The 41,693-nt window shown below is 67.1% G+C and carries 35 protein-coding genes and 1 pseudogene; 20 read left to right on the forward strand and 16 right to left on the reverse strand.

From position 1 onward, the window contains the following. Window positions 1–76: 76 nt before the first annotated feature. The gene (locus tag ABZ004_RS01835) at window positions 77–451 is read right to left on the reverse strand and encodes a DUF952 domain-containing protein (RefSeq protein WP_355677860.1); all 375 of its coding nucleotides are present in this window, start codon (window positions 449–451) and stop codon (window positions 77–79) included. 326 nt (window positions 452–777) lie between these two features. Between ABZ004_RS01835 and ABZ004_RS01840 the strand changes: the two genes are divergently transcribed. The 6 genes from ABZ004_RS01840 to ABZ004_RS01865 all read left to right on the forward strand — a co-directional run bounded on the left by ABZ004_RS01840 (window position 778) and on the right by ABZ004_RS01865 (window position 10,396). Then, entirely contained in the window at window positions 778–3,633 is a 2,856-nt protein-coding gene (locus tag ABZ004_RS01840; RefSeq protein WP_355677861.1) for a hypothetical protein, read from the forward strand. Window positions 3,634–3,645: 12 nt separating this feature from the next. Further along, window positions 3,646–6,468 (forward strand): carbohydrate-binding protein, encoded by a 2,823-nt coding sequence (locus ABZ004_RS01845; protein ID WP_355677862.1) that lies wholly within the window; start codon window positions 3,646–3,648, stop codon window positions 6,466–6,468. Window positions 6,469–6,480: 12 nt separating this feature from the next. Then, window positions 6,481–7,620 (forward strand): ThuA domain-containing protein, encoded by a 1,140-nt coding sequence (locus ABZ004_RS01850; RefSeq protein ID WP_355677863.1) that lies wholly within the window; start codon window positions 6,481–6,483, stop codon window positions 7,618–7,620. Window positions 7,621–7,688: 68 nt separating this feature from the next. Continuing rightward, entirely contained in the window at window positions 7,689–9,164 is a 1,476-nt protein-coding gene (locus tag ABZ004_RS01855; protein WP_355677864.1) for a peptidase S10, read from the forward strand. Further along, the gene (locus tag ABZ004_RS01860; protein ID WP_355677865.1) at window positions 9,161–9,931 is read left to right on the forward strand and encodes a nucleotidyltransferase domain-containing protein; all 771 of its coding nucleotides are present in this window, start codon (window positions 9,161–9,163) and stop codon (window positions 9,929–9,931) included. The genes ABZ004_RS01855 and ABZ004_RS01860 overlap by 4 nt, the downstream gene beginning before the upstream one ends. After that, complete coding sequence (locus ABZ004_RS01865) at window positions 9,932–10,396, forward strand: GNAT family N-acetyltransferase (RefSeq protein ID WP_355677866.1); 465 nt, start codon at window positions 9,932–9,934, stop codon at window positions 10,394–10,396. Here ABZ004_RS01865 and ABZ004_RS01870 read toward each other — a convergent pair. Both ABZ004_RS01870 and map read right to left on the reverse strand, forming a co-directional pair. Further along, window positions 10,366–10,770 carry a GNAT family N-acetyltransferase gene (locus ABZ004_RS01870; protein ID WP_355677867.1) on the reverse strand — a complete coding sequence of 135 codons (405 nt, stop codon included), beginning with the start codon at window positions 10,768–10,770 and terminating at the stop codon, window positions 10,366–10,368. The two genes, ABZ004_RS01865 and ABZ004_RS01870, sit on opposite strands and share 31 nt — an antisense overlap. Beyond that, window positions 10,767–11,615 carry a type I methionyl aminopeptidase gene (gene map / locus ABZ004_RS01875; protein ID WP_355677868.1) on the reverse strand — a complete coding sequence of 283 codons (849 nt, stop codon included), beginning with the start codon at window positions 11,613–11,615 and terminating at the stop codon, window positions 10,767–10,769. Before map ends, ABZ004_RS01870 begins: the two co-directional genes overlap by 4 nt. Window positions 11,616–11,669: 54 nt before the next feature. Here map and ABZ004_RS01880 point away from each other — a divergent pair, with 54 nt between their 5' ends. After that, window positions 11,670–11,858 (forward strand): hypothetical protein, encoded by a 189-nt coding sequence (locus ABZ004_RS01880; RefSeq protein WP_355677869.1) that lies wholly within the window; start codon window positions 11,670–11,672, stop codon window positions 11,856–11,858. Window positions 11,859–11,925: 67 nt separating this feature from the next. Here ABZ004_RS01880 and ABZ004_RS01885 read toward each other — a convergent pair whose 3' ends face one another. Next, window positions 11,926–12,534, reverse strand: a complete 609-nt coding sequence (locus tag ABZ004_RS01885; RefSeq protein ID WP_355677870.1) for a histone H1-like repetitive region-containing protein — start codon at window positions 12,532–12,534, stop codon at window positions 11,926–11,928. A gap of 315 nt (window positions 12,535–12,849) precedes the next feature. Here ABZ004_RS01885 and ABZ004_RS01890 point away from each other — a divergent pair, with 315 nt between their 5' ends. Next, on the forward strand, window positions 12,850–13,587 hold the full coding sequence (locus tag ABZ004_RS01890) for a helical backbone metal receptor (RefSeq protein WP_355677871.1): 738 nt from the start codon (window positions 12,850–12,852) through the stop codon (window positions 13,585–13,587). A gap of 86 nt (window positions 13,588–13,673) precedes the next feature. Then, the gene (locus ABZ004_RS01895; RefSeq protein ID WP_355677922.1) at window positions 13,674–13,850 is read left to right on the forward strand and encodes a hypothetical protein; all 177 of its coding nucleotides are present in this window, start codon (window positions 13,674–13,676) and stop codon (window positions 13,848–13,850) included. A gap of 26 nt (window positions 13,851–13,876) precedes the next feature. Here the strand turns inward: ABZ004_RS01895 and ABZ004_RS01900 are convergent, their stop codons facing one another. Next, the gene (locus ABZ004_RS01900) at window positions 13,877–14,374 is read right to left on the reverse strand and encodes an NUDIX domain-containing protein (RefSeq protein WP_355677872.1); all 498 of its coding nucleotides are present in this window, start codon (window positions 14,372–14,374) and stop codon (window positions 13,877–13,879) included. Window positions 14,375–14,461: 87 nt separating this feature from the next. Between ABZ004_RS01900 and ABZ004_RS01905 the strand changes: the two genes are divergently transcribed. Then, window positions 14,462–15,364: an aldo/keto reductase gene (locus ABZ004_RS01905; RefSeq protein ID WP_355677873.1), complete on the forward strand. Its 903-nt coding sequence runs from the start codon at window positions 14,462–14,464 to the stop codon at window positions 15,362–15,364. 20 nt (window positions 15,365–15,384) lie between these two features. On the opposite strand, the gene panB is transcribed toward ABZ004_RS01905, so the two are convergent. Both panB and ABZ004_RS01915 read right to left on the reverse strand, forming a co-directional pair. Beyond that, window positions 15,385–17,445 carry a 3-methyl-2-oxobutanoate hydroxymethyltransferase gene (gene panB / locus ABZ004_RS01910; RefSeq protein ID WP_355677874.1) on the reverse strand — a complete coding sequence of 687 codons (2,061 nt, stop codon included), beginning with the start codon at window positions 17,443–17,445 and terminating at the stop codon, window positions 15,385–15,387. Window positions 17,446–17,633: 188 nt separating this feature from the next. Continuing rightward, on the reverse strand, window positions 17,634–19,406 hold the full coding sequence (locus tag ABZ004_RS01915; RefSeq protein ID WP_355677875.1) for an NAD+ synthase: 1,773 nt from the start codon (window positions 19,404–19,406) through the stop codon (window positions 17,634–17,636). Window positions 19,407–19,571: 165 nt separating this feature from the next. On the opposite strand from ABZ004_RS01915, the gene ABZ004_RS01920 reads away from it, so the two are divergent. After that, complete coding sequence (locus tag ABZ004_RS01920; RefSeq protein ID WP_355677876.1) at window positions 19,572–20,951, forward strand: ferredoxin reductase family protein; 1,380 nt, start codon at window positions 19,572–19,574, stop codon at window positions 20,949–20,951. A gap of 175 nt (window positions 20,952–21,126) precedes the next feature. Beyond that, complete coding sequence (locus ABZ004_RS01925; RefSeq protein WP_355677877.1) at window positions 21,127–22,119, forward strand: ABC transporter permease; 993 nt, start codon at window positions 21,127–21,129, stop codon at window positions 22,117–22,119. On the opposite strand, the gene ABZ004_RS01930 is transcribed toward ABZ004_RS01925, so the two are convergent. Continuing rightward, the gene (locus ABZ004_RS01930) at window positions 22,116–22,739 is read right to left on the reverse strand and encodes a GNAT family N-acetyltransferase (protein ID WP_355677921.1); all 624 of its coding nucleotides are present in this window, start codon (window positions 22,737–22,739) and stop codon (window positions 22,116–22,118) included. The two genes, ABZ004_RS01925 and ABZ004_RS01930, sit on opposite strands and share 4 nt — an antisense overlap. A gap of 2,036 nt (window positions 22,740–24,775) precedes the next feature. On the opposite strand from ABZ004_RS01930, the gene ABZ004_RS01935 reads away from it, so the two are divergent. The 3 genes from ABZ004_RS01935 to ABZ004_RS01945 are packed head-to-tail and all read left to right on the forward strand — an operon-like array spanning window position 24,776 to window position 27,317. Beyond that, window positions 24,776–25,858, forward strand: coding sequence for a DUF418 domain-containing protein (locus tag ABZ004_RS01935; RefSeq protein ID WP_355677878.1), 1,083 nt, complete (start codon window positions 24,776–24,778; stop codon window positions 25,856–25,858). 50 nt (window positions 25,859–25,908) lie between these two features. Continuing rightward, entirely contained in the window at window positions 25,909–26,382 is a 474-nt protein-coding gene (locus ABZ004_RS01940; RefSeq protein ID WP_355677879.1) for a hypothetical protein, read from the forward strand. After that, a complete protein-coding gene (locus tag ABZ004_RS01945) occupies window positions 26,379–27,317 on the forward strand; it encodes an HTTM domain-containing protein (protein ID WP_355677880.1) in 939 nt (312 codons plus the stop codon). The genes ABZ004_RS01940 and ABZ004_RS01945 overlap by 4 nt, the downstream gene beginning before the upstream one ends. Here the strand turns inward: ABZ004_RS01945 and ABZ004_RS01950 are convergent. Both ABZ004_RS01950 and ABZ004_RS01955 read right to left on the reverse strand, forming a co-directional pair. After that, a complete protein-coding gene (locus tag ABZ004_RS01950) occupies window positions 27,243–27,647 on the reverse strand; it encodes a hypothetical protein (RefSeq protein WP_355677881.1) in 405 nt (134 codons plus the stop codon). The genes ABZ004_RS01945 and ABZ004_RS01950 overlap by 75 nt on opposite strands. A 113-nt stretch (window positions 27,648–27,760) precedes the next feature. Next, window positions 27,761–28,153, reverse strand: a complete 393-nt coding sequence (locus ABZ004_RS01955) for a DUF393 domain-containing protein (protein ID WP_355677882.1) — start codon at window positions 28,151–28,153, stop codon at window positions 27,761–27,763. Window positions 28,154–28,284: 131 nt separating this feature from the next. Here ABZ004_RS01955 and glnA point away from each other — a divergent pair, with 131 nt between their 5' ends. Next, the gene (gene glnA, locus ABZ004_RS01960; protein ID WP_355677883.1) at window positions 28,285–29,625 is read left to right on the forward strand and encodes a type I glutamate--ammonia ligase; all 1,341 of its coding nucleotides are present in this window, start codon (window positions 28,285–28,287) and stop codon (window positions 29,623–29,625) included. 168 nt (window positions 29,626–29,793) lie between these two features. Continuing rightward, on the forward strand, window positions 29,794–30,741 hold the full coding sequence (locus ABZ004_RS01965) for a cyclase family protein (protein ID WP_355677884.1): 948 nt from the start codon (window positions 29,794–29,796) through the stop codon (window positions 30,739–30,741). Window positions 30,742–30,904: 163 nt separating this feature from the next. Here the strand turns inward: ABZ004_RS01965 and ABZ004_RS01970 are convergent, their stop codons facing one another. Next, window positions 30,905–31,306 carry a hypothetical protein gene (locus tag ABZ004_RS01970; RefSeq protein ID WP_355677885.1) on the reverse strand — a complete coding sequence of 134 codons (402 nt, stop codon included), beginning with the start codon at window positions 31,304–31,306 and terminating at the stop codon, window positions 30,905–30,907. 418 nt (window positions 31,307–31,724) lie between these two features. On the opposite strand from ABZ004_RS01970, the gene ABZ004_RS01975 reads away from it, so the two are divergent. The 3 genes from ABZ004_RS01975 to trmB all read left to right on the forward strand — a co-directional run bounded on the left by ABZ004_RS01975 (window position 31,725) and on the right by trmB (window position 36,001). Then, entirely contained in the window at window positions 31,725–32,078 is a 354-nt protein-coding gene (locus ABZ004_RS01975; RefSeq protein WP_355677886.1) for a transcriptional regulator, read from the forward strand. Window positions 32,079–32,088: 10 nt separating this feature from the next. Continuing rightward, entirely contained in the window at window positions 32,089–35,073 is a 2,985-nt protein-coding gene (locus ABZ004_RS01980; RefSeq protein WP_355677887.1) for a bifunctional [glutamine synthetase] adenylyltransferase/[glutamine synthetase]-adenylyl-L-tyrosine phosphorylase, read from the forward strand. Window positions 35,074–35,305: 232 nt separating this feature from the next. Beyond that, the gene (gene trmB / locus ABZ004_RS01985; protein WP_355677888.1) at window positions 35,306–36,001 is read left to right on the forward strand and encodes a tRNA (guanosine(46)-N7)-methyltransferase TrmB; all 696 of its coding nucleotides are present in this window, start codon (window positions 35,306–35,308) and stop codon (window positions 35,999–36,001) included. A 12-nt stretch (window positions 36,002–36,013) separates the two neighbouring features. On the opposite strand, the gene ABZ004_RS01990 is transcribed toward trmB, so the two are convergent. The 5 genes and pseudogenes from ABZ004_RS01990 to ABZ004_RS02010 form a co-directional block, all read right to left on the reverse strand. Continuing rightward, window positions 36,014–38,644, reverse strand: a complete 2,631-nt coding sequence (locus ABZ004_RS01990) for a family 78 glycoside hydrolase catalytic domain (RefSeq protein ID WP_355677889.1) — start codon at window positions 38,642–38,644, stop codon at window positions 36,014–36,016. 93 nt (window positions 38,645–38,737) lie between these two features. After that, window positions 38,738–39,475: an SDR family NAD(P)-dependent oxidoreductase gene (locus ABZ004_RS01995; protein ID WP_355677890.1), complete on the reverse strand. Its 738-nt coding sequence runs from the start codon at window positions 39,473–39,475 to the stop codon at window positions 38,738–38,740. Then, on the reverse strand, window positions 39,472–40,686 hold the full coding sequence (locus tag ABZ004_RS02000) for a cyclopropane-fatty-acyl-phospholipid synthase family protein (RefSeq protein ID WP_355677891.1): 1,215 nt from the start codon (window positions 40,684–40,686) through the stop codon (window positions 39,472–39,474). Before ABZ004_RS02000 ends, ABZ004_RS01995 begins: the two co-directional genes overlap by 4 nt. After that, window positions 40,686–41,411, reverse strand: a complete 726-nt coding sequence (locus tag ABZ004_RS02005; RefSeq protein WP_355677892.1) for a DUF1365 domain-containing protein — start codon at window positions 41,409–41,411, stop codon at window positions 40,686–40,688. The genes ABZ004_RS02000 and ABZ004_RS02005 overlap by 1 nt, the downstream gene beginning before the upstream one ends. Beyond that, window positions 41,408–41,693 (reverse strand): annotated as a pseudogene (locus tag ABZ004_RS02010) (amine oxidase); the annotation flags it as partial. The pseudogene ABZ004_RS02010 and the gene ABZ004_RS02005, both read right to left, overlap by 4 nt.

A 41,693-nucleotide genomic window follows, 5' to 3' on the forward strand; every position in this document is an offset into this window, starting at 1 on the left:
AAGCCCTCACCGGCGCTGCTGATGCCACGCGATCCGCTGGTAGGCAGGTGCTGAGCCTGGTGCTCGTGGCAGGGTGCTATTCCGCGGTCGCGACGCTGGCCGCGACTTCCGGCCAACGGCCGTCCTCGCCGCGCTCGTAGACGCGCACGTCCACGACGGCGTCGAGGTTCAGCGGACCATACAGATGCGGGAACGAGATCCCCACGGCATCAAGGTCCTCGTCGCACAACGCGGAGACCAACAACTCGACATCAATCACCAGCAACCGCAGCGACCCGCTGACGTCGCCATAAAACGAGTTGGCGACCATCGCCACCTGCTCGGCATAGGAGCAGTGAATAAACGCAGCCCCGTCATCAAGCGACTGCCCCCGAGTCGACCACCGATAGCTACCTGCGGCCTTGGCGGCTTCCCACTGATCCGCAAACGCGATGTGAAAGATCGTCGGCATGCGCAGAAGATTATCGGCGTCGCCCGCCAACTGTGTGCAGCGGCGCGAGATGCGCAAAATCTCTACGTCACGACCGCAAGAATTTGGCGAAGAGTTGGGATGGTTGCTCAATGAAGTCTTGACGCGACGCTTCGGGGCGGGAAAGATCCGATGTCTACCTGTGGTCCTCTCCGCCCCCAGGCCATGGGTCCGCCCTAGCGTTCAGGTGAGATCCGATGCACACCCTCCTGCGCTCGCCCCTGCCCAAAATCAGATCCCACGGCAGGTCCAGCCCCCGGCCCAGAACCCGCCCAAGAGCTCTGCCCAGAATCGCCCTCAGTCTCGCGGTGCTGGCGACCGCCATCGCCATGGCCGACCCGCCCGCCACCGCGAGCCCACTCGCCGCCTCCACCACCTCCGCCGCCTCGACCACCGCTCCCTCCTCGAGCACCGCCGCCTCCGCCACCGCGGCGGGGCCGGCGGCGATTGCTGCGGCGGGGACCACCGCTTGGCAGAACGGCGCCTTCGTCGTCGATACTCCGAATCTCGTTCGTCGGGCGGATGTGGTTCTTCAGCGGGCGAATGCGGCGCCTGGTGAGTCGCTTCCGTTGGGGAATGGTGCGCTCGGCGCGGCTGTTTGGGCCGCCGGCGGGTTCACCGCTCAGCTCAATCGCACCGACACCTTCCCCGACCGGAAGTCCCTCGGCCAGCTGGTGATCCCGGGGCTGGCCCGGCTCACGTCCGCGGCTGACTTCAGCGGCACGCTCGACCTGTACGACGGGATGCTCCGGCAATCCGGTGGCGGTATGACGTTGACCGCCTTCGTCCGGGCCGACACCCAGCAACTCGTCGTCGACGTCACCGGCGCCGACCCGAACAGCAGCCAGACCGCCCAGGTGAAACTCTGGTCCGGCCGTTCGCCCCAAGCCAGGGCATCCGGCGCGGTTGCCGCGCTCGCCGAGACCTGGGTCGACAACAACGGCGCCGGTGCGTCGGGCAGGACCTTCGGCTCGCTTGCCGGCCTCACCGCCGGCGGTCGCAATGTCGTCGCGTCGACCCCGAACAACCTCACCGGCCAGGTCACCTTGCAGCCGAACACCGATGGTTCGTTCCGGATCGTCGTCGCCGCCCCGACCTGGGCAGGTGGTGACTCCATCGCCACAACCAACAACGTGCTGAACGGCGCAGCGACCCGCCCACAGAACGAAGTACGGGATGCGCATTTGCAGTGGTGGCACAACTACTGGGCCTCCGCGGGACTGATCAAGCTCAGCTCGGCCGACGGGACTGGTGACTACGTCGAGAACCTGCGCACCATCTTCCTGTACGCGAGTGCCGCCCAGAGCCGCGGCGTACTGCCCGGATCCCAAGCAGGTGTCGCCGACCTATTCACGTTCTCCCAGGACAAGCGGGACTGGTACCCATCCGGCTACTGGTTCTGGAACCTGCGAATGCAAGTCGCAGCCAACCTGTCAGCAGGCCTGCCAAGTCTCAATGATCCGATGTTCCGCCTCTATCAGGACAACATCGACGCGATCGCGTCCTGGACCTCCGCGCACATGCCAGGCCGCCAAGGTCTGTGCGTTCCGGAGACGATGAGGTTCAACGGCAACGGGACCTACAACGGCGGCACCGGCAACTCTTCCTGCGACCAGGCCAGCTCGCCGAGCTACAACGCGCTCACCGTGACGACGGGTGCCGAGATCGGGCTCTGGGTCTGGGAGCACTACCGGATGACCGACGACCAGGCGTTCCTGACGGCGCACTACTCGCTGATCAAGGGTGCCGCGCAGTTCCTGCTGTCGCACGCGACCACCGGCGCGGACGGCAAGCTGCACACCCAGTCGAACGCCCACGAGACCCAGTGGAACGTCACCGACCCGACGACCGACATCGCCGCGATGCAGGCGTTCTTCCCGGTGGCGGTCAAGGCGGCGCAGAACCAGGGCGACACCGCGCTGGTCAGCCAACTCAACGCGGCGATCCCGAAGCTCCAAACCCTGCCGCGCACCGACACCGCGACCCAGACGCAGCTGCTCACACCGGCGAACGATGCCAACGGCAACACGATGATCGGTCTCTCCACCCAGCCGACCGCCGAGCGGCACAACGGTGAGAACATCGGCCTGGAAGCCGTCTGGCCGTACAACCTGATCGGCGACAACTCCGCGCTGACGGCGCTCGGTCGGCGTACCTACACCTCGCGGAGTTACATCAACAACGCCGACTGGACCTACGACCCGCTGCAGGCGGCCAGGCTGGGCCTCGGTTCTGAAGTCAAGACCACCCTTCTCAACGCCATCCGGCAGTACCAGGTCTACCCCTCCGGCATGGCGAGCTTCACGGCGCAGCAAGCCTCCGAGCCTTACATCGAGCAGCTCGGCGTTCTGGCGGCAACCGTTCCCGAAGCGCTCGCCCAGGACTACGACGGTCTCCTGAGAATCGCGCCGGCATGGCCTTCGGACTGGACCGGCGAGGGCACCGTTGCCATCGGCCACAAGTCCAAGGTGCACGTCCAGATCACCGCCGGTACGCCGACCACGGTGGCCATCACCTCCGGCGCCAACCAGCAACTCGCCGTCCGAAGCCCGTGGCCAGGCCAGAGCGTGACCGTGCTCGACGGGCAGACCCGGGCGACGGTCGTGGCACCGCAGGTCAACGCGACCTTCACGATCCCGGCCCAGGCCGGCCGGTCCTACCTGGTGGAGAAGACCGGCTCGGCCGTACAACCCTTCCAGGCCTTGTCCGGTACGCCGGCAACGACCGCGAAGCGCTACGACAAGGCAACCATCGGCCTGCCCAAAGCAACCGGGACAGGAACCGTCAGTCTCAAAGCGCATGCCAACGGCAAGTACGTCACCGCGGTCACCGGTACGCCGTTGATCGCCGACGCCACCTCGATCGGTACGGCGCAACAGTTCGAGATGGCCGACCTCGGTGGCGGCAACGTGTCGCTGCGGGCCAAGTCCAACAACCTCCTCGTCGCGGCCGACAACGCCGGCGCGGCACCACTGCTGGCCAAGAACACCGCGGTGGGTTCGTGGGAGACCTTCCAGCTGATCCGCAACGGTGACGGCTCGGTCAGCTTCCGGGCCCAGGTCAACAACCAGCTCGTCTGTGCGGAGAACGCCGGCGCGGCTGCCCTGATCGCCAATCGAACGGCGATCGGTCCCTGGGAATCATTCGACCTGATCAACAACTGAAGGAGTCACGCCATGACCACCAGGAAACGTGTACGGCGGATCTCCTTGCTGATCACCGCCGTCCTGACCGCTGCGCTGGGTCTCAGCGCACCGGCAGCCCAAGCAGGTTCCACCATCCCACCCGGCGACTACCAGCAGGTCTCATTGGCCAGCGGAAGCAACGAGCTCGGCGAAGCGATGTCCCTCGCCGTCCTCCCGAACCGCTCGGTCGTGCACACCGCGCGCGACGGTTCGGTCCGGATCACCGACGCGGCCGGTACGACGACGCTCGCGGGGAAGCTCAACGTCTACACGCACGACGAGGAAGGACTCCAAGGCGTCGCGGTCGACCCGAACTTCGCCACGAACCGCTTCATCTACCTGTACTTCTCACCCCGACTGAGTACGCCGGACGGCGACGCACCGACCGACGGGACCCAGGCCGACTGGGACGCCTGGAAGGGTGAACTCCACCTCTCCCGATTCATCCTCAAGACCGACAACACGCTCGACCTCGCCAGCGAGAAGATCGTGCTCCGGGTAGCGAACGACCGCGGCCAGTGCTGCCACGTCGGCGGCGATCTCGACTTCGATGCCGCGGGCAACCTCTATCTGACCACCGGCGACGACAGCAACCCGTTCCAGTCGGACAGCTTCACCCCGATCGACGAGCGGACCAGCCGCAACCCGCAGTTCGACGCGCAACGCACCGCAGGCAACACGAACGACCTCCGCGGCAAGCTGCTCCGGATCCATCCGCAACCGGACGGCACCTACACGATCCCGTCCGGCAATTTGTTCGCACCCGGAACCGCGAAGACCCGGCCGGAGATCTACGCGATGGGATTCCGCAACCCGTTCCGGATGAGCGTCGACAAGGCGACCGGCATCGTCTATCTCGGCGACTACGGCCCGGACTCCGGCGTCACCGATCCGAACCGTGGCCCGAACGGCCAGGTCGAGTTCGACCGGGTCACCGCACCGGGCAACTACGGCTGGCCGTACTGCACCGGCACGAACACCAGCACCGAGACCTACAACGACTTCCAGTTCCCGAGCGGACCGTCGGGAGCCAAGTTCAACTGCGCGGGCGGCGTCACCAACAACTCGTTCCGCAATACGGGCCTGCAGCAACTAGCACCCGCGCAACCTTCCTGGATCCGGTACGGCGGGGACGCCGGTACTCCGCCTGAGTTCGGCAATGGCGGCTCCGAGTCGCCGATGGGCGGGCCGGTTTACCGGTACGACGCCAACAACCCTTCAACGGTGAAGTTCCCCGCTTCGCTGAACGGTCGCTTCTTCGCCGGGGAGTACGGCCGCAAGTGGATCAAGGCGATCGAGGTGACCGGCTCCGGCGGAGTCGGCGATATCGGCGCGTTCCCGTGGACCGGCACGCAGGTGATGGACATGGCGTTCGGCCCGGACGGTGCGCTCTACGTGCTCGACTACGGCACCGGCTCGAACAACCAGGCGCTGTGGCGGATCGAGTACGTCGGTTCGCAGAACCGCAACCCTATCGCCAAGGCAAGTGGTAATCCGACGTCGGGCGGCCGGCCGCTCACCGTCGCGTTCTCGTCCGCGGGGAGCTCCGATCCCGAAGGCGGCGCGCTGACCTATCGCTGGACCTTCGGTGACGGCGGAACGTCGACGCAGGCCAACCCGACGTACACCTACAACACTGCAGGCAACTACACGGCGACCCTGACGGTGACCGACCCGACCGGGCTGACCGGATCGGCGAACGTCCAGATCAGCGTGGGCAACACAGCACCGGCGGTGAATCTGCAATCGCCGGCCGACGGTCAGCTGTTCTCCTTCGGCGACACGGTTCCGTTCCAGGTGACCGTGACCGATCCCGAGGACGGCACGATCGACTGCTCGCGGGTGAAGGTCACGTATCTGCTCGGGCACGACGACCATCAGCACCAGATCACCTCGAAGACCGGGTGCAGCGGCTCCATCGCCGTACCGGTGGATGGTGAGCATGACCCGTCGGCCAACGTGTTCGGCGTCTTCGACGCGGAGTACACGGACAACGGCGGGCTCACCTCGCACAGCATTCACAAGCTGCAGCCGCGGCATCGCCAGGCCGAGCACTTCGCGGCGCAGTCGGGCGTCCAGCTCGCCGATCACGCGACGGCGGAGGGCGGCAAGACGGTCGGGTTCGTCGACAACGGCGACTGGATCTCCTTGCAGCCGTACGCACTCGGCAACGCGACGTCCTTCACCGGCCGGGTCTCATCGGCCGGACCGGGCGGGACGATCGAAGTACGGGCCGGCTCGCCGACCGGTGCGCTGATGGCGACCGTGAACGTCGCGCCGACCGGTAGCTGGGACACCTTCACCAACGTCTCGGCGAACCTCGCCAACAAGCCGGCCGGTACGACGAACCTGGTGCTCGTGTTCAAGGGGGCCACCGGCAACGGGAACCTCTTCGATCTCGACGCGTTCACCTTCGCAACGTCCGGATCGACCGGGACAACCACTGAGGGCGAGGCGTTCACTTCGCAATCCGGCGTACAGGCTGCTGCTCATGCCGGGGCGAGTGGTGGGCAGACGCTCGGCTACATCGAGAACGGTGATTGGGCCGGGTACTCCGGGGTCAGTACCGCCGGGATGCACGGGTTCAGCGCTCGGATCTCGTCTGCCGGATCGGGCGGCACGCTCAGCGTGCGCGCGGGGTCGGCGACCGGGACCGTGCTCGGGTCGGTCGCCGTACCGGTGACGGGTGGCTGGGAGACGTTCCAGACGGTCTCCACCAGCTTGAACGCGTCGGCCAGTGGGCCGTTGTTCCTGACCTTCACCGGTGGCGCCGGAAACCTTTTCGACGTCGACACCTTCACCGTCACTCCCTGAGGAGGACAGACCATGACCACTCTCACTCGTCGTGAATCGCTGATCGCCGGTGGACTGCTGGCAGTTGGCGCAATGGTTGGCTGGAAACCTGTTTCGGCTGCTGCTGCCGCGCCTTACCAGGTGCTGGTGTTCAGCAAGACGGCCGGTTTCCGGCACGACTCGATTCCGGCCGGGATCCAGGCGATCCGGGATCTCGGGACCGCGAATGGCTTCACTGTGACCGCTAGTGAGGACAGCAATGTGTTCACTGGGTCGCAACTGGCGGCGTTCAAGGCGGTTGTGTTCCTGAGTACGACCGGGGACATTCTCAATGACACACAGCAGGCTGCTTTCGAGGCGTACATCAACGGGGGAGGCGGGTATGTCGGCGTGCACGCTGCCGCCGATACGGAGTACGGATGGCCGTACTACGGGCAGTTGGTCGGCGCGTGGTTCAACAGTCACCCGGCGATCCAGCAGGTGACGGCCCGAGTCGAGGACCACAACCATCCGTCGACTGCACATCTCGGGGCGACATGGGTGCGCACGGACGAGTTGTACAACTACTCGACCAACCCGCGGCCGAACGTGCACGTGCTGATCAACCTGGACGAGTCGACCTACACCGGCGGCAACATGGGTGATCACCCGATCGCCTGGTACCACGCGCAGGGCTCCGGGCGCTCGTTCTACACCGGGTTCGGGCACACCATCGAGTCGTACTCCGATGCGGCGTTCCGGAAGCACCTGCTGGGCGGCATCCAGTACGCCGCAGGGGTCGGCTCGGCGCCACCGGTCACCCAGATCGAGGGCGAGGCGTTCACTTCGCAGTCCGGCGTACAAGTTGCCGGGCACAACGGAGCGAGTGGTGGTGCGACGCTCGGCTACATCGACAACGGCGACTGGGCCGGCTACTCGCAGGTGAGTACGGCCGGCAAGACCACCTTCACCGCCCGCATCTCGTCAGCCGGCGCCGGCGGCACCATCCGGATCCGCTCAGGCTCTGCCACCGGCCCGATCCTCGGTTCGGTCGCAGTACCGGTCACGGGCGGCTGGGAAACCTTCCAAACCGTCTCCACCACCCTCACGGGGTCGGGCAGCGGAGCCCTCTTCCTCACCTTCAGTGGCGGATCGGGTTCGCTGTTCGACGTCGACACTTTCTCGCTGAGTTAGTCCGGGTGCGCTCGTCACCTGTGCATAACTCAGGTGACGAGCGCGCGTCCGCTGATAGGTTTTCGGGTATGGCGAGTGGTGAGCAGGGTGCGGAGGAGAAGTCGCCGGCGAAGGTTGTGCCGGTGGACGATCTCAGGACGACGCGGCATGCGTTGACCGTGGGTGGGGAGACGCTGCGGTATACAGCGACCACCGGCCGGGTCGTGCTGCGGCAGGAGGTGCTGACCGAGGGGAAGTTCGACGGGCATCTGCCGAAGGCCGAGGTGTTCCTGACGGCGTACACGCTGGATGACGCGGAGGCTTCGCAGCGGCCGGTGACGTTCGCGTTCAACGGTGGGCCGGGGTCTTCGAGTATTTGGCTGCATCTGGGGTTGCTGGGGCCGCGGCGGGTGGTTTCGGGGGACGTCGGGGAGTTGGCGCCGCCGCCGTACGGGCTGGTCGACAACGAAGAGACGTTGCTGCGGCACAGCGATCTGGTGTTCATCGACCCGGTGTCGACCGGGTACTCGCGCGCGGCCGAGGGGGAGAAGCCGGGGGACTACCACGGGTTCACCCGCGACCTGGAGTCCGTCGGCGAGGTGATCCGGCTGTGGACGTCACGGAACGGGCGCTGGATGTCACCGAAGTTCCTGGCCGGCGAGTCCTACGGTACGACGCGCGCCGCCGGGCTGGCCGCGCATCTGCAGGACCGGTACGGGATGTACCTGAACGGCGTCATCCTGATCTCCGCGGTGCTGGAGTTCGGGACCCTCGACTTCACACCGGGGAACGACCTGCCGTTCACGCTCTTCCTGCCGTCGTACGCCGCGGCCGCGCACTACCACGGGCTGATCCCGGACCGGGAGCTGCCGGAAGTGCTCGCCGACGCCGAGCGGTTCGCGGCCGGGCGGTATCCGAATGCGCTTGCCCAGGGCAACCGTGTGCCGGCCGACTATCGCGCTGAGGTGGTCACCCGGCTGGCGGGGTTGACCGGGCTCTCGGAGGACTACATCGATCGGGTGAACCTGCGGATCGAGCACACGCGGTTCTTCGCCGAGCTGCTGCGGTCGCGGCGACAGGTGGTCGGGCGGCTGGACAGCCGGTTCACCGGGTGGGAGGTGGACTACGCGCTGGACGTCTCCACCGACGACCCGTCGATGCGGGCGATCATGGGGCCGTACACGGCGGCGTTGAACCACTACGTGCGGGTGGAACTCGAGTACGAGAACGACCTGCCGTACGAGATCATCAGCAACGAGGCGTCCCGGGACTGGTCGTTCAAGGAGTTCGAGAACAACCACGTCACGGTCGCCGACAAGCTGGCCGAGGCGATGCGGGCGAACCCGTATCTGAAGGTGCACATCGCCTCCGGGCACTACGACTGCGCAACCCCGTACTTCGCCACCGAGCACACCGTCGCCCGCCTACAGATCCCGGCCGAACTCCACGACAACATCGAATTTCGGTACTACCCGGCCGGCCACATGATGTACGTCAACGAGGAATCCCGCCTCCGCCAGTCGGAGGATCTCGCCACCTTCGTCCGAGCAGCCTCCAACCGATGATCGTGCCCGGCGACGTCGAGTCGACGACCAAGCAGTACCTGGAACTCATCGACAAGGCGTTGCCCGGGCAGGTGGTGGGTCTCTATCTGACCGGCTCGATCCCGCTCGGTGACTACCGGCCGGGGCGAAGCGACATCGACGGTGTGGTGGTGCTTGCCGAGCCGCCGAAGGACTTCGAAGCGGTGCGTGAAGTGCACGCTCAACTGGCGGAGAAGCTGGCCTTCGACGTGACCTATCTGACGGCAGCCGAGTTGGCGTCGCCACCATCTTCGGACAAGCCAGTGGGCTACTCGCAGGACGGCGTGTTCCGGGTCGCGCCGAGCGGTGGGCCGGTGAGTCCGGTGCTGTGGTCGGAGATGGCTCGCCAGTCGCTGGCTGTTCGTAGTACGCGGGGCTTGGTTGTGTATGACGACCACGAGGCGCTGGTCGAGTTCACTCGGGGCAACCTCGAGTCGTACTGGGCCGGGCTGTTCGATCAGCTGGAGGCAGCCATGGAGGCAAGGCCGGACGACCAGGAGGCGCCGGAGTGGGTGCTGCCGTGGGTGATGCTCGGCGTACCGCGGCTGCACGCTTTGCTTGCTACCGGCAACATCGTGTCGAAGACGGCGGCCGGTGAGCACGCGCTGACCGTTTTCCCTGAGTGGTCCAACCTGATCACCCGCAGCCTGGAACACCGGGCCGGTAAGCCCATCACTTTCACCAATGCTGACGTCAAGGCTGCTGTCCCTTACGGCCGCAAGGTGATCACGGAAAGCCTGGCTCTCTGAATGCTTCTGATTCGCCATCCTTCGCCGCTGAAGATCAGCCCAGCCCCCGCCGGCGTCGTACTCCGCCAGCCTTCTGTTGCGGACACCGTCGAGCTGGGTCGGCTGTACTACGAGTCGTATCCACCGGGAGTCGCCTGCGATAGCGAGGTTGCGGCGATCGAAGACATCCGGGTGACCTTTGAAGGCGAATACGGGCCGCTCTCGCTTACCAAGAGCTTCCTTGCTGTGGCCGGTCAGTCCCTCTTCGGCGCCGTGCTCGTGGTAGACCGCGCGCCCTGGCCCAACACCCCCGACTGCCCGTTCATCATCGAGCTCTTCACCGCTCCCGCCGTACGCCGCCAAGGACTGGCGAAGACCTTGCTGTCCACGTGTCTGCAACATCCAACAGACTTCGCCTTGCAGGTCGCGCCCGACAACACTCCCGCAGTCGAACTCTACGAGTCGCTGTCTTTCCAGCCGGGGTAGATGCGGAAGCCGGAGAAGGTGTGGTGGGGGAGGGAGGCGTAGAAGTTCTGAGCGGTGTCGGTGACCAGGTCGATGCGTTGAGCGCCGGTCAGGGGCATCGCGTATTCGAGGAGACCACGGGCGATGCCCTTGCGGCGGTGGGTGGCGCTGACGGCCAGTTCTGCGAGGTAGGCCTGGATGTGGCCGTCGCTCATCAGGTACGCGAAGGCGATGACCTCGCCGTCGTCGCCGAGGGCAACTACTGACGTGACACCGGGAGCAGTCAGTACGGCGTGCGCTCGCTCGTGGTCGGCGGGGAAGCTCGGCCAGCCTTCGGCTTCGCAGAGCGCCACGATGCCGAGCAGGTGCGCGCGCTCGTACCGGGCGAACGTCACGGCAGGGTGAGGACTTCGGCGCCGGTGTCGGTGACGACCAGCGTGTGCTCGAACTGCGCGGTCCGGGACTTGTCCTTGGTGGTCGCGGTCCAGCCGTCGTCCCACAGGTCGTAGTCGTAGCTGCCCAGGGTCAGCATCGGCTCGATCGTGAACGTCATCCCCGGCTCCATCACGTCGTCGAACCGCTCGTCGTCGTAGTGCGGGATGATCAACCCGGAGTGGAACGAGGTCGCGATGCCGTGCCCGGTGAAGTCGCGGACCACGCCGTACCCGAAGCGCTTCGCGTACGACTCGATCACGCGGCCGATGATGCTCACCTGGCGACCGGGCCGGACCGCCTTGATGCCCCGGTTCAGCGCTTCCTGGGTGCGTTCGACCAGCAGCCGGCTCTCCTCGTCGACGTCGCCGACCAGGAACGTCGCGTTGGTGTCACCGTGGACGCCGTCCAGGAACGCGGTGATGTCGACGTTGACGATGTCGCCGTCCTCGAGCGGGCGGTCGTCCGGGATGCCGTGGCAGATGACCTCGTTCACCGAGGTGCACAACGACTTCGGGTAGTTGCGGTAGCCGAGCGTCGACGGATACGCACCGCGCTCGACCAGATACTCGTGGCCGATCGCGTCGAGTTCGTCGGTGCTGACTCCGGGCTTCGCGGCGGCACCGACCGCCTGCAACGCCTGCGCGGCGAGTTTGCTCGCGACGCGCATCTTCTCGATCAGCTCCGGCGACGTCACGTACGAACCTTCGTACGGCGTGGGCGCGGGCTTGTCGACGTACTCGGGCCGGGGAATGGAAGCGGGTACCGGACGGCGAGGCGAGATGATGCCAGGAGTGAGAAGCGACATGGTGAGATCATTCTAGAGAGTTGCGGCAAAGCGAGCGGGAGGTGGTCATCCGTTATGTCCGACGATCACAGCAACGAGTGGTACTACAACGTCGACACCGGCAAGGTGGAGCCTTACGAGGGCGCCAAGGCGTCGAAACGACTCGGTCCTTATTCGTCGCCGGAAGAGGCGGCGCGGGCGCTCGAGATCGCCCAGGAACGCAACGAGGCCTGGGACAACGACCCGAAGTGGAACGACGACTGAACGACCGATGATGTCGTTGCATGACTGAGGGGCGCCACCGAGCCGGTGGCGCCCCTCAGATCTATGGTCAGGCCTTCTTCGCGGCTGCCTTGCGAGCAGGAGCCTTACGGGCCGTCGTCGCGCGCTTGGCGACGGTCTTGCGGGCCGGCGCCTTCTTCGCGGCCACCCGGCGAGCGGGTGCCTTCTTCGCAGCGGTCTTCGTGGCCGGCGCCTTCTTCGCGGCGACCTTGCGGGCCGGTGCCTTCTTCGCGGCGACCTTCTTGGCCGGTGCCTTCTTCGCGACGGTCTTCTTCGCGGGCGCCTTCTTGGCCACGGTCTTCTTGGCGACGGTCTTCTTCGCGGTCACCTTCTTCGCGGGTGCCTTCTTCGCGACCGTCTTCTTCGCCGTCACCTTCTTGGCCGGCGCCTTTTTCGCGACGGTCTTCTTGGCGACGGTCTTCTTCGCCGGCGCCTTCTTGGCCACGGTCTTCTTGGCCGTCACCTTCTTCGCGGCGACCTTCTTGGCCGGTGCCTTCTTCGCCGCCGTCACCTTCTTCGCCGTTGTCGTCTTCTTCGCTGCGGTGACCTTGCGTGCGGTGGTCGTCTTCGCGGCGCTGGTCTTCCGGGCGACGGTCTTCTTGGCGGGAGAAGCCTTTTTGGCTGTCGCCTTCCCTGCGGCTGCCTTCTTGGCTGGCACTTCTGCCTCCTTGGTGCGCTGAGGAAAACCACGGTGGATTCCTCGTCGTCATGATGATGACAACACTTGGTGGCTACGTAAAGCACCTGAAACGCATGCACGTTAAGAGGTCCCGATGGGCAATCCGGGCGAAATGAGTAAAAATCCTTGTGCAGAAGGGTTTTCACTGATGGTCGAGCATGCCGGATGCCGGGAAAGATTTGTTGGCGACACGCGCGTAAAGTTGCCGTCGACGGTGCGAATCGGTGCACTTCGTGTGCATGTTGTCCTCGGCAACGTCCGTCGTACGAGCACCTGAAGGGAGCAACGCAGCGCATGCAGGACGACGTCGGAAGTGTGATCGCGATGCCTTCGGAAGTGCGTCGTGTGGTGAGCATCGTGCCGTCGTTGACGGAAGCGATCGCAGCGACGCGACGCGAGTTGCTGGTCGGTGCGACGGACTGGTGCACGCATCCGGAAGACCTCGACGTGACGCGTGTCCGCGGTACGAAGAACCCCGATGTCGCACTCATTCGCGAGCTCGCACCGGACGTCGTGATCGCGAATGCCGAAGAGAATCGGGCGGCCGATCTCGACGCATTGCGTGCGGCCGGAATCGCGGTCTGGGTGACCGCACCGGCCACGCTCGACGAATCACTGGGATCACTGCGCCGCATGTTGTCGGCAATCACCGGTGAGGTCCCGCAATGGCTCGACGACGCACACGCGATCTGGAGTACGCCGTACGCCGGTCCGCGGCGGCGCGCGATCGTTCCGATCTGGCGGCGACCGTGGATGGCATTGGGTCGGGACACGTTTGCGGGCGATGTACTGGCGCGCCTCGGCATCGACAACGTGCTCGCGGAATCACCGGAGCGCTATCCGAAGTTCGATCCCGCGCGACTGCCGGAGTACGACGTGGTCGTTTTGCCGGACGAACCCTATGCGTTCTCGGTGAATGACGGATCGGAGGCGTTTACCCGGCCGGCGAAATGCGTTTCAGGCCGGCACCTGACCTGGTACGGCCCATCCCTGGTCGAGGCGCGGGCCGTGCTGACCGAACAGCTCGGCTGACGCTGACCGAACAGGGTCAGTGATCTGCGCCACGAAGACTGCGCTGTCAGGTAGACGGTTAGGTATGCCTCACCTACACTCGCCAGGTGCCGTCCATGACCGCGAAGAAGAAGTGCTGCAAGGACAAGCCGAGGTGCAAGAAGTGCCCGGTCGTCCTCAAGCGGCTGGCTGATGCCGGCTGCGCCGAGCGGCTGGACCGCGTCCACTACAAGGTGGACAAGAAGGTCCCGAAGAAGGTCCTGAAAGAAGCCCGCGCCCGCTGAGCCCAGTCGCCTGAGCTTGGGGCGGGCTAGCTCGCTTTCCGCAGTTCGATTGCGCTGACGGCTTGGCGGAGTAGTTCGGGGATGGTGATGTGCGCCGCCTGGCCGGTCGCCTCCAAGTCGTCGGGGTGCCACCAGCCGTGGTCGCTGATCGTCTCCAGTTCGAGCTCCTCCTGGTTGGCGAAGCTCACCTCGACGCTTTCCACACCGACCGCGAAGAAGGTCTGGTGCTGGATGATCGGGCAGCCGCCCCACTCGTACTCGATCGTGTTCGTCGCGACCGGCTCACCCAGCGATTCGGCCGGCACCAGCAACGCGACCTCTTCGCGCAGTTCGCGGCTGGCGGCCTGCGCGGCCGTCTCACCGGCTTCGACACCGCCGCCGATCGTGAACCAGTACGGCCTGGCCGGAATCAGCGGGTCCCACCCGTGCAGCAGTAAGACCTTGCCGTCCGGGCGGACGGGAAGGACTCGGGCCGTCGTACGCCGGACGACGGTGCCGGGCGGAGGCAGGCGGGAATCGGTCACACTTCAAAACGGTAGGCGACGCGAGCCCCGCACCGAGCCGCCGTACGGCGCGTCTCGCCAGTTGGAGTCCGATGAGACGATCGACGTATGACTGCACGGATCGGCCTGGGACTGGCCGCGCTCGGACGACCCGGCTACATCAATCTCGGCCACGACCAGGATCTGCCGCAGGGGCGTGAGGTCGAGGACCTTCGCCGGCGGACGCACGAGTTGCTCGAGCAGGCCTGGCAGGCGGGTGTGCGGTACTTCGACGCAGCGCGTTCCTACGGCCTTGCCGAAGAGTTCCTGGGAGAGTGGCTGACTCCTGAGCGCCGCAGTCAGCTGACCATCGGATCGAAGTGGGGCTACACGTACGTCGCCGGCTGGCGCGATGATGCGACGACGCACGAGGTGAAGGATCACTCGGTGCAGACCTTCGAGCGCCAATGGCCGGAGACTCTCCAGGCTTTGGGTGGACGGCCCGACTTCTACCTGGTGCACAGCCTCACGTCGGACAGCCCTGCGTTGACGGATACGAAGCTGCTCGACCGACTCTGTGAGCTCGCGGCGGACGGCGTACGGGTTGGTCTCTCGACGAGCGGCCCGCACCAAGCAGCGACGTTGCGCGAAGCACTGAAGCTCGACGGACCGTTCTCGGCCGTTCAGTCGACTTGGAATGTTCTCGAGCCGTCAGTCGGTCCGGCGCTTGCCGAAGCTCATGAAGCCGGCTGGTTCGTCGTCGTCAAGGAAGCCGTCGCCAATGGCCGCCTGACTTCCAAGGCCGACGAGACGCCCTTCAACACCTTCGCCGCCAAGCACGGCGTCGCTCCCGACTCGCTCGCCATCAGCGCAGCGCTCGCCCAGCCTTGGGCCGATGTCGTCCTCAGCGGCGCCACCACGGCCGAGCAACTGGAAAGCAACCTCAGCAAAGCGAGCGCTGGCCCATTGACCGAGTTCGCACAAGCACCCTCGGAGTATTGGTCAGAGCGGTCGGCTCTTCCCTGGATTTAGAATCCGCTCTTTCTTTGGGGCTAGAACGTGTGGTCGTCGGTTGGGAAGGCGCCGTTGGCTACTTCGGCGGCGTAGGTGGTGGCGGCTGTAGTGAGGATCCCGCGGAGGTCGGCGTACTGCTTGACGAAACGCGGCATCGGGCCGGAGCGTAGGCCGGCCATGTCCTGCCAGACGAGCACCTGTGCGTCGGTGTCGCGGCCGGCGCCGATGCCGATCGTAGGGATCGATATCCGCTTGGTGATCTCCGCGGCGACGTCACCGGGAACCATCTCCAGTACGACGGAGAAGGCGCCCGCCTCGGCAAGCGCGACCGCGTCGTCGATCAGCCCGGCCGCTTGGTCGCCACGTCCCTGGACGCGGTAGCCGCCGATGCTGTGCTCGCTCTGCGGGGTGAAGCCGATGTGGGCCATCACCGGGATACCGGCCTGCGTCAGCTTCTCCACGGCCGGTACGACGGTGCGCCCGCCTTCGAGCTTCACCGCGTGCACCCCTGCCTCCTTCATGAAGCGGACAGCGGTGTGGAATGCCTGCTCGGGTGAGGCCTGGTAGGAACCGAACGGAAGGTCGGCCACCACCAACGCGCGCTGCACGGCATTGGCGACCGCACGTGCCAGCGGGATCAACTCGTCGACGGTGACGCGCAGCGTGGTGTCGTAGCCGTAGACGTTGTTCGCGGCGGAGTCGCCGACCAGCAGCACCGGGATGCCGGACTCGTCGAAGATCTCTGCGGTGTACTGGTCGTATGCCGTGAGCATGGCCCACTTCTCGCCACGGTTCTTCATGTCCCGCAGGTGGTGGATCCGGTAGCGGCGAGGACGGTTGCCCGGCTCGCTGGGCGTGCTCGGTGCGGAGGACGACGTCGTAGTACCGGCTGATTCGCCTGGTGCTGTGCTTGCTGTCGGCTGTGCGCGGCGCGCGCCTCGGTGTGAGGCGACGGGCTCGGCCTGGACCTGGCTCGGTGCGTCCTGCTGCACGTCGGCGCGACGTCGTGCACCGACCGGGCGGCTACCGCCCTGCTGCCCTTGGGCTTGCGCTGCGGGGGCGGCCGAGGTCGACGTCGACTGGCTTGGCTGGACGGGCGCCGCGGTGCGCGTCGAGGGGGAAGCCGCCGAGCTGATCGGCGAGTTGTTCTCGTACTCCGCCGACGGGTCGGACGGATAGCCGTTGGAGGCGTTCGGCGTCTGGCCGGTGCTCGGTGCCTGTCCACTCCAACCGGTCGGCGAGCTCGCTGCGGCCGTCGGTGCACTTGGAGGCCGATTCGCTGGCGGAGCGGGCGGGTTCTGTGTGAGGCCGTTGGACGGCGCACTGAGCTGCGGCTGCGCAGGGGGAGTGATCTGCGGGGGCGTCGGTGCGGGGGAGTGGGGCTGGTTCCAGCCGTTGCTGCTCGGGTTGTGCCCGTTGCTCGACTGCGATGACTGCGATGACTGCGGTGGTTGCGGCGGCCTGGGCGCGGAGTTGCCGGGGGCGCTGTGACCGTTGGAGCTGGGCGGCCTCTGCGCTGACGGTGCTGCGGGCTGCGGCGGGTGACCGCTCGTCCCGTTGCGGCTCGGCGCGAACGGGTTCTGCCCGGGCGGGGCGGACGGCGGTGCCTGCGGAGGCGTGGTCGGCTGCTGCTGTTGCGGCCGGAAGGACGTGGGTTCCTGGTACGGCGTACGCGGGGCGAACGGCGATTCGTCGTACCGGTCGGAACTCGGCTCGCTGCGGTAGGAGTCGCCGTACGAGCCGGACTCCTGGTGCTGCTGTTCGCCGTACTGCTGTTGCGCCGGGCCCTGGTAGCCGCGGTCGGGCGCGGCCGGCGGGGGACCGGGCAGGAAGGGCGGCTTCGGCACGTACGGTTGCTGCGGCACCGGGCCGCGCTCGTACGACCGGGGTGCGTTCGGCAGCGACGGTGCGGGGTCGAGCCCGTCCAGTGCGGTCGAACGATCGCGCCAGCCCTCGCCGGATCGTTCCGGCTCGGTGTAGCCGTACTCCGAGCGGTGCTGCTCCTCGGTTGTCCGGTTCTTCGGTCCGGTCCCGTACGGCGCCGGCAGCTCGTCGTCGGCGTCGCCGTTGGTACCGGCCGACATGAAGTTGTCAACCATGGGCTCATCGTCCCACCGTTGCGGTCCGTGAGCGCCACCGGGTGACGGATCCCTCACGTCCGGACCGGGGTCGTCGGCAGCGTCCTCGGGCAGGCTGAAACTGCCCGTCCGCGGGAACGAGTCGTCGGGGTAGGGGCGGTTACGCCACGATCCACTCAGCTCTCCGTCGCCTTCCTGTCTCTGCCTGCTCAGTCCTCGGCGGCTTTCCTGGCGTCTTCACGCCAGGCGTTGGTGATCGGCAGCCGCCGGTCCCGCCCGAACGCCTTGTGGGTGATCTTCGGACCCGGAGGATACTGCCGTCGCTTGTACTCCGCTTTGTCGACCAGTTGGATCACCCTACTGACTACTTCCGGATCGAACCCGGAAGCGACCAGCTCGGCGCTGCCGCGATCCTGCTCGACGTAGTCGTCGAGGATGTCGTCCAGCAGGTCGTACGGCGGCAGCGAGTCGGTGTCGACCTGGCCCGGCCGGAGCTCGGCCGAGGGCGGTTTCGCGATCGAGTTCTCCGGGATCGGCGGCTGCTTGCCGCGCTCCTTGGCGTCGGCGTTGCGCCACTTCGCGAGCCGCCAGACCACCGTCTTCGGCACGTCCTTCAGTGGCGCGTAGCCGCCGACCGCGTCGCCGTAGATGGTGGAGTAGCCGACCGAGAGCTCCGATTTGTTGCCGCAGGCAAGTACTAGGTGACCGTCGGCGTTCGAGAGTCCCATCCAGATGACGGCCCGGACCCGGGCCTGCAGGTTCTCCTCGGCGAGGCCCGTCAGCCCGAGGGTCTCCAGGAACGGCTGCACCATCGGCTGGATCGGTACGACGCGGTAGTTCAGCCCGGTCCGTGCGGCGAGCTCGGCCGCATCGTCGCGCGAGTGCTCGCTGGAGTAGACGCTCGGGTTGGAGATGCCGAACACATGCTCGGCGCCGATCGCGTCGCAGGCGATCGCGGCGACCAGTGACGAGTCGATCCCGCCGGAGAGTCCGAGCAGCACCGACTTGAAACCGTTCTTGCGGACGTAGTCGCGCAGCCCGAGCACGATCGCGCCGTACATCTCGGCTTCGTCCGACAACCGCGGCGCCTGGGCGACCGCGATCGGCTCGTACGGAGGCAGCGGGTCCTCGTGGAGCACGGTGTGCACGATCCGGATGCCTTCGTGCTCGCCTCCCGGCGTACCGGTCGGGGCCGGCAGGTCGAGGTCGACCACCATGCTGCCCTGCTCGAACTGCGGCGCCCGCGCGAACACCTTGCCGTCGGCATCGGCGATCAGCGAGTCGCCGTCGAAGACCAGCTCGTCCTGGCCGCCGACCAGGTTCACGTAGGCGAGCGCGCAGCCGGCTTCGCGGGCTCGCCGGGTGACCAGCTCACCGCGGACGTCGTCCTTGTTGGCCTCGTACGGCGAACTGTTCACCACCAGGAGGAGTCCGGCACCGGCGGCACGGGTGGCCGCGACCGGGCCACCGTCCTGCCAGAGGTCCTCGCAGATCACCAGGGCGACGTCGACGCCGTGGATGCGGATCACCTGCAACGTGTCGCCGGGAACGAAGTGGCGGAACTCGTCGAAGACACCGTAGTTCGGCAGGTGGTGCTTGACCGCCGAGGTGACGACCTTGCCGCGATGGATGACCGCCGCCGAGTTGGTCGGTGAACCCTTCGGGCGGCCGAGCCGGTCGACGCCCATCGCCGTACCGGTGGCGCGGTCGAGGTACCCGACCACGACGACCGCCTCGCCGAGACCATCGCTCGCCAGCCGTTCGGCGAGGGTGTGGATCTTGGCCTGCGACGCCTCCACGAAGGAGCCGCGCAGGGCGAGGTCCTCGACGGGGTAGCCGGTCAGCGCGAGCTCGGGGAACGCGACGACATGCGCTCCCCGGTCGACGGCATTCCGCGTCCAGGTCAGGACTTTCTCGATGTTCCCGTCGACATCACCGACGGTGACGTTGAGCTGAGCAAGAGCAACCCGAAGCTGAGGCACCCCCGCACCTTACTGCCTACTGGTTCCGGGGTGCGGCAGGCTGGTGAACAGTTGCTAGAGGCAACTTGTTTGTAAAGTTGGTGCAAGACTGCGGTCTTAACGAAAAGAGGCATTCCGGAGGTCTTTGGCCGGGCGTAGGTTCCAGGCACGCCCCCGAAGGATGCGATGGGATTGCTGATGATCCGCCGTCGACCTGTCACCACCCATGTGCACGGCCCCGCTGCCCGGATCGGCTGGTTCCTGCTCTATCTGGAAGCCCTGATGGTGCCGCTGGTGCTCACCGTGCTGTCGCTGCGGCCGCAGGAGCTCGGGATCGGGATCGGGATCGGTGTCGGTGAGGCTCTCGCGCTGAGCCTCGGCCTGGTCGCCTTCTCGGCGTTGGTGGTGACGGTGATCCTGCCGGCCCGGGTGTCGCCGCTGATCGCCGCGTTCGGGATCGAGACGATCCTGCGGATCCACCGGTCGATCGCGAAGGCGGCGGTACTGCTGGTGGTGATGCACCTGATCGCGGTGCTGATCGAGGATCCGCGGGGTCTGCGGATCTTCGACCTGGCGCATACGACCTGGGCCGCGCGGGCAGCGACGGTGTCGACGCTGGCACTGGTTCTGATGGTGGTGCTGGCGGTCACCCGGGCTCACCGTCAGCCGCGGTACGAGGGCTGGCGGATGGTGCACAACTTGCTGGCCTGGATCGTGCTGGGGACGGCCTGGTTGCATGTCTGGTGGTTGCGGCATCTGATGACGAAGCCGCTGCTGGCGATCTGGTTCCTCGGGACCGGGCTTTTGGTGCTTGCGCTCGGCGTACGGCGCTGGCTGTGGTTGCCGTTGCGGGCGCGTCGGCGTTCCTATCTGCTGGAAGAGGTACGGCGTGAGCCTGGTGATGGGGTCACCTTGACGATTCGTGCCGACCGGCATGCCGGTGTGCCCTTTGCCGCGGGGCAGTTCGCGTGGCTGAAGTTCGGGTCGACGGCCTTCGTCTTCGAGGAGCACCCGTTCAGCATCTCGTCGTCGGCCGACCGGCCGCGGGTCAAGCAGTTCACGATCAAGGCGCTCGGCGACTTCACCGAGTTGCTCAGCGGGCTGCGGCCCGGGCGCCGGGTGTTTTTGGACGGTCCGTACGGCGGGTTCACGATCGAGGGGCGGGACGGCTCGTCGGGGTTCATGATGATCGCGGCCGGGGTCGGCATCACCCCGTTGCTGAGCATGCTGCGGACGCTGGCCGATCGCCGCGACCGGCGCCGGCACTGGCTGATCGTCGCGGCGCGGACGGTCGAGGAACTGATGCTGCGGGCGGAGATCGAGGAGGTCCGGAAACGCCTCAACCTCAAGGTGATCGAGGTGATCAGCAAGCCGGGCCCGGACTGGATCGGCGAGGCCGGCCGGATCAGTGGCGAGCTTCTCGCCCGCTACCTACCGCGCAACCCGGCCCGTCTCAACTACTTCCTCTGCGGCCCGGCCCCGATGGTCCACACCGTCAGCCACGCCCTAGCCGCCCACGGCATCCCCCTCCGCCGAATCCACACCGAACGCTTCGGCACCACCTGACCACCAGCATCAACCTGACGGGCGGCTGCCCGACCTGCGGCTGCCTGATCGGGCAGCCGCCCAACCCGCAGCTGCCCGATCGGGCCGGCTTTGCCCGGCGGGCGGCGGGGGTGTGGCACGATGTCGCGGCGGCTGGGGGTCCGCAGGACCGGTCCGCAGGGGAGGAATCGCAAGCATGGTGTATTTCGTGGCTCGCCGTCTGGTGAGCGCTGTCAGCGTGGTCCTGGTCACGATGATCGCGACCTTCGCGCTGTTCTTCATCGCCCCGACCGATCCGGCCGGCGCGATCTGCGGTGACCGCAACTGCACCCAGCAGCGCTACGACGAGATCAAGCGCAACCTGCACCTCGACCAGCCGAAGGTGCAGCAGTTCGCGGAGTACGTCTCCGGCATCTTCGTCGGCCGCGACTTCGAGACGTCCGGCTTCACGCAGCACTGCCCCGCACCGTGCCTCGGCTTCTCCTTCAAGAACGACCGGCCCGTGTACGAGATGCTCTCCAGCAGGCTCCCCGTGACGGTCTCCCTGGTGGCCGGGTACGGCGTACTGGTGCTCACCATCGGCGTCACGGTCGGCTCGACGGCGGCCAAGCGCCGGGGCACCGCGAGCGACCGATTCCTGATGAGCGGGACCCTGGTACTCAGCTCGGTGCCGTACTACATCGTCGGTCTCCTGGCCGCCCTGTACCTGACGATCGTCTACCCGATCCTCCCGCGCGGCAGCTGGACTCCACCGTCGGAGAACCTCGCCAAGTGGTTCGGCGGACTCCTCACGCCGTGGCTGGTCCTCGGCATCTACGGCTGCGTCGACTACGCCCGCTACTCCCGCGGCTCGATGGTCGAGACTTTGAGCGAAGATTTCATCCGTACGGCGCGCGCCAAGGGACTCTCCGACCGCAAAGTCACCTACAAGCACGCGCTCCGGGCCGGCCTGATTCCCGTCATCACCATCTTCGGTCTGGACATCGCCACCAGTCTCTCGGGCGCGATCTTCACCGAACGCATCTTCGACCTCCCCGGGCTAGGCAACCTGGTCCTGGACAGCGTCGGCAACTACGACCTCCCCGTCATCATGGGCACCGTCCTGCTGGCCTCAGTCATCCTCGTCGCAGCGAACCTGATCGTCGACCTCGCCTACAGCCTCGTCGACCCACGCGTGCGCCTCTCCTAACCCGTGGTCCGCGCCACCAGAATTTCGGCGAACGTCTCCCAGTTCAAGGTGTTGTAAAGCTGCCGCCCTTCAACTGACGCGGCCAGCAGTCCTCTCTCCGCGCCTCCCTTCTGCGCCTCTTCGGCAAGCCGCGACATCACCGCCCCGCCCAGCCCTCTCCGCCGGTGCTCAGGTTCCGTCCACACCATGTCGACCACCGCATCATTGCCCATGACAACCATCTGTCCGCGGGCGGCGAGCTCGTCGTCCTCCTGAACCCGCACCTGGACCACCTCACCGCGCCGCACCACCTCAACCCCGTACGACGCCGGCGCCCGACGTACCGGCTGTCTTGCAAGGTCCACCGACATCAACCACTCAGTCCGCCGATACTCCAACCCGGCGCTTCGAATCCTCCGCATCATGTTGTCGGGCTCGTTCGTCACCACACTCAGCCAAGACAGCTCGGCCGGATGGTCATCACCTTCGGCCAGCCCTGCAGCACTCTCAAAGTCGGCTTCGTCCACCACATACGAAACCATCCGCTCGGGATCCCCGATGCGCAGGAGAACCACGCTGCCTTCGTCGGCCTGCTTCCATCCGCGGCTGATGGACCTGCCGAGCACCCATTGCCGCACCACGTCCGTCAACACGCTCCCTCTGACGCGTGCTGCATCTGGTTGGTTGGGACGCAGAAGAACCCTGGTACGCGACGCCGGGCTGCGAAATTGTTCTAGTCGGGCCGCTGGCCATCAAGGGCGCCTTCGGCGTCCCTCCGGGATCTTCGACCCTTGACACCCACCGCCCCGACCAGAAAGACCGCAGCTATCCCGGCCCCGCTCACCCAACTGACAACCAGCCCAAACGCTCAGCAACCCCATGCCCCCGGTTCCGCCCCGAACGCTCAGCAACCCCATGGCCCGGTTCCGCCCCGAACGCTCAGCAACCCCATGGCCCGGTCCCCGCCTCGAACGCCCAGCATCCCTATGCCCCCGCCCCGCCCGAACGCTCAACAAGCCCACGCCCGGTCCCCGCCCCGAACAGTTCCCGTACTGCCCGCCCGCCCAACCTGCCAGGATTCCGGCTGACTCCACCCGACCGTCCGGCCGCTGACGCCATATTCGCCCGATACCGCGAAATACTCGCGGCAGTGGCCGAAAAACCGGCCAGCCGCCGCGCTGGACCCGAGTTCGTCGAACGAGCTAAGCAGCGTCCACCCAGTAACCCCTGACATCCCGGCAAACAGCCGCCCCGACGTCCCGATCGACAGGAAATGCCCCCCGAAACCGCCCCCCACACCACCACTTTTGAGCCTGAACCCCAGCCAGCCACCCCTCCATTTCCTGTCGATCGGGACAACCCCTCCCCACCCCTGCGCGAACCTGCGCACCAAACGCCCATCCGAATCAATCCACGCACACCACCTCCAATCCCCGTACCGACCGACATGAGGTATCCGCCCAAACCACCCCAACCCGACCCAGCCTGAGGCTGAACCCGACCTCCCGCCGCCGATACCTCATGTCCGTCGGTACGCCCCTTCCCTCCAACCGGGCTCAATACTCCGCAGAACGACAGCGGGAACACCTCGCCGCCGGGGCGACTACCCCAAGTCCGCTCCGGCCCGCCCCGGGCGCTGGTCGCCACCGTCACCGGGCCGGCCGCAGCTGCCCAGCAGCCGAACTCGGCCGGGTTCCGTCCAATCCGGGTGCTCCGCTCTTCTTGTGGTGCTTAGCCCCCTCCCATAGCAGGGGGTGAACCCCGACACGGGGAGCGATGCCGCCTCTTCGCTGGCTCTGGTGGTGTCGGACGGTCACGGGTTGGCCAGGTTGAGGGGCTCGGCGACCGTTTCGCTCTGCGAATCAGCTCCTCGGTGCGCAGTCCGTCCTGCCGGTGTGAGCGGAGGCGATCGGGCGGTGCGGCTGGGGTCGATCGGCGGGCTGGTCGGCTCGACCTTCGAGGGTGAGGTCGGTTCACCGAGTGTGCTCTCCGTCCGGTAGGCACTCGGTCGCGGATACGCGCCAATGCAGGCGGCCACGCCGTGCGGCGGCATGATTCTGCCGATCGACAGCACGGTCCCTCACCCGCGACGCGACGGCCCCGACGACGCAGCCAGCACCCGACCGGCCTGGGCAATCAACACCCCTCGGGCTCACACGTCTGGCGGGATTCGCGTAGCTGCGTACTTCCCTGGTCGAGACGGTGGGTGTCAAGGGTCGAAGATCCCGCAGGGACGCCGAAGGCGCCCTTGATACCCGCCGGCTCGACTAGCACAATCCCGCAGCGGAGACCGCCCACCAGGTGAACCTTTCAGGGTGGATGCCGGTCGGCTCGTCCTCGCAGGCTTGAGGTGGTCGGGGTGTTGCGGACACCCGCCCGCCAGGTGAGCCCTTTGGGGTGGATGCCGGTCGGGTTGTGCTCGCGGGGGCGAGGTGGTTAGGGGTGTTGCGGAGACCGCCCGCCAGGTGCTGCTTCGCGGGGGAGGTCGGATCTGGGTGTGTCTGGTTCTAGGGGAGCTGGGCGTTCGGCGTACCGGCTATACCTTCGTTGTTCAGGTGAGTACTTTTGCTGATATCCGCAGAGCCACCTGCGCCGATTGACTGTCAGGGTGACTACGACAGGTGGGCCCACAGGGCTGGGTGAGAGGGCGTTGGCGCCGGATTTGGCGCGGGGGTTCATGTTGTTGTTCATCGCCTTGGCGAACTCGCACTACTTCATCCAGGGACCGACAATCCGCGGTGGTTTCCCGACGGACGGGTCGCAGCTGGATCGCGTGGTTGCCGGCGGGATTTCCACGTTTGTCGATGGGCGGGCGTTTCCGATGTTCGGGGTGTTGTTCGGGTACGGCGTGGCGCGGATCGCTGCTCGGCAGAGTGAGCAAGGGGTCGCCTGGCGATCGGTCAGGTGGTTGCTCTGGCGGCGCAGTCTCGTTCTCGTGGTCCTTGGATTCATCGACGCGATGCTGTTCTACATCGGCGACATCCTCGGCGCGTACGGCGTACTGCTGTTCATCGGCGTCTGGACACTCCGCTGGAAGGACCGCTGGATCCTTCTCGCCGCATTCTTCCTCTTCCTGCTCACCGCATTACCGAACGACGGCTCGATGGCAGTCAGCGCAGACCCACCTGACATCTCCATGCTCCCGCCTAACTTCCTCGACGGTCTCCAAGCAAGAATCCCGGTCCAGCCCTTCATCGCATTACTGGGCCCGATCGGCTTCGCCTGCCCGTTCCTCATCGGTATCTGGGCCGGCCGGCGCCGCGTCCTCGAACGCCCCGAGCAATACAAGCGCCTCCTCCAGACAACAGCCGCGATCGGCATCACAGCCGCCGTCGCCGGCGCCCTCCCGGTCTCACTCTGGATCGCCGGCCTCACCAGCCAACCCCGAGCAGACCTCTTCGGCCCCTTGCACGACGCCACCGGAACACTCGGCGGATTCGGGTACGCCGCACTCATCGCCCTGATCGCGATCAAACTCAAGGATCGCCCCGGCCGAATCACCACCGCGATCGCCGCAACAGGCCAACGCTCCCTCACCTGCTACCTGACCCAGTCCGTCGTCTGGACCGTTGCCTTCACCCCCTATTTGGCAGGTCTCGCCGATAACCTCTCCATCACAGCGACCGCCCTGCTCGCCACAGCAACCTGGCTCCTGACCGTCCTCATCGCAGACCGGATGCGCCGAGCCGGCTACCGCGGCCCCTTCGAAACGCTCATTCGCCGGATCACCTACGACAAACCAGTCACCGCGAAGGCATAGTCGGCCAACCGGCGGCGGGAGTGAGACCCGGTTGGTGTGTAATGACCGGCGTGAAGGTTAGCGGTGAGCGTACGGGGGACGTACGGCTGGGCACGACCGGCAAGGTGGTCCGGGTGCTGGTCGCGCTGGCCGGGATCGGCCTGCTGATCAACGGTTCGGTGCGGGCCAGTGACGACGCCTGGCCGTTCGGGCCGATGTCGCAGTACGCCGGCAGCGTGGCCGACGACGCGTCGATCACCTACACCCGGATCAGCGCGCAGACGGACGCCGGTACGACGGTCGACGTACCGCTGAACATCGAGGGTGCCGGTGTCGCCCGGGCCGAGATCGAGGCGCGGACCGGCGAGATCGTCGCGGATCCCTCGAAGCTGCAGGCGGTCGCGGACGGCTGGGCGAAGAAGCACCCCGGCAAACCGAAGTACGTGAAGCTCGAACTGATCCGCGACACCACCACGCTGGTGAAGGGACGCGTCGAGGGACCGCCGGCGTCCGAAGTACTGGCGACCTGGCAGGTGCGCCGATGAAGACCGTCGCGAACTGGTTCACGGCACCGATCGCGCTCGCCCGGATCGCCTGGCTGCGGACGATCCTGTACTTGTTCGTCATCCTCGACATGCACGCGTTCGTCCGCGACACGCGACTCAAGGGCGAGCACCCCGACCTGTACAAACCACTCCTCCTCGAACGCCTGTTCCACCTGCCGACCCCATCGGTCGCGAACACGACGGCCCTGTACTACGTATTGATCGCCGCCTGCCTGATCGGAGCCACCAACCGGTTCCCCCGGATCGCCGGCTGGGTGGTCGCACCAGCCTTCACCTGGTGGGTGCTGATCGGGATGAGCGACGGCAAGGTCGACCACGACCACCTCGCGCTGACGGTCGCGCTCTGGGTTCTCCCGACCGTCGCGCGCACCAAGGCTGGCAACCCGTACGCGGATCAGACCAAATCCGAAGCCGCGGGATGGGCGATCCGGTGTGTGCAGATCTCGGTGATCTGCACGTACTTCCTCTCGTCGATCGCCAAGCTTCGCGGTGCCGGGTGGACGCTGGCCTGGCCGAACAGCGCGATCCTGACCTGGGCGATCGTGCGCCGGCCGCATCCGGTCGGGGAGTGGTTGCTGCATCACCCGTGGATGCTGCATGTGATGCAGTGGGTGGGGATCATCGGCGAGTTCCTGTCGCCGGCGATCCTGTGGCTGAAGGGGCGCTGGCAGTTGCTCGGGGCGCTGTTCTTCCTCGGGTTCCACGCGGCGAACACGGCGATCTTGCTGATCCACTTCCTGCCGACGGTGGTCTGCTGGCTCGCCTTCGCCCCGTTGGAGCGGATCGTGCCCTGGTGGCGTCGGCGGCGCGCCGCAGTACCGGCAGGCAGTGGCGCAGCCTCAGCTGGCGACGCCGGAGAGGCCGAAGACGAGGCCGAAGATCGCGGGCAGGCCAAGGAGCAGGCCGGCGCGTAACCGGAACCGGCGGCCGCCCGGGCCCGGCGTACGGACGACGCGGGACAGCACCGCACCGGCGTACCCGAAGATCAGCGCCGCCAGCAGGATCTGCATGGTCGGCAGCGCCCGGTTCTCGTGCGTCAGGCCGAGCGTGACGAGACCGGGGCAGCAGAACGCGAACATGCCGAAGCCGAGTTCCGGGATCGGCAGCCAGCGACGGCCGAGGACGTCGAGTTCGGCCGGGCGGCGCGCCTGGACCGAGCGGACGAACCGCGCGGTGCTGAGCAGCAGGTCACTGGCGCAGAGCACAGCAGCCACGATCAGGGCGGCCTGGAAGATCGTCTGCACGGGAGAAACTTAGGCCCTCCGGGTCGCGAGCAGGTGACGAACTCGGCATGTCTCGGTCACGACCTCCACCGGTAGCGTGAACATTGAGCGCTGGAGCCGGTCCTGGCCTGGATTCAGGGCCGAGGCGGTGGTGCTGACCGGGGGAGGGCGCACGCCGGCGTACCGCCGGGCATCCGGTTGCGGTTGTTCGCGATCAGCCGGTAGACACCGGCCGCGATCCAGCGCACCGGCGGCAGCGTGATCAGCGTGCCCACTGTTTTGTAGACCCCGCCCGAGTCGATCAGCCAGCGCGCGAACGCCTGCGCCCCGCCGTGGATCCGCCCGTCGGCAGCCACCCAGAGCACCTCGTACTGCGCCCGCTCGGCGGTCGTCCCGTACGCCGTGAGGTCGGTGAACTGCCACGGCTCCACCGGTGCCCGCGAGCCGAGCGTGCGCTCCAGCCACCGGGCGCTCGTCGTACAGAATGCGCAGTCGCCGTCGAAGATCAGGATCGGTGTGTCGGGCACGGATCCACCGTACGCCGGGGTCGCGTGCGCGCGTTGTCGGCGCCAACACGTAACGTCTGCTTAACAAGGCCGGGGCAGACTGTGTGAGGCTCCGAAAACAAGTGTTCGAACTGAGAGAGGTGGACTCGCCGATGGACAAGCAGCAGGAGTTCGTGCTGCGCGCGCTCGAGGAGCGCGACGTACGGTTCGTCCGGCTCTGGTTCACCGATGTGCTCGGGTTCCTCAAGTCGGTGGCGGTGGCGCCGGCCGAGCTGGAGGGCGCGTTCGCCGAGGGGATCGGGTTCGACGGCTCGGCGATCGAGGGATTCGCCCGGGTGACCGAGGCGGACATGCTGGCCAAACCGGATCCGTCGACGTTCCAGATCCTGCCGTGGCGCGGCGAGACGATGGGCACCGCGCGGATGTTCTGCGACATCAACATGCCGGACGGGTCCGCGTCGTTCGCCGACCCGCGGCACGTGCTGAAGCGAACGCTGTCGAAGGCGGCCGACCTCGGGTTCACCTTCTACACGCACCCGGAGATCGAGTTCTACCTGTTCAAGTCGCTCACCGGCGCGCCGGGGACGTATCCGGAACCGGTCGACTCATCCGGGTACTTCGACCACACGCCACAGGGGATCGGCAACGACTTCCGCCGCGAGGCGATCACCATGCTCGAGTCGATGGGCATCTCGGTGGAGTTCAGCCACCACGAAGGCGGGCCGGGTCAGCAGGAGATCGACCTGCGGTACGCCGACGCGCTGTCGACCGCAGACAACATCATGACCTTCCGGGTGGTGGTGAAGGAGGTCGCGCTGTCGCAGGGCATCTACGCGTCCTTCATGCCGAAGCCGCTGTCGGACCAGCCCGGGTCCGGGATGCACACGCATATGTCGCTCTTCGAGGGCGACCGGAATGCGTTCTTCGAGGGCGGGGCGCAGTACCAGCTGTCGAAGACCGGGCGGGCGTTCATCGCCGGGCTGCTGCATCACGCGGGTGAGATCACCGCTGTGACCAACCAGTGGGTGAACTCTTACAAGCGGCTCGCTGTTGGTGATGAGGCGCCTTCGTTCATCTCTTGGGGCCACAACAACCGGTCCGCGCTGGTGCGGGTGCCGATGTACAAGCCGCACAAGGGGCAGTCCTCGCGGGTCGAGTTCCGGTCGCTGGATTCGGCGGCGAACCCTTACCTGGCGTTCGCGTTAATGCTCGCGGCTGGGCTGAAGGGGATCGAGGAAGGGTACGAGCTGCCTCGCGAGGCGGAGGACGACGTCTGGTCGCTGACGCCGCGCGAGCGGAAGGCGCTCGGGATCAAGCCGCTGCCGAGCAGCCTCGCCGAAGCCATCCAGGCGATGGAGGAGAGCGAGCTCGTTGCCGAGACACTCGGCGAGCACGTCTTCGACTTCTTCCTACGCAACAAGCGCGCCGAGTGGCAGGACTACCGCCGCCAGGTCACCCCCTTCGAACTCAACAAACTGCTACCCGTGCTCTGATCCGTCCAACCTGCAGCGAGCTGCTGCTTGTGCGGTGCGCGCCGGGTGACCTGCGCAAGCTGCTCCCTGCAGGTCGTTCGGGCTGAGTCGGCTGCCGTCGGTGCTTTGATCCGTCTGGTCGATACGCTGCGTGCGGTGTTGCGGACGACGTGAGCAGAGGAGTCGACGGTGGCAAGATCGATGCCCGCACAGGACGAGGTGCTCGGCTACTTCGACACGCTCTCGAACTGGGGACGCTGGGGCGATGACGACGAACTCGGCACGCTGAACCACATCACCGACGACGTCCGGCTGGCGGCAGCACGAGCTGTCCGCCACGGCCGGAGCGTGTCGTGCGCCTGGGAGATCGCCGTACCGGAGGAGATGGAGCGATCGACGACGTCGTGCCCATGCGCGGCCGACATGCCGGGTGCTGAGCACATGCCGGAGCTCTTCCACAACGACCGGCGCTGGGGCTTCTCCAACGAGCGCCTCGGCATCTTCTTCCACGGCAACACGATCACCCACCTCGACTCGCCCTGCCATCTCTTCTGGGACGGCAAGATGTACAACGGCCGGTCGCACTCGTTGGTCGATCCCGCCACAGGATCGGCGTGGGCAGCCGTGACGGCAGCCGCGAACGGGATCGTCACCCGCGGCGTCCTCCTGGACGTCGCCGCGGTTCGCGACGTGCCATGGCTCGAGCCGGGCGACGGTGTGTTCCCTGAGGACCTCGAGGAAGCCGAACGTCGCCAGGGCGTCCAGGTGCGATCCGGCGACGCCGTACTCCTGCGAACCGGCTACGGCCGCGCCCGCCACGCGTCGGGCCCGTCCGGCGGCATCACCCAGGCCGGCTGGCACGCCTCCTGCCTACCGTGGCTCCAGGAACGCGAAGTCGCCCTCATCGGCGCCGACACTCCCCAGGATGTCCAACCCTCCGGCTACGACAACATCCTGATGCCAGTCCACGCCGTAAGCCTCGTAGCCATGGGCCTCTGGCTCTTAGACAACTGCGACCTAGAAGCGTGCGCCACGACAGCCGCCGCCCTCAACCAGTGGGACTTCCAACTATCCCTAGCCCCCCTCCGCCTAGCCGGCACCTCCGGCACCCCCGCCAACCCCATAGCAACTTTCTAGCCGCAGTCCGCGCCCCCTGCTCTTCCTTGCTGAGTTTATCGGCGGAGTGCGGTTCGAGCGTGAAGTTATCCACAGGTGCAAGACCCTTGCGTCCGGGGCTTGGTCGGGCTCCGGACGCAAGGGGAGCTCGGAGGCGCGCGGGGTGAGTTGGGCGCGGGGTGGTTCAGCTGGCGGCGTGGTCTGGGGTGGACCAGCGGGCGGCGGCGGTGGAGTGGCGGTAGGGGGAGTCCACGTCGGGGAGTGGGGCGACGGTGGTGAGGCCGGGGAGGTCGAGCTTGGGCTCGACTACGGCGGTGCCGTCGGGGGCCAGGGCGTGGACTTCTTCGACCGTCAGGAGGCCGACTGGGCGCACGCCTTCGGTGATGACCACGATTCCGCCGGGGACCACTTGTTGGGCGCGGTTGCCCTTGGCCGGCACGAGGATGCCTTCGGCCGGCGTACGCCAGGCGCCTGGGGCGAAGCGGCGTAAGGCGATGCCTGCCTGGCCGTCCTCGGGTGAGCGCGGTGGTAGGTAAGCGGTTGCGGTGTAGTCGTAGTCGTAGTCCGGCTCGGGCGGCCCGGACACTCGCCCACCCTGCCGGGGCGTCAACCAGACCACCGTGCCCCGAACAGCGAGCGACCCCGTCATCATGACCATAGCCAGCCATCATGCCGACTACAGCCCGAATATGCCAGACCACTCCGTGTGTTGACCGCAATCACCCCGCAATATCACCGTGCGTCACCCGAGATCTCCGTCCCGCCTGGCAACCTTGAACAGGATCCGGTGGGTTCGAACAGGAAATTGACATGTCCCGACCCACCACTTCCTGTCCAAGCCTCAAGCTCCAAGCCATAAAGCCGTGCCCCCCCACCAGGGAGTCGGGAAGGAAACGGTTGCTGTGGGCGTGCTCTCGGCGGTACGCCGTACTGCGTTGGTACTCTGTCCTGCAGAGTTCCCCGCTGTGCCGGGCAGGCCTGAGGAGCCCACGGGAGGTCAGGCGATGAGCGAGCATCCGATCCACCGGCTCGACGACGACGTGCACCAGCGCGTCCGGCTCGGGATCCTGACTGTGCTGGCCGGTGTCGCCAGGGCCGACTTCGGGCATCTGAAGAACACCCTCGGCGTGACGGACGGCAACCTCGGCAAGCATCTGGAGGCGTTGGCGTCGGCCGGGTACGTCCAGGTCGACAAGGTGATCGACGGCCGCCGGCCTCGGACCTGGGCGAAGATCACCCGCGCAGGCCGCACCGCCCTGCGCCGCGAGGTTCAAGCCCTCCAGGATCTGCTCGAGACACTGGTCATTTCCGAAGCCGACCAGCCGGTGCACCACGAGTCCATCGACCGCACTAGATAGCCTGACAGGTGTGGCTGAGGTTCGGAGGGTTTCGGGTGAGGGGCGGCTGGCGCGAGCCGGGTTCGCGGATTCGCACCGGGCTTCGGTGTTGCTGGATCAACTCGATGCCCTGGACCCGCACCACCGGATGGGCAGCGAGCAGGTCGTCGCATCGCTCGCGGAGTCGGCTGATCCCGATCTCGCGCTGACCGGATTGCTCGGGATGGCCGAGGCGCTCCAGCAGAACGGGTTCGATCTCGGCGCGTTCGCGCGGACCCTGGATCTGGATGCCGACTTCCGGCGCCGGCTGACCGCCGTACTGGGTGCCAGCGAAGCGCTCGGCAGGCATCTGAGTGTGCACCCGCGGCACTGGTACGACCTGGCCGATCCCGCCCTCGCCGCGGCGCGACCGACACCCGACGACGTGGCTGCGTGCCTGGCGACGGCGGTGGACGCGGAGAATCCGATGGACGCGCTACGGGTCGAGTACCGGCGCCTTCTGCTGAGATTGGCGGCCCGCGACCTCGCCGAGGGATTGCTGGTCGACGAGACCGCCGCAGTACTGGCCGATCTCGCAGGCGGAGCACTGCAAACCGCACTGCACATCGCCAGAAACGACTTCTTCAAAGCGCATCCCGGTGCCGCCGACTGCCGCCTGGCAATCGTTGCCATGGGCAAATGTGGCGGCCGGGAACTCAACTACGTCAGCGATGTGGACGTCCTGTTCGTCGCCGAGCCACTGGAGGGCGAACCGGAGGCCCCGGCCCTCAAAACAGCGACCCAACTCGCCTCGGCCGCCATGCGCATCTGCTCCGCGCACACCGCCGAAGGCACCCTCTGGCCGGTCGACGCAGCCCTCCGCCCGGAGGGAAAATCCGGCCCCCTCGTCCGCACCCTCGACAGCCACCTCGCGTACTACGGACGCTGGGCGAAAACCTGGGAATTCCAGGCGTTGCTCAAGGCCCGCCCGATCGCCGGCGATGCCGAACTCGGCCGCGCGTACGCCGAGAAGACCGGCGAGCTGGTCTGGTCGGCCGCGGACCGGGACGGCTTCGTCGACGACGTCCAGGCGATGCGCCGCCGCGTGGTCGACCACATCCCGGCCGCCGACGCGGACCGCCAACTCAAGCTCGGCCCTGGTGGTCTGCGGGATGTCGAGTTCGCCGTACAGCTCCTTCAATTGGTGCACGGCAGAAGCGATGAAAAGGTGCGCAGCGGGACCACGTTGATCGCGCTGGAGCAGCTCACCAACTCGGGATACGTCGGGCGCACCGACGGCGCGGTGCTCGCGGACGCCTACCGATTCCTGCGATCGATGGAGCACAGGATCCAGCTGTATCGCCTCAGGCGGACGCATCAGGTCCCGGACGATGACGACGATCTGCGCCGCCTCGGTCGATCGTTGGGGTTCACCAAGAATCCGGTCGCGGACCTCACCGCGGCGTGGAAGAAGCACGGCCTCGAAGTACGGCGATTGCACGAGAAGCTGTTCTACCGGCCGCTGCTTTCGGCGGTGGCGCGGATCCCGGGCGGCGAGGTGCGGCTCACCCCGGAGGCGGCGAAGCAGCGGCTGACTGCTCTCGGGTACGACGATCCTGCGTCCGCGCTCCGGCACATCGAGGCGCTGTCCGAGGGCGTTTCGCGGCGTTCGTCGATCCAGCGCGCCTTGCTGCCGGCGATGCTCGGATGGTTCGCCGAATCACCCGGTCCCGATGCCGGGTTGCTCGCGTTCCGGACCATCTCGGACGCGCTCGGCTCGACGCCGTGGTACCTGCGTCAGCTCCGCGACGAAGGCGCCTCGGCCGAGCGACTCGCGCATTTGCTGGCGAGTGGCCGGTACGCCGTGGATCTGCTCCAGCGGGCTCCCGAAGCGACGGCGATGCTGGCCGACGAGCGCGAGTTGACGCCCCGGACGCCCGAGGCGCTGCTGACCGAGATGTCGGCGGCGGGTCGTCGCAAGGACGGGGCCGAGGCGGCGGTGGCCGCGATCCGCGCCGTACGACGGCGGGAGTTGTTCCGGGTCGCAGCGGCCGATCTCTCCGGACTCGTCGACGTCGAGGTGGTGGGAGAGGCGCTGACCACGATCTCGGTCGCGACCTTGACCGCGGCGCTCGAGGTTGCGCGCCGGACGATCGCCAAGGGCGCCGAGGAGCCGACCCGGATGGCGATCGTCGCGATGGGCCGGTTCGGCGGCCACGAACTCAGCTACGGCAGCGATGCCGACGTGATGTTCGTCCACGATCCGTTGCCGGGGGCAACTGAGAAGGCGGCGACGGACTTCGCGACGCAGGTCGCCACCGAGTTGCGCCGGCTGCTCGCCTTGCCGGGCGCCGATCCGGCGGTCGCGGTCGACGCGGATCTGCGGCCGGAGGGTCGGCAGGGGCCGTTGGTGCGCACGCTGGCGTCGTACCAGTCGTACTACGCGCGCTGGTCGGCCGTGTGGGAAGCGCAGGCCTTGCTGCGGGCGGATCCGCTGTGTGGCGACTCGGAGTTGTGCGAGGCGTTCCGGGCGCTGATCGATCCGTTGCGCTATCCCGAGAACGGGATCCGGGAACGCGATGTGATGGAGATCCGCCGGATCAAGGCGCGGGTCGATGCCGAGCGGCTGCCGCGCGGGGCCGATCCGGCGACGCACACCAAACTGGGGCGCGGTGGGCTCGCGGATATCGAGTGGACCGTGCAGTTGCTGCAGATGCGGGAGGCGCATCGCGTTCCCGGGCTGCGGACGACCCGGACACTCGGGGCATTGCGGGCAGCCGTCGAGGCGGAGCTGGTGCAGTCGCGCGACGCCGACGTACTGGCCACGGCCTGGCGGATGGCGACCCGGATCCGCAACGCGATCATGCTCGTCCGCGCTCGCCCCGACGACTCGCTCCCACGCAACCCCCGCGATCTCGCCGCGGTCGCCCAGATCTGCGGCTACCCGCCCGGCGAAACGTCCCGCTTCTCCGACGACTACCTCCGCACCACCCGCCGAGCCCGCAACACCGTAGACCACCTCTTCTGGGGCGACTGACCTCTAGCGGGCGCCGACGGGGCGACTTTGTGCCCCGCCTGACCATCCGCGCGCCCGGCGGACGGTCAGACGGGGCACAGAGTGGGTCGGAGCCGTTGCCCCCGCGGCGCGGAGTCGAGGCAGCGCCGGCGGGGGGAGTCAGAGGGTGGTGCCGAGGGGGTGGCCGCGGTGAGCGGGTTGGTGGGGTGGCGGGCGATTCGGTCGTGGTGGGGCGCGGAATTAAGGTGGTGGGGTGGAGACGGTGGATTTGGTTCGGCAGGCGGGGGTGTTCAGCCATGTCCGGCGGAGTGTTCGGATGACGGCGGGGCAGGAGCGGGTCTGGCGGACCAACTGGGACGGGGTCGGGCGGCGGCTGGAGGAGATCGACGGGGTGGTCGATCTCGGCGAGTGGTTCGGGCGGGTGGCTCCGACGGTGCTGGAGATCGGCACCGGGATGGGGGACGCGACTGCTCAGCTCGCGGTGGCGAGTCCTGAGGTGAATCACCTGGCCGCGGAGGTTTATCCGGCGGGGCTCGGGCAGCTGATGTTGTGGATGGAGAAGTACGATCTGGAGAACGTGCGCCTGCTCAAGGGCGACGCGCTCGACTTCCTCCGCGACCACCTCGCGGCCGAGTCGCTGCACGGCGTGCGGATCTACTTCCCGGATCCGTGGCCGAAGAAGCGGCACCACAAGCGGCGCCTCGTCACGGCTCCGTTCGTCCGGCTGGTCGCGTCGCGGCTCGCGCCCGGCGGAACGTTGCATCTGGCAACTGACTGGGCGGACTACGCGGACCGCATGCTGGAGATCTGTACTGCGGAACCGCTGCTCACCAACCAGTACGCCGACTGGGCCCCTCGTCCTGAGTGGCGCCCCGTCACCAAGTTCGAGGCCCGCGCCCAGGTCGAAGGCCGCCCCTGCCGCGACCTGATCTTCACCAAGTCCGGCTAGCGAACGACAAGCTCACGAGGTCCGGCTGGTGAAGGACCAGTGGCCCGAGCCGACGGTGTAGACGGCGTAACCGTCGTCGAACGACGCGTCTCCGGCGTACGGGGCCGGTACTGCGGTGACCTCGCCGGCGGACGGCACGTGGATCGTCGCGGTCGAGCCCACCGGCACCTGCACCTCGAGGTGGAAGACCCGCCCGATCCGGCGCCACGTCACCGCGACCCGCCCGCGCACCGTGTCCATCCGCAGCGACGCCGAATCGACCTCGGCCGTGGCATCCGGCCGAACGAGAATCTTCTTCCACCCATCAGAAACGTTCCGCAGGCCGGCCACGTTCTCCAGCAGCCACTGCACGACGGTCCCCTGGAAGTAGTGGTTGCGCGACCGGGTATCCGCCTCCCACATCTCCCACATCGTGTCCGCACCCTCGTCGAGCCAGTAGCCCCAGCTCGGATAGGTCCGCTGCAACGCGATCTTCGCCGCCACATCCGCATGCCCGTACGCCGTAAGCACGGGCAGGAGCACCCCCACGCCCAGGCAGCCCGTGTTCAAGTGGAACCCGCGCTCGGCCACATCGGCGACGAGGCCTGCTACCACTCGCTCAACCTGGTCCGCAGGCACCAGCGCGAAGGCCAGCGGCACCGCGTTCGACGTCTGCCGGTACTCCGGATCCTTCGCCGTCCGATACACCCCGGCCGCCCTATCCAAGAACTCCCGGTTGAAAGCGTCAGCCAGTTCGGAAGCCGACTTCCGCAACCTGGAAACCTCGTCGCGCCCAAGGATCTCGCCGATCTCCGCGGTCGCGAGCAAGGCACGGTAGAGGTACGCCGTACCGGTGAGCCGGCCGTCCTCCGGTGGCGGTCCGCCGGGGTAGCCCGGTGGGAGCCAGTCGCCGAGGACACTCAGCGACAACCCGTCGTCGAGCCGGGCGAGCTCCCAGTCGACATACCGCAGTACGGAATCCCAATGCTGAGCCAGCACCCGCTCGTCGCCGTACCAGCGGTGCATCTCGCGCAGGATGAACGGGTAGACCGTCGACCACTCGGTCGCCGGGGAAAGCTCCTCGAAACCCCAGCCACCGCTCGGCACGATCACCGGGAGTTGCCCGTCGTCGTGCTGACTGTCGCGAAGATCGCCGAGCCATTTGGTGAAGAACCGGGCCAGGTCGAGCTGACCGGCCATCGTCGGTGCACCGACCTGCGCGTCACCGGTCCACCCGTTCTTCTCGAAGGCGGGGGTGTCGGTCGGGATGCCGTGCAGGTTGTTCAGCACGGTCCGTCGCATCGCCTGCTCGATCCGCTCGTACAACGGCGCACTCGCGGCGAACCGGCTGACCGACCGGACATCGGAGTGGATGACCTTGAGTGTCAGCGAGACCTCAGCGCCTTCGACCTCCACATAGCGGAAACCTTTATACGAGAAGCGCGGTTCCCACTCCTCAACACCGTTGCCAGAGGCAATGTATTCGTCGCATTGGAATCGACTGCCTTCCACGTGCTGGTTCACAGCAGACACGAGTCCGTCCGGCAGCAGCGTCTCGCCGTACAGCAGCCTGATCTTCGTCCCGGCAGCGGCAGTCACCCGAAGCCTTGCCCAACCGGCAGTAGTCCGGCCGAAGTCAAAGACCTGTACGCCGTCCCGCGGCGCAGTGATCGCCACCGGAGCCACCTCTTCGACAACCCGGATCGGCTCGTGCTCCTGCGCCTTCAAGCGACCACGAGGAGCAGCAAGCACTACAGCATCGACCCAGCCAGAGTCGTCGAAACCAGGTGCATCCCAGCCGGGTAGCGCGAGACGTGCGTCGTACGTCTCGCCGGCGTACAAGGAATCCGACAAGGTCGGGCCGCTAGTAACCCGCCACGACTCGTCGGAGACCAGCTCAGTCTCTGTGCCATCTGTATGCGTGATGACCAACCGCGCGATCAACCTGGGATCACCCGTCCACGGAGCTTGGTGCCAGCGCCACACGTTCGGCGTGGTCATCCCGTAGAACCCACGGCCGAGCTCTGCACCGACGACGTTCTCCCCGGTCTGCAGGAGCTCAGTGATGTCATGCGTCACATACAGCACGGTCTCGTCGTAGTCAGTAAAACCAGGATCGAGTACTGCGTCGCCCACGCGCTGCCCGTTCAACCGGAGCTCTGCATAGGCGAGCCCGCTCACGTAGAGCCGAGCACTAGCAACCGGGTGATCGACAGTGAAGCCCCGGCGAAGCAGGGGAGCAGCCTCCGTCCCAGCACCGATCCACTGCGCAGCCCCGAAGCCCTCATCCAGCACCCCGGTCTCAAACCAGCCAGGCCGGCTCCACTGTCCAGCTCTGTCGAGCCCATCCCACAACCGCACAGCCCAGTGGTACCTGGTCCGCGCAGCGAGCGCAGGCCCGTCGTACGCAACCTGTACTGCGGAGGACGCGACCTGCCCGGAGTCCCACACCTCCCCAGTCCCGGCAGCGGCCAGTTCCGGAGTGGAAGCAACCACCACCTGGTACGCCGACTGGGTCGCCCCGAATCCCGGGGCAGTCGCGATCCACGCCAGCCGCGGCCGGGCGACGTCGGTGCCCAGCGGCTGCTCGGCGTACTCGACAGTGAGCTTGCTCACCGCCAGCGGTCCACCGGGTGTCCAGCCGTCGTCGGTCAGGTCAGCCATCGGGCAGGCTCCTCAGCAGAAGTCGGCAGAATCCCGCAGGACCGTACGTACCCTCGTCGGAGAAGGCAACACCCGCGACCGGATTCGGACAGCTCAAGACCGAGGCGTGAGAGCCAACGCCCAAAGCCGATCCGGCACGAGCTTCGCCACCTTCATCAGCACTGCCATCTGCCACGGGAAGACGATCCGCGCGGATTGCTTCGCCATGCCGTCCGCGATCGCTCGTGCCGCCGCCTCGGCCGAGATCATAAAGGGCATCGGGAAGGTGTTCTGCGAGGTCATCTCGGTCTCGACGAAGCCCGGGCAGACGGTCAGTACGTCGATCCCGTCGGGACGAAGCCGGACCCGGAGAGTCTCCAGCAGGTTGATCTGCGCGGCCTTGGTGGCACCGTAAGCCTCCGCGCCGGGCAGCCCGCGATAGCCGGCGACCGAGGAGATCCCGACGATCATCCCGGCGCCCTGCTCGCGGAAGTAGGGGATCACCAGGCCGAGGCAGTTCGCGAAGCCGCCGAGGTTCACCGCCAGGTGCCGCTGGAACGACTGGACGTCGAAGTCGGCGCCCATCTGCTGCCAGTAGCCGGCACTCAGGACGACGATGTCGAGCCCGCCCAGTTCCTTCACCACTTGGTCCAAGGCGTGCGGCACCTGATCGGGCTCGGTGATGTCGAGCGGTACGGCAGCCATCCGGTCGCCGGCGACAGCTCGCAACGTGTCTGCCCGCCGGGCGGAGATGGCCACCGCGACGTCCCGGCCGACGAGTTCTCTGGCCAGCGCCGCGCCGATCCCCGTGGAGGCGCCGATGATCCACACTCTCCGCCCGGCGAGGTTCATGAGGTGCTCCTGGTCAGAGCCAGTTGGGAGACGCCGAGGTAGCCCGCCCGGAAGCCTGCCTCGGAGTACGCCAGGTAGAACTCCCACATCCGCCGGAAGACGGCGTCGAAGCCCAGGTTCGCGACCACCGGTGTCTGCGCGACGAACCGCTCCCGCCACAACCGCAGCGTGCGCGCGTAGTCAGCACCGAGCTCCCGCCTCGTCTCGACAGCGAGCCCACCCGCGGCCGAAGCGATCTGCTCGATCGCGGTCAGCGAGGGAATCAGCCCGCCGGGGAAGATGTACTTGTGGATCCAGCTCTGCGCATGACGGGTCGCCAGCAGCCGGTCGTGCGGCATGGTGATCGACTGCAGACCGAACCGTCCGCCGGGTGCGAGTAGCCGGTCGACCGTCGCGAAGTACGTCGGCCAGTACCGCTCGCCGACCGCTTCGATCATCTCGACGCTGATGATCGCGTCGTACTGCCCCTCGACCTCCCGGTAGTCGCGCAGCTCGACAGTCGCGTCGACCCCAGCTTCCGCGATCCGCTTGCGAGCCAAATCGCGTTGCTCGGCCGACAGCGTGATCGAGGTGACCGTCGCACCTCGCCGGGCGGCCTGGATCGCCAGCTGCCCCCACCCGGTGCCGATCTCCAGTACGCGCGAACCGGCCCGTACGCCGGCCAGGTCCAGGATGCCGTCGATCTTGCGCACCTGGGCCGTCTCCAGATCGTCCACCTGATCGAACCAGGCGGCGGAGTAGCTCATCGTCGGATCGAGGAACGCGGCGAACAGCTCATTCGACAGGTCGTAGTGGCGTGCGATGTTCTGCCGCGCGCCGGCCTTGTCGTTCTGTTCCGCGAGCCGCGGTTCGATCAACTTCCGGAACCGCTGCAGCGCGGGCGGAACGAGATCGGTGAGCCGGCTCGCGAAGACGGTCAGCAGGTCCGCGAGATCGGTACGCCGGCCGGCGCGCCAATCGCCGGCCATGTACGCCTCGCCGAAGCCGATCTTGAGATCCGCGCCGATCCGGTGGAAGAACGCGTCGGAGACTATCTCCATCACCGGTCCACCCAGGCCGAGCCGGGTGCCGTCCGGCAGCACGACGGTGATCGGCAGCTGCCGGACCGCGCGACGCAGGATCCGGCGGGCGACCGCGGCCCGCGTGGGGCTGTTCGGCGTACGGGCGATGGCCGGCCAACGATCGGCGGCAACCAGGTGCAGTGTGCTCATCAGACTCCCTTCGGAGGAATGTGCGGCGGTCGCGGGATCACCGGCAGGCGACGCAACCAGAGCCGGATGCCGTGCAGACGGATCAACGCCCAGACCTGGTAGGTCACCAGTGGCGTCCGCAGTGCCGCGGCAACAACCGCCATCGTCCGCGCCGGCCGCGGCCGTCCACTGAACGCTGCAGAGAACACCCGGTGCTCTGCTTGTGTCAGGTCGATAGCTACTGCGACGCGCTGGTCGTCCAGGCGCAGCAGTACGTCGTACCGGCCGTGCATTGTGAAGAACGGCGAGACGTAGAACTCCTTGTCTAGCTGGAACCTTCCGGTGGTGTCTGGTCGGGCCAGTTGTGCGTGCCGCTCGCCGTAGGTGCTGTGGATCTCCAGTACGACGCAGCGAAGCTCGCCGGTCGAGGTGAAGCACCAGAAGACACTGAGCGGGTCGAACACATAGCCGAGGCTGCGTGCGTTCGCCAGCATCACTACGCGATCGTCCGGTTCGAGCACCACGCCATGCATGGCAGTGAAGGCAGCCACGTTGTCGCGGAGAGTGCAGTCCGCGGAGCCCAGGTGGTCGGCGGGGGAGAAGGACGCCAGTACGCCGTGACGCGGGAGGTCGTCGACATCTACCAGCCACTGGTACGTGCGGTAGGCGAACCGGTGGCGCAGCGGAACCCGTCGGGTATGAGAGACGCGGCCTGGAACGACTGCCGGGAGCAGAGGGAGGTTCACCAGGTACCGCCCAGCTTGGCGGCTGCCTCGACACCAGAGCGACAGCCGTCTTCGTGGAAACCCCACCCGAGGTGGGCACCGGCGAACGCGAGACGTGGGCCACCGGCGTTCCGTAGTACGGGCGCTGCTTCTACTGACTCCCTGGTGAAGACCGGGTGCGAGTAGTCCATCCGCCGTACGACGGAAGCCGGGTCGACCCAGCCGTTGGGATTCAGTGTGACCAGGTGCTCGTCCGTTGAGTCCAGTGCTTGCAGGCGGTTCATCCAGTAGCTCACCAGAACC

Source organism: Kribbella sp. NPDC006257 (assembly GCF_040613535.1).
In the GTDB taxonomy this organism is placed as follows: domain Bacteria; phylum Actinomycetota; class Actinomycetes; order Propionibacteriales; family Kribbellaceae; genus Kribbella.

Excerpts from the sequence above, each read along its gene's own strand:
- ABZ004_RS01835 (WP_355677860.1), bottom strand. The coding sequence starts at position 451 with ATGCCGACGATCTTTCACATCGCGTTTGCGGATCAGTGGGAAGCCGCC.
- ABZ004_RS01845 (WP_355677862.1), top strand. The coding sequence starts at position 3,646 with ATGACCACCAGGAAACGTGTACGGCGGATCTCCTTGCTGATCACCGCC.
- ABZ004_RS01850 (WP_355677863.1), top strand. The coding sequence starts at position 6,481 with ATGACCACTCTCACTCGTCGTGAATCGCTGATCGCCGGTGGACTGCTG.
- ABZ004_RS01855 (WP_355677864.1), top strand. The coding sequence starts at position 7,689 with ATGGCGAGTGGTGAGCAGGGTGCGGAGGAGAAGTCGCCGGCGAAGGTT.
- ABZ004_RS01860 (WP_355677865.1), top strand. The coding sequence starts at position 9,161 with ATGATCGTGCCCGGCGACGTCGAGTCGACGACCAAGCAGTACCTGGAA.
- ABZ004_RS01865 (WP_355677866.1), top strand. The coding sequence starts at position 9,932 with ATGCTTCTGATTCGCCATCCTTCGCCGCTGAAGATCAGCCCAGCCCCC.
- map (WP_355677868.1), bottom strand. The coding sequence starts at position 11,615 with ATGTCGCTTCTCACTCCTGGCATCATCTCGCCTCGCCGTCCGGTACCC.
- ABZ004_RS01880 (WP_355677869.1), top strand. The coding sequence starts at position 11,670 with ATGTCCGACGATCACAGCAACGAGTGGTACTACAACGTCGACACCGGC.
- ABZ004_RS01890 (WP_355677871.1), top strand. The coding sequence starts at position 12,850 with ATGCAGGACGACGTCGGAAGTGTGATCGCGATGCCTTCGGAAGTGCGT.
- ABZ004_RS01905 (WP_355677873.1), top strand. The coding sequence starts at position 14,462 with ATGACTGCACGGATCGGCCTGGGACTGGCCGCGCTCGGACGACCCGGC.
- panB (WP_355677874.1), bottom strand. The coding sequence starts at position 17,445 with ATGGTTGACAACTTCATGTCGGCCGGTACCAACGGCGACGCCGACGAC.
- ABZ004_RS01920 (WP_355677876.1), top strand. The coding sequence starts at position 19,572 with ATGGGATTGCTGATGATCCGCCGTCGACCTGTCACCACCCATGTGCAC.
- ABZ004_RS01925 (WP_355677877.1), top strand. The coding sequence starts at position 21,127 with ATGGTGTATTTCGTGGCTCGCCGTCTGGTGAGCGCTGTCAGCGTGGTC.
- ABZ004_RS01935 (WP_355677878.1), top strand. The coding sequence starts at position 24,776 with ATGTTGTTGTTCATCGCCTTGGCGAACTCGCACTACTTCATCCAGGGA.
- ABZ004_RS01945 (WP_355677880.1), top strand. The coding sequence starts at position 26,379 with ATGAAGACCGTCGCGAACTGGTTCACGGCACCGATCGCGCTCGCCCGG.
- glnA (WP_355677883.1), top strand. The coding sequence starts at position 28,285 with ATGGACAAGCAGCAGGAGTTCGTGCTGCGCGCGCTCGAGGAGCGCGAC.
- ABZ004_RS01975 (WP_355677886.1), top strand. The coding sequence starts at position 31,725 with ATGAGCGAGCATCCGATCCACCGGCTCGACGACGACGTGCACCAGCGC.
- ABZ004_RS01990 (WP_355677889.1), bottom strand. The coding sequence starts at position 38,644 with ATGGCTGACCTGACCGACGACGGCTGGACACCCGGTGGACCGCTGGCG.
- ABZ004_RS01995 (WP_355677890.1), bottom strand. The coding sequence starts at position 39,475 with ATGAACCTCGCCGGGCGGAGAGTGTGGATCATCGGCGCCTCCACGGGG.
- ABZ004_RS02000 (WP_355677891.1), bottom strand. The coding sequence starts at position 40,686 with ATGAGCACACTGCACCTGGTTGCCGCCGATCGTTGGCCGGCCATCGCC.